Source organism: Streptomyces sp. NPDC055013 (assembly GCF_053608645.1).
In genome coordinates this window covers 1-50479 of record NZ_JBSGVW010000053.1, presented here as the reverse complement: position 1 = coordinate 50479, position 50479 = coordinate 1, and the positions used below count along the sequence as shown (strand labels likewise).

Below are 50479 nucleotides of genomic sequence, written 5' to 3'. Positions count from 1 at the left end.
GCTCCGGACGTGGAGCGGGCCCTTCGGCGTGACGGCGGCGACGCGCACATCAGCCGTGCGGTCACGTGTACATGGGCGACGTCAGCGGACCGGCGTGCCCTGCGCCTGCTGCGGGGCGATGCCCAGCGCCGACGTGTACTTCGACAGGGCGAGCTTGCCGATCGCCGGGTACGGGCCGAGCGCCTCGGCGGCGGAGCAGCCCGCCTCGTGAGCGGCCTCCGCGACCACGCTCGGGTCGATCTCCGGCCCTATCAGGTACGGCGCCAGCGCCAGCTGCTGGGAGCCCGAGGAACGCAGCTGCTCGGCGACCGCCGAGATCGAGCCCTCCTGGTCCAGAGCCGCCGCCATCACCGGCACGGCCAGGCGCGCGGCGAGCAGCATGCCGGTGATCCCGGCCGCCTGCACGGCCTCCTCGCCGCCGACGGAGGCGAGGATGATGCCGTCCGCGGCCGTGGCCACGGTGAACAGGCGGGCACGGTCGGCGCGGGCCAGACCGGCCTCGGACAGGCGCACGTGCAGCGCCTCCGCGAGCAGCGGGTGCGGGCCCAGCACATCGGTCAGGTCGGCCGCGACGCGGCTGTCCATCACGGCCTGGCGGATGACGCGCAGCAGCGCGCTGTCCGGGCCGGCGAGCAGCGGCACGACGACGGCGACGGGGCCCTCCGGCTCCTTGGCCTCCACCCCTGCGGCGATCGCCTGCTCGTAACGGGCGGCGCGCTCCTCGGCCGCGTGCACAAGCACCGACGGGAGAGTGGGGAACTCCACGTCATCGCCGTCGACGTACCCGATCCGGGCGTCGAGGCCGGGGAGCTCGGAGCGGGCGATGCTCACGACCTCCTCGGCGAGACTGCGGGTCGCGGCGCTAGGCGTGCCCGGCACCGCGAGAACGAGCGCGGGCGCGCCCTCGGGAGCCGCCAACTGCTCGGGTCGGCGGTGCCGCCCGGGCTGACGAGGTCGCGGCATTCGTACTGGCAGGCCGGACGCGGGCCCAGTGGGGGAGCTCATGGCGACGCATGTTACTGGCTTCTTGGGCTCCCCTGTTCGGGGAGGGTGCAGGTGAGCGGTATCCGTCCGCTTTTGTCTGATTGAGTTACGTGCAGAGTGGAACCGGGTGGCCTAGGTGGATCAGTCCCCCTTGTCGTTCACCACGCAGAGCATCGCCTCGTCACTCGGCAGCGTGAGCGTGTCCGTCGCGAGGTCGGTCGCGATGCGCACCGACCCGTCGAGCGGATCCCCTGTGGCCGGCACCCTGCGTGCGTGCGGCAGGCGCTTCGCCAATTCCTCTTCCAGGGGCGCGACGAGAGGGTCCCCCATCTTGAACAGGCCGCCGGTGAGCGCGACTTGAGGCTCTCCGGTGGTGGGGCAGACGGCGGCCGCGGAGTCGGCCATGTGCCGTGCTGCGGCCCGCAGGATGTCGACGGCCGCCGGATCGCCGTCGGCGCAGGCGGCCACATGGGGAGCGAAGGAGGCCAGGACGGCAGGGCGGTCGGGCCGTGGATACAGCTTCCCGGGCAGCTCCCGCACCGGGCCGAACCATTCCTCGGCGCGGGCCAGCAGGCGGGCCGATCCGCCCGAGCGCCCGTCGTGCGCGCGCAGCGCCGCCTCGAGCCCGGCCCGCCCGATCCAGGCGCCGCTGCCGCAGTCGCCGAGCAGATGCCCCCAGCCGTCCGCGCGGCGCCAGTTCGCCAGGTCGGTGCCGATCGCGATGAGTCCCGTACCGGCGGCGACCACGGCGCCGGGTCTCGGCCCGAGGGCGCCGACATAGGCGGCGACGGCATCCGCGGCGAGCGCGACCCGCCCGATGCCGAACTCCCGCCGCAGCGCGCCCGGCAGTTCGGCGCGCAGCGCATCACCCAGGCTGGCCATCCCGGCAGCCCCGACGGCGGCCGCGTCCAACCGGTCCGCACCGGCCTCGGCCAGCAGTGCCCGCACCATGGGCACGAGTTGCTCCATGAAATGCCCGGGGTCGATGCCCCGCTCCTCGGTGCGAACCGGTTCGCGGGACTCCCGCCGGGCGGTCGCCGCACGACCGACGGTGCCGACGACGACTCGCAGGCCGGACCCTCCTGAGTCGACGGCGAGGAATCCGGAGGGGCCGGTCACGGCAGACGCCAGTCCACCGGTTGTCCTCCCTGCCCGATCAGCAGGTCGTTGGCCCGGCTGAACGGGCGGGAGCCGAAGAAGCCGCGGTCGGCGGACATGGGGGAGGGATGCGCGGACTCCACCGACGGGAGTCTGCCGAGCAGGGGACGGAGGTTGCGGGCGTCTCGGCCCCAGAGAATGGAGACCAGCGGCTTGCCGCGCCCGGCGAGCGCGCGGATGGCCTGCTCGGTGACCTCCTCCCAGCCCTTGCCGCGGTGGGCGGCCGGTTTGCGCGGGGCCGTGGTGAGCGCCCTGTTGAGCAGCAGCACGCCCTGCTGGGTCCACGGCGTCAGATCGCCGTTGGACGGCTGCGGCAGCCCCAGGTCGGTGTTGAGCTCCCGGTAGATGTTGATGAGGCTGCCGGGCAGCGGACGCACGTCGGGGGCCACCGAGAACGACAGCCCCACGGCATGTCCGGGGGTCGGATAGGGGTCCTGTCCGACGATCAGGACCCGTACGTCGTCGAAGGGCTGCTGGAAGGCCCTCAGGACGTTCGGCCCGGCCGGTAGATAGGTGCGCCCCGCGGCGATCTCCGCGCGCAGGAAGTCGCCCATCCCGGCGATCCGTTCGGCAACGGGTTCCAGGGCCTGCGCCCAGCCCGCTTCGACGATTTCATGCAAGGGTCGTGGTGCCACGGGCGTCACCCTACTGCCGCACGGGCGGCGGTGATCAACCAGTGGCCAAGGCCGGCCCCAGAGCCGCGACGGCTCATCCGACCACCGCGGCCCTGACGCACAGCACGTCCGGGAGATGTGACGCCAACTCCTGCCAGCTGTCGCCGTCGTCGGCGGAGGCGAACACCTCGCCGTTGCGATTGCCGAAGTACACGCCCGCCGGGTCCCCGTCGTCCGTGCACATCGCGTCGCGCAGCACCGTGCCGTAGTGGTCGTCCTGCGGCAGTCCCGCCGACAGCGGCTCCCAGGTCTTGCCCGCGTCCGCCGTACGGAAGACGCGACAGCGGTGGTCGGCCGGGACTCGGTCCGAGTCGGCGTTGATCGGGAACACGAACGCCGTCTCGCCGCGGTGGGGGTGCGCGGCCACGGCGAAGCCGAACGTGGAGGGCAGGCCCTCGCCGATGTCCGTCCAGTTCGCGCCCGCGTCGTCGCTGCGGTACACGCCCCAGTGGTTCTGCAGATACAGCCGGTCCGGCGTCGCCGCGTCCTGCGCGATCTTGTGGACGCACTGACCGAACTCGGGGTTCGGATCCGGCAGGAACACCGCGGAGACACCGGAGTTGGACGGCGACCAGCTGGCACCGCCGTCGGCCGTCCTGAACACCCCTGCCGTCGAGACGGCGACCGTCACGGCCTGCGGGTCGCGCTTGTCGGTGATCACGGTGTGCAGGCCCTCACCGCCGCCGCCCGGCACCCACTTCGAGCGGGTCGGGTGCTCCCACAGCGGGCGGACCAGCTCGAAGGTCTCGCCGCGGTCCTCCGAGCGGTACAGCGCCGCCGGTTCCGTGCCCGCGTACACCACGTCGGGTTCCGCGGCCGCCGGGTGGAGCTGCCACACGCGCTCCAGCGAAGCGTCCGTGTCCTTGGGGAACTTGACGGCCGGCTGGGCCGGTTCGGTCCAGGTGCGGCCCAGGTCGTCGGAGTGGAAGACCGACGGGCCCCAGTGGGCGCTGTCGCCGCCCGCCAGAAGTCGCGGACGCTCGCCGCGGGTGTCGATGGCGACCGAGTACACGGCCTGGGCGTTGAAGTAGGGGCTCTCGTCGAACTCCCAGGTGCCGCCTCGCCTCCGCCCGATGAACAGGCCCTTGCGCGTGCCCACGGCGAGCATTGCCTCGGTCATGCCGACCACCTCCGCGACGTCTCTGTCTCAGGTACCGGCCAGTCTGCACCCCGGCACTGACAGTCACCTCTGGAAAGGCTTACGCCGCAGGTCAGCGCGGCGATGATAGCCCTCAGGCGGGAGCCGCGGGCACTTTCGCGAAGACGCCGGCGAGGGCCGCGTGACCCGTGCCACGGTCGATCCCGGTACGTGCAGTGAGCATCCGCCTCCCGTCTCCCGTATGGGAGGGCGGCCGGTCCGGCAGGCACGTTCGTGCCCTCATGAGGAGGAAGCCTTCGATGGCGTTCCGTGGTCCGAAGGTGTGGCTGTGGCGCTGGCGGCGCAATCCGCTCAAACGCCGGGCCGACGCGGTGGAGGCCTGGGTGCTCCTCGCCGCCTGGGTACTGACTGTCCTGTGCGGAGTGCTCGCCGGCCTGGCGACGGCCCGCACTGTCGAGCACGGAATGGCCCGGGAGCGCGTCGAGTGGCGGCCCGTCGTGGCCCTGCTCACCGAACAGGCACCGGGCACGTTCGACGCGCGCTCCGGCACGTCGACCAGCGACTACGTATGGGCGAAGGTCCGCTGGAGCACGCGGGACGGTTCCGCGCACACCGGCCAGGCCCGCGTCCGCCCCGGCAGCGGCGTCGGCACGCCGGTCACCGTCTGGACGGACCCGCAGGGCCGTCTGGTGACCCGGCCCGCCACCCCCTCCGAGGCCCGCACCCGAGCCACCCTGGTCGGCGGCCTCGCAGGCCTCTGCGCCGCCTCCGTCCCCTTCCTCGCCGGCCGAGCCCTTCGCAGCCGTCTGGAGAGCCACCGCATCGACCACTGGGGCTACGAGTGGGCACGCTTCGGGCCGCTGTGGGGTGGCCGGACGACGGGGTGACGGCCGTAGGGGCACGGCCCGTGGCTGCCTCGGCGGCGGCGCAGGAGGCGGCCCGGCAGCGGTTCCATCCAACCCGTCCATGAAGCAGTGCGGTCCCAGCCGCGATCGAGACGGCGCGTCGCGCGGCACTGGCCGACGGCGCCGCGCGGCGACGGGGCGACGGGGCGCCAAGAAAGGGACTACGGCGGCGGCAGGCTCGGGCGGAGCTGGGCCGCGGGGTCGGTGGTCCGCGTCCCTTGCCGGACCGCACCACGGGGCATGCCGGACAGTGCTCACGCCTGATCCACCGGCCCACGTCCCTCGGGCAGCACGCCCTCATCCGTCAGACTCCCGGCGCCCGGCGCCGGGAGTCACCCGATGGCGAGCCCCCCGCGCGTGGGCTTGCCCGTATCCCGTGGGCGGCACTCAGCCGGTCAGTCCTGCTCTCTCCTGGCCGCCCTGTGGTGCCACCGCCCCCCCCGGGCCGCACCTCAGCCTTCAGCCGTCATCCCACACCCGGCAGCGCCCGCCCCAGAATCCCGTCCACGTCCGCCGCGTCCGGCAGCGTGCCGAAGGCGTGGCCCCAGTCGCCGGCCAGTCGGGTGGCGCAAAAGGCATCGGCGACCGGTGTGGGGGCGTGGCGGATCAGGAGGGAGGCCTGGAGGGTGAGGGCCATCAGCTCGACCAGGCGGCGGGCGGAGGCCTCGGAGCCCGCGGCGAGCAGGGACTTCAGGCGGGTCACCGACGCGTCCAGACGCGCGTCCGCCCCCTGTGCCAGGCCAAGTTCGGCGAAGAGTGCCTCCGCAGTGCCCGGCTCACGGCTCAACGCCCGTAGGACGTCGAGGGCGTTGACGTTCCCCGAGCCCTCCCAGATCGACAGGAGCGGAGCCTCGCGGTAGTGGCGGGGCATGCCCGACTCCTCGACGTAGCCGTTGCCCCCGAGGCACTCGAGGGCCTCCGCGGTGAAGGCCGGACCCCGCTTGGTGACCCAGTACTTGCCGACGGCGGTGGCGATCCGGCGGAACGCCGCCTCGGTCCCGTCCGCGTCGTCCCCGCGAACCACCCGGTCGGCCGCACCGGCCAGCCGTAGCGTGAGCGTCGTGGCGGCCTCGGACTCCAGTGCCAGGTCGGCCAGGACGTTGCGCATCAGTGGCTGGTCGACCAGTCGCGCCCCGAACGCGCTGCGGTGACGCACATGGTGCCCCGCCTCGACGAGCGTCTTGCGCATCAGCGTCGCCGAGGACATCACGCAGTCCAGCCGGGTGCAGTTGACCATCTCGATGATCGTCTTCACGCCCCGTCCCTCGGGCCCCACCAGCCAGGCGACGGTGCCGTCGAACTCGGGCTCGGAGGAGGCGTTGGAACGGTTGCCCAGCTTGTCCTTCAGGCGCTGGATGCGGAATGTGTTGCGGCTGCCGTCGGGCAGGACACGTGGCACGAGAAAACAGGACAGCCCGCCCGGCGCCTGCGCCAGGACCAGGAAGACGTCGCACATGGGCGCCGAGGTGAACCACTTGTGCCCGCGCAGCGTGTACACGCCGGGCTCGGCCGTCGGCGACGCCGTGGTGGTGTTCGTACGGACGTCGGAGCCGCCCTGCTTCTCGGTCATCCCCATGCCCGCGAGCAGACCCGGCTTCTCGGTGGGCACGCGCAGCTCCGGGTCGTACTCCCGGCTGGTCAGCAGCGGTTCGTAGATTTTCGCGAGCTCGGGCTGCCGGCGCAGCACGGGGACCGCGGCGTACGTCATGGACGCCGGGCAGCCGTGTCCCGCCTCCGTGTGCCCCCACACCAGTCCGCCCGCGGTCCGCGCGACATGCGCCCCGGGCCGCTCGTCCGCCCAGGGAGCGGCCGCCAGCCCCTCGCCGACCGCGACCCGCATCAGGTGGTGCCAGCTCGGATGGAACTCGACCTCGTCGACACGATGGCCGTACCGGTCGTGCGTCCGCAGCACGGGCTCGTGGCGATTGGCCTGCTCACCCCACTCCTGCGCCTCGGCGCTCCCGGCCCGCAGGCCCAGCCGCCGGATGTCCTCCTCGGCCCACCCGGCACCCTCGCGGCGCAGCCCCTCGATCAGGGCCGTGTCCTCGGAGGCGTCATAGGGCGCCAGGGGAGGGGGCTGGTTGGTGACGTCGTGGGTGCCGTACTGCCCGGACTGCTCCGGCGCGACTCCGGACTGTTCCTGCGCGAGTATCGAGACCATGCCACCAGTGTTGCATCATTGCTGCGGTTGTAGCAATCCTGTAATACGCCAGTCGGCACGTAAGGTACCTGGCGATGCCGAACAACCCGTCACCGCCGACCGACGAGGTGGACCTGCGCCCGCTGTCCGCCCGGTCGGTCGTCCTGAGCCTGCTGCTGGGGCTGCATCCGCCCGAGCTGCCGGTGAAGGAGCTGGTGCGCAGCGTGGAGCCCTTCGGGATTGCGGGGTCCACCGTGCGGGCCGCGCTCAGCCGGATGGTCGCGGCCGGCGACCTGCGGCGCGCCGACACGGTCTACCGGCTCAGCGACCGGCTCCTGGAACGGCAGCGGCGGCAGGACGACGCCGTCCACCCCGAGACCCTGCCCTGGGACGGCGACTGGGAGATGGTCGTCGTCACCGTCACGGGGCGTGGCCCCGCCGAACGCGCGGAACTGCGCACCGAGTTGACCCGGCTCCGGCTCGCCGAGCTCCGCGAGGGCGTCTGGCTGCGCCCGGGCAACCTGCTCCGGCCCCTGCCGGGCGACCTCGTCCAGGTGGCCCAGCGCTACACGGCCCGCCCCGACCGCCCCGCACCCGAGCTCGCCGCGAGCCTGTGGCCGCTGGACGCCTGGGCCGGCACCGGGCGCGCCCTGCTCACCGAGGTCGCCCACGCGCGCCGGCCGTCCGACCGTTTCACCGCCTTCGCGGCCGTCGTGCGGCACCTGCTCGCCGACCCGGTACTGCCCCCTGAACTCCTGCCCGCCGACTGGCCGGGCGACCGACTGCGCGCCGCGTACGCGGACTACCGACGGGAACTCGCGGAGGACGTACGCGCGCGGGACGGGCACGACCGCTCCGACAGCGCACGCGCGCGTGCCGGCAACTGACCGCACACGACACGACGGCCAGCCCGAAGCGCCGTGCGGGGACGCTTCGGACGGCCGCCTTCACCGTGGGGGACTGTCTGCGAGCGGGTGCTACCGGTAGGTGATGTCCGAGCTGGAGTACAGGCAGTTCGTGCTGTCCGGCCCCGTGCCCACGGCCGTGTTGTTGTTGTACTTCTGGCACGGGACGACCTTGCGGCCGGCGTCGCTGAGGATCGTGATGCCGCGCAGTGTCGCCACGTCGTTGCGGTTGACGTTGATGCCGACCAGACGCGCGGTGGACCCCGTGCCGGTCACCTCGATGTTGCTGAGGTTGACCTTGCGCGTGTACTGCGTGGAGCAGTCGCCGCACGAGCGGTACAGCGTCTTGAAGTCGCTGACGGCGAAGTTGGAGATGTTCAGCGTGCCGGGCCCGTTGTGCTGGAAGACCTTGTCGGCGGCCTTCTTGGCGCCGCCGCCGGTCACGGTGTAGGTGGAGCCGCCCCGGAAGGTGGCCGCGTCCTCGCCGACGTCCTCCCACCACACGTTCTGCAGGGTGCAGTTGCCCTCGCAGTGGATGCCGTCGGCGCCGGGCGCGCCGATGATGACGTTCTTCAGCGTCGCGCCGGCCGCGAGCTTGAAGATCGGATCCTGGCCCTCCTCCTGACCGTCACCGGCCAGGTCGCCGCTGCCGTAGTAGCGGACCATGCCGCCGTCGCGGACGCCGGACACGGAGATGGTGGAGCTCACCGGCTGGCTGCTGCTGGGCGTCGGCCAGGTGGCGGCGCTCGCCGGCGGCGCGCTGACTGTCGTGATCATGACAGACGAGAGGCCGAGGGCGGTCAGACCGCCGGTCAGTGCGCGCCGGCGGGCGCGGGGCTTTGCTGGTGAAGTCATGTCCCGTATGCCTTCTTCCAGTTGTGGGGGTCTCGGATCGGAAGTGCCGATCTTCGTCCAGGTGGGGGTGGTCAGAGCTTCCCGGCGCCCGCGCCGGACGTCACCGAGGCGACGACGGTGGACGCGGACTCCGCGGTGTAGCCGTAGGGCGGCGTGGTGAACGTGCCGACCCGGGAGATCTCGGTCGCGGCCCCGCCGAGATCGTTGCCGCGCAGATTGGCGTAGCCGTCCACGTCGCTGCTGCGGTTCGTGGTGACGGCGATCTTGGTGTCGCGGAAGACGTTGTTCTCCACGAGCATCTGGGCGCCCATGCGCGAGTGGCAGGCGGTGTCCGCGCCGGCCACGTAGTTGTTGTAGAAGTGCCCGGTGCCGAAGCGCAGGCTGGGGATGCGCGAGTAGACGTTGCTGAACTGGTTGTGGTGGTACGTCACCTTCAGATGCCCGGTGTCCTCGCTCGCGTTGTTGTCGCTGTGGCCGACGAGTGAGCCCTTGAAGTGGTCCTTGAAGGTGTTCCAGGACACCGTGACGTTGTCCGAGCCGTGATTGATGTCCAGCAGGCCGTCGTAGTGGTCCTTGTCGTGATCGCGGTCGGCCGAGAAGGAGTTGTGGTCGATCCACACCTTCGTCGACTCCTGGACGGTGACGCCGTCGGCCGGCGCCACCGGCTTGCTGATGTTCAGGTTCCGGATGACGACGTTGGTGACCTCCTTCAGGCGCAGCCCGCCGCCGGTGAAGCCGGCCGACGAACCGACGCCCAGCACCGTGGTGTTGGAGCCGACGTCCACCTGGCCGCTCAGCGGGATGAGGCCGTTGACCCGGACGACCTTGGCCGAGTCGCCGGTGACCGCCGCCTTGAAGGCGTCCAGCGTCGAGACGGTGACCGCCGAGGCGCTGCCGCCGCCGGTCGTGCCGGCGCCGAACCCGACCGGCGAGGTATCGGCCGCCCCGGCCGACTGCGGGAGGGCGATGACGGCCGCGGCGGCCAGGACTGTTGCCGCGGCCGTCGCCAGTGCCGTTCTTTGCGGGCGTGCACGTGGGGGGAGAGTTCGCATGGGGTGCGTCCCTTCGAGAGGAGCGACACGAGCATGTACGTGAACGTTGAACGTCATGCAGAACGCCGTGTGCGGGCAGTGTGGCCATGTGGGGGCGCTGCGCAGTGAGCCGGTCACACTGTTGAACGGAACGTAGACGGCAAGCGCTTTCTAGTCAACGCTTTGCGTGGAAGAAATCGTCAGCCCTGGTGGGGGTAAGGGCTCTCCCGGGTCGAGCGTGGAAGTGGGCGTGGGAGCGCTTCCATGCCGAGCGTGTCCATGCCACGATGCCTCACCGTGAGGCCCCTCCCGCGACCAGAAGGGACAAGGACGTGCCCACCCCCATCCGCACGACCGCGACAGGGAAGCTCCGGACGCTGCTCGCCGCCCTGCTGCCGTTGTTGGCAACCCTCCTCGTCGCCGCCCCCACGGCCGCCGCCCGCACCCAGGCCGCCGATGCCGTGCCGACCGCGACGCTGACCGAGGTCACCGATTTCGGAACCAACCCCAGCAACCTGCGGATGTACGTGTACGTGCCGGACAACGTCACCGCCAACCCGGCGGTTCTGGTGGCCGTGCACTGGTGCACCGGCTCCGGACCGGACATGTACAACGGCACCGAGTACGACACGCTCGCCGACCAGTACGGCTTCGTCGTGGTCTACCCGTCCGTAACCCGCAGCAGCAAGTGCTTCGACGTCTCCTCGCCGCAGGCGCTGCGGCGCGACGGGGGCAGCGACCCGGTCGGCATCAGGTCCATGGTCGACTGGGTGACCCGCACCTACGACGCCGACGCCGACCGCGTCTTCGCCACCGGCATCTCCTCCGGGGCGATGATGACGAACGTCCTGCTCGGCGACTACCCGGACGTGTTCGCCGCGGGCGCGGCCTTCTCGGGCGTCCCATTCGGCTGCTTCGCCACGACCGACGGCTCCGAGTGGAACAGTGCCTGCGCGAACGGCACCGTCACGCACACCCCGCAGCAGTGGGGCGACCTGGTGCGCGGCGCCTACCCCGGCTACACCGGACCCCGCCCGCGCATGCAGCTGTGGCACGGCACCGAGGACGATGTCCTGCGCCACCCCAACTTCGGAGAGATGATCAAGCAGTGGACGGATGTCCAGGGCGTCAGCCAGACCCCGGCCGCCACGGACACGCCCCAGTCCGGCTGGACCCGCACCCGCTACGGCGGCACCGGCGACCGGGCACCCGTCGAGGCGATCAGCCTGCAGGGCGTCGGCCACAACCTGTACGGCTATGGCATGGCGGCCCGGGTGCTCACCTCCTTCGGCCTCGACAGCGGCGGCCCGGCGCCCCAGCCGCAGCCCGGCGCCTGCAAGGTGACCGCGACCACCAACGCCTGGAACACGGGCCTGACCGCCTCCGTGACGATCACCAACACGGGCACTACGGCGATCAACGGCTGGCGGCTCGGCTTCACCCTGCCCACGGGCCAGTCGATCACCAACGGCTGGGGAGCCACGTACGCCCCGGCCTCCGGCGCGGTGACGGCGAGCAGCGCCTCGTACAACGCGGCGCTCGCGCCCGGGGCGAGCGTCAGCATCGGTTACCAGGCGAACCACACCGGGAACAGCGGGGCACCGGGCGCCTTCACGCTCAACGGGACGGGCTGCGTCTCGGGGTGATCGCCCTCGGCGAGGAGGGAGGACCTGAGAGATCCCTTGCGTCGCCCGTGCGCGGATGACATGCCGTTTTGCGGGAACCCGGCCGCACGGGAAGCCGACGTCGAACGAGCTGCGAGGGCGAGGGCGAGCGATGGTTCTGGGACTGCTCACACGTCCGACAGCGGCCGCGGCCGAGCTGGTCGCGGCCGGGCCCCGGCTGCTCGCCCGAGGAGCGGCCCCCGCGGTGGGAATCGCCGCCGGGGCGGTCGCCGGAACGGCCCGGGCCGGGGTACGGGGTGCCGACAGCGCCGCGCGTGCGGTGCGCGTCGCCCGCAACTCGCTTCCCCTTCGCCCGCAGCCCTGGCGGTCCGGCGCCCGCACCCATCTCGCCCTGCAGCCCGAGGCGCCCGAGCGGGTACGGCTGGAGGGCGGGTTGGAGCAAGCCGCTCGCAAGGTCGCCGCGACGCTGATGGAGCGGCCCGACGTGGCGCTCGCCTACTGGGACGGCGGGCTGAGCCGGCTGGTGGTGACCGCCGTCGAGGAGGCGGCCGGCGACCAGGTGCTGGACAGGGCGGTCGAGATCGCGGCCCGGCACGGTCTGGCCCGGACCGACAAATCGGTGGACGAGATCACCCACCCCGCCGACCCCGCCGGGGTGCGGGCCGCAACCACGACGCTCGCCCTCGACGGGGTGGGCATCGCGGCCGCCTTCGCCGGCTACGCCCTGCGCCTGCCGACCACGCCCCGCTCGGTGACCGCGCTGGTGACGCTCCTGCGGGAGAACCCGCGCTTCCGGGGCTGGCTGCGGGCCAGGATCGGCCGCTCCCGCATGGACATGGTGCTGGCCATGGCGAACGCTGCCGTCCACGGGGCCGGCCGGACCCCGACCGCTCTTGTGCTGGACGGCACGCTGCGCTCGCTCCAGCTGGCCGAGACAGTGGCTCGCGTGGCGGCCTTCGACAAGGTCCACGACGAGGTCTCCGCACCGGACCGGGCCAGCGTGGCCGGGGCACACTTCCCGCGTCCGCCGCTGCGCACCTCCCCGGCTCAGGAGTACGCCGCGCACGCCGAGACCGGCAGTCTGGTGGGTGCGGCGGCGATGCTGCTGGTCAAACACGACGGCACCGAGGCGGCGGAGGCGGTGCTCGCCGGCTCACCCAAGGCGGCCCGCTACGGACCCGCCGCCTTCCACGCCGTACTGAGTTCCGCGCTGTCCCGCGACGGTGTCCTGGTGCGGGACCCGGAGCGGCTGCGGCAGCTGGAGATGGCCGACACGGTCGTCCTGCATCCGAGCGCGCTGCGGACTCCGGGTGCCGACGCGGATCCGTGGGCGGAGACCGTGCTGGACGCGGCACGGCGCGCGGGCTTGCGGGTCGTGATGGTGGACGACCCCGCCCTGGCCGACTTCACGAGCCTCGCCGACCAGGTGGTGCGCGACGAGCGGTCGTTGAGCGACGTGGTGAACGCGTTGCGCGCCGAGAAGGACAGCGTCGTCGTCACGGTCGCGCGGCCGGCGCAGCACGACGAGGACATCCTCGCCGGACTGCTCGCCGGCGATGTGGCCGTCGCCCTCACCGACCAGGACGGAGCCGTCGTCTGGGGCGCCGACGTGCTGGCTCTGCACGGTCTTGCCGATGTGTGGCGGCTGTTGCGGGCGGTTCCGGCCGCGCGCGGCGTCGGGCGCAGGTCGCAGGTGCTGGCCCGGTCCGGTGCCGCCCTGTCCGGACTCCTGGTGGCGATCGGCAAGTCCTCGCGCGGGCGCCCCACGCCGTGGCCCGGACTGCGGCACACGCCGGTCGACGCGAGCGCGGCATGGGCCCTGCTGACCGGTGGGCGCGCGGCCCTCGGGGTTGCGACGGCCCGCGCACCGCACCCCCGGCCGCGCGTGTCCTGGCACGAACTGGAGCCCACCGAGGTCCGCGAACGGCTGGACCACGAGACGGGCCCTGAGCCGACCGTCCCCGAGCAGGTCGGCGGCGGCGCGCGCAAGGCGATCCGCAGGATGGGCCGGCATCCCCTGTTCGCACCGCTGAGCGGTCCGGTCCAGCTCGCCCGGGCCGTGCGCGGCGAGCTCGACGACCCCCTCACCCCGGTGCTGGCCGTCGGCTCGGCCGCCGAGGCGATCCTCGGCTCCATGGTGGACGCCCTGCTGGTCATCGGCGCGCTCGACCTGAACGCCCTGGTCGGCGGCGTCCAGCGGATGCGGGCCGAGCGGGCCTTGTCCGGACTGCTGGCGAAGCAGAAGCAGAAGGCGCGCGTCACCTCCGAGGAAGCCGAGTCCCAGCCGCACGTCGTGGACGCCGCCAAGCTGAGCCCCGGCGATCTGATCGAACTCCGGGCGGACGACGTGGTGCCCGCCGATGCCCGGCTGGTGTGGGAGGACGGGCTGGAGGTGGACGAGTCCGCGCTGACGGGGGAGTCCTTGGCGGCGGACAAGGGGATCGAGCCGACGCCGGACGCCGCCGTGCCGGACCGCAGCTCCATGGTGTTCGAGGGGACCACCGTGGTGGCCGGACACGCCCGGGCCATCGTGGTGGACACCGGGGACCGTACGGAGGCCGCCCGGGCCGTGGCCCTCGCCGCCCGCACCCCACCGTCCGCCGGAGTACAGGCCAGGCTGCGGGAACTCACCGACAAGGCCCTGCCGTGGACCCTCGCCGGCGGCGCCGGGGTGACCGCGCTGTCGCTGCTGCGCGGCACGCCGATCCGCAGGGCCGTCAGCGGCGGCGTGGCGGTGGGCGTCGCCGCGGTCCCCGAGGGGCTGCCGCTGGTGGCGACCGTCGCCCAGCTGGCCGCCGCCCGTCGGCTCAGCCGCCGCGGAGTCCTCGTCCGGGCCCCGCGCACCCTTGAGGCGCTCGGCCGGATGGACACCATCTGCTTCGACAAGACCGGCACCCTCACCGAGAACAAGCTTCGCCTGGTCCGCGTGACGGACGCCGACGGCAAGGTCCATAGGCCGGACGATGACGACCCCACGCTGCGGACCGCGGCACGTGCCTGCCCCCGGCTGAACGGCGGCACCGACCGGCCGGTGCACGCCACCGACGAGGCCGTTCTGGACGCGGCCGGCCCCGACCCCGAGTGGTCCCAGACCGAGGGCCTGCCCTTCGCTGCCGACCGTGGCTACGCCGCCGCCGTCGGCCGGGCCCAGGACGGCACTGCGGTACTCGTCGTCAAGGGCGCCCCCGAGACGGTGCTGCCCGCCTGCGCCGACCTGCCCTCCTCCGCATCGGACGCGGCGCACGAGCTGGCCGGCGGCGGACTGCGGGTCCTGGCGGTGGCCCGCCGCCCGCTCGGCTCGGCGGACAAGGCCGCGGACGTCCTGGAACAGCCCCTGGAGGGCCTGGAGTTCACCGGCCTGCTCGCCCTCGCCGACGTACCGCGAGCCACCTCCACGGCCCTTGTCGAGGGCCTGCGCGCGGCAGGCGTACGACCCGTCATGCTGACCGGCGACCATCCGCAGACCGCGCGGGCGATCGCCGCCGAACTGGGCTGGCCCGAGGACACCGGCGTGGTCACGGGCGACGAACTGGCGTCCGCGGACCGGGAGGAACGGGCCCGGATGCTGCGCGACATGGGCGTCGTGGCCCGCGTCGCCCCCGAGCAGAAGCTCCAGGTCGTCGAGGCGCTGCGGGACGCCGGGTGCGTGGTCGGCATGGTCGGCGACGGAGCCAACGACGCCGCGGCCATCCGCGCCGCCGACATCGGCGTCGGCATCGACGCCCGCGGCTCGGCGGCCGCCCGCAACGCCGCCGACCTCGTCCTCACCAACGACGACCTGACGGTCCTGATCCAGGCGGTCGCCGAGGGCCGGGCCCTGTGGCACAGCGTCGCCGACGCCATCGCCATCCTGATCGGCGGCAACGCGGGCGAGGTGGGCTTCGGCCTCCTCGGCACGCTGCTTTCGGGCGCCGCGCCCCTGTCCACCCGCCAGATGCTGCTGGTGAACCTGTTCACGGACCTGTTCCCGGCCATGGCGGTGGCCGTGACGCCGAAGGAGGCGGAGGGAGCGGAGGCGGAAACCGCGGCGCAGGACGCGGATCCGGCGAAGGAGGACGAGGGTTTTGATGCGGCACCCGCAGGCACCGAACCCCTGGGCACCTCACTCCTCGGCGAACCCCTGATCCGAAAGATCCGGCACCGCGCCCTGACCACCACCCTGGGCGCCACGTCCGCCTGGCTGATCGGCCGCTTCACCCCGGGCACCGCGCGCCGCTCCACCACGATGGCGCTGTGCGCGGTGGTCGGCACGCAGCTCGCGCAGACCCTGGCCGACCGCCGGGGCAGCCCGCTGGTGCGCGTCACCGCCCTCGGCTCCGCGGCGGCCCTCGCCGTCCTGGTCGAGATCCCCGGCCTCAGCCGGCTCTTCGGCTGCACACCGCTCGGGCCGGTCGCCTGGGCGGGCGTCGCCGCGTCGATCGCGCTCGCGGTGCTCGGCCAGCGTGCCCTGCCGCAGCTGGAGCGGATGCTGGCCCGCTACCTGCCGGCCACGTCGGGCGATGCGGCACCCGCGGCGTCCGCCGCGTGATCAGACGGACCGGTGGTACTGGTCCGGCACGTGCACGTCCCCGCCCAGTTCCCGAGCCGCGTGCCGCGCCCACGACGGGCTGCGCAGCAGCTCACGGCCGAGCAGGACGGCGTCCGCCTCACCGTTCGCGATGATCTTCTCGGCCTGCTCGACGTCCGTGATCAGCCCCACCGCGGCGACCGGCAGCGCGGTCTCCGCCTTCACCCGCGCGGCGAACGGCACCTGGTAGCCCGGGCCGACGGGGATCCGGGCGCCGGAGGCGTTGCCGCCGGTCGAGACGTCCAGCAGGTCGATGCCGTGCGCCTTGAGGTCGGCGGCGAAGCGGACCGTGTCGTCGGCGGTCCAGCCGTCGTCCTCCAGCCAGTCGGTGGCCGAGATGCGGAAGAACAGCGGCTTGTCGTCCGGCCACACCTCCCGCACGGCGTCCACGACCTGGAGCGCGAAACGGGTGCGGTTCTCGTACGAGCCGCCGTACTCGTCGGTGCGGTGGTTGGAGTACGGGGAGAGGAACTCGTTGATCAGATAGCCGTGGGCGCCATGGATCTCGGCGATCTCGAAGCCCGCGGCGAGGGCGCGGCGTGCGGCGTCCGCGAACTGACCCACGACGTCCTGTATCTCGGCGACCGTCAGCTCGGTCGGCACCGGGTGCCCGTCGGCGAACGGGATCGCGCTCGGCGCCACCGGCTGCCACCCGTGGGCGTCCGGCCCCACCGGCGCACCGCCCTTCCAGGGCCGGTCGGTCGATGCCTTGCGGCCGGCGTGGGCCAGCTGGATCGCCGGCACCGTGCCCTGCGACACCAGGAAGCTGGTGATCCGGCGGAACGCCTCGACCTGGGTGTCGTTCCAGATCCCCAGGTCGTACGGGGAGATCCGGCCCTCGGCGCTGACTCCCGTGGCCTCGACGATGATCAGCCCCGTGCCGCCGGCCGCGCGGGCCGCGTAGTGCGCGAAGTGCCAGTCGTCGGGGACGCCGGCGTCGGGGCCCTCCGGCGCGGCCGAGTACTGGCACATCGGGGGCATCCACACGCGGTTCGGGATCGTCACATCGCGCAGGGTGTAGGTCTCGAAGAGGGCACTCACGGCGGACTCCATTCGTCACGGGGGACCAGCGATCGACTCGTACGATAGGCATCGTAGTACGGGAAGTGTCAAACTACGAGAGCTCTCGTACAATGGAAAAACCCGAGCACGGGGAATCCCGAGTGAGGGAACCCGACGAAGTGGAGCCGCCGTGACCAGCCCCGCTGTCAGCAGCCGTGACCTCCCGCACCCGACGCGCGAGGAGATCCGTCTGGAAGGCGTGCTGCATGCGCTGTCCGACCCGATGCGCCTGCGGATCGTGCGAGAGCTCGCCGCCGTCGGCGACGAGCTCTCCTGCTCGCGGTTCGACCTTCCCGTGACCAAGTCCACCACCACGCATCACTTCCGGGTGCTGCGCGAGAGCGGTGTGATCCACCAGGTCTACCGGGGCACGGCCAAGATGAACGGCCTGCGCAAGGACGACCTGGACGGCCTCTTCCCGGGACTTCTCGACGCCCTTCTCGACGCCGCCGCCCTACAGGCCGTCCGGCTCGGCGCCTGAACCGTCGGAACCGGCCTTCGCGGGCGGGTGGTTGAAGGGCGCCCTGAACAGAGCGTGACTACGGAGATGTTGCCGCTTCGTTGCTGTGCGCGGCGTTCATCAGCGACTCCCAGTCGGGGAGCTTCACCACACCCCTGCCCAGCGACGCACCGAGCTCCGCCTCCGCCCGTTCGATCGCGCACCAGCCCTGCCACTCGACCGGGTCGATGCCCTCGCCGCGCAGCGCCGTGAGCGGATCCTCGGGCAACTCCCGCCGTACGAGCGCGGAGGCGTCCTCCAGCAGCGACGTCACCGTCTCCTTCGCGCACGGACGGTTCGTGCCGATGACGCCCGTCGGGCCGCGCTTGATCCAGCCGGCCACGTACTCGCCCTGCGCGACGAGGCCCTCGCGCAGGACGCGGCCGGCGAGATGCGGGACCGTGCCGGTCGCGGGGTCGAACGGCAGGCCCTCCAGGGGGATTCCGCGATAGCCGACGGAACGCAGCACCAACTGCGCCTCGATGTCCTCGTATTGGCCGGTGCCCGTCACCCCGCCCCGCCCGTCGGGTGCCGTCCGCTCGAAGCGGACCGCGCCCACGTGTCCGGCATCGGCGAGGAGTTCGACGGGGCGCAGGAAGAAGCGCAGCGCGATGCGGTGGCCGACGTCCTGTGCCGGGGCCTCGGCCCAGACCCGCAGCGCCTCCACGTTGCGGCGCTGCGGGGCGGGCAGTGCGGAGGGGTCGGCGTAGGCCGGATCGATCGCCAGCTCCTGCGGATCCACCCTCACTTCGGTGTCCGGCAGGGTGCCCAGCTCACGGAGCTCCTTGGTGGTGAAGCGGGCCTGCGAGGGGCCGCGTCGGCCCACCATGCTGATGTCGGTCACCCGGCTCGCGGCGAGGGCGGTGAGTGCGGCCTGCGGCATGTCGGTGGGGCTCAGCTCGGCCGTACCTCGCGCGAGCATCCGCGTGACGTCGACCGCGACGTTCCCGACGCCGATGACCACCGCCGAGCGCGCGCCGAGGACGAAGCCGTCGTCGATCGCGTCCGGGTGGGCGCTGTACCAGGACACGAACTCGGTCGCCGACCAGCTGCCCGGCAGGTCCTCGCCGGGAATCCCGAGATGCCGGTCGGTGGCGGCGCCCACGCAGTACACGACGGCGTGGTACAGCTCCCGCAACCGGGCCGTCGGCACGCCGGCCGGGCCGATCTGGACGCCGCCGAGGAACCGCACCCGCTCGTGCTCCAGGACGGTCCGCAGATTGTTCTGGAGAGACTTGATCTTCTCGTGGTCCGGCGCCACCCCGTAGCGCACCAGGCCGTACGGGCACGGCAACCGGTCCAGGACGTCGACGACCACGTCGGGATCCTGCTGTACGAGGCTCTGGGCGGTGTAGCACCCGCTCGGCCCGGAGCCGACCACGGCGACATGCAGCACGGCGGAACTCCTTGTCCGAGGGACCTTCGAGGTCTTCAGGAGTCGCTCTCGAGTCCAGCATCGCACCGCTTCCGCTCCGCTGACAGGGTGCTGTGCGCCGTACGGGACGCGTGTTCGTTCGTATGGAATGTGATCATGCGGTTACGTTGCGTGTGTGCTGGAAGCATCCTTTCTTAATCTTTCCGATCGCCGTGCGACGGACGGCGCCGTGTCCGTGTGGCCCGCGTGGGAAGTGCGGGACGACGCCGGAGCCACCGCGTGGTTCGGGGTCCGGCTCGAGTTCGGCGACGGGGCCCGGGTCGAGGCGCTCGCCGTGGTGTCCGAGGGGTGCGTCTCCATCGAGGACGTCCGGGCCGAGCCGGCGCTGTCCCTCGACGACCTCGCGGCGCTCGCCGACTGGATCGAGGCCCCGCTCTCCGAGGCGTGCGGGGTCGGGGCCGGGCCCGGGGCGGACGGCGAGGACGCCGGGTCCGGTCCGGTCGGGCCGGCCTGGCCCCGGGGCGTCGAGGGGCAGTGGCTGGTGGCGCAGAAGTACCGGGCGGCCCAGGAGCAGGGCGTCGATCCTGTCCTCGCGGTGATGCGCGCGACGGGGCAGGACCGCCGGAGGTCGCTCAGGCTGATCGGGCAGGCGCGCGACGCCGGCTTCCTGACCCGGCGCCGCGCCAGCCGCTGAGCGCGGCCCCGGCGGCGGCCGGGACCGTCAGAGCATGTCCCGCATCCGCGTGACCTCACTCGTCTGCTGAGCGGCCACCTCGTCGGCCATCTCCTCGATCTGGATGTTGTTGCCCTGCCCCTTCACATCGGTGGCCATGGTGACCGCCCCGTCGTGATGGGTGATCATCAGAGTGAGGAAGAGCTGGTCGAACGCCTTCCCCCGCGCGGACCGCAGCTTCTCCAGCTGTGCCTCGGTCGCCATGCCGGGCATCGACCCATGCTCGTGGCCGTCGCTCTTCTCGGACTTGCCGTGGTTCTTCAGCCAGCCCTTCATGGCGGTGATCTCCGGGCCCTGTGCGGAGCCGATGCGCTCGGCGAGCTTTTTCACCTGCGCCGCTTCGGCCCGGTCCGGGGCGAGTTCGGTCATCTCCAGGGCCTGGGAGTGGTGTTCGATCATCATCCGCGCATAGGAGACGTCCGCCGAGTTGGGGGAGTCGTCCTCGGCGCGTTGCCGTGCCGCCTCCTCGGTGGACAGCACCCGGTTCGACTCCCCGGGCTTGCCCGGCACGATGACCGAAGGCCCGCTCCGCGAGTCCGACTTGGCGTCGGAACCGGAGTCGCAGCCGCCGAGCGCGAGCACGGTCAGGGCGGCCAGGGAGGCCGTAGCGAAGCGCGCCCGGCGGCAATGCGCTTTCGTTACATGTCTATTGCCCGCTCTTGAAATGTGCATGATGAAGACGATACTCGGGCGTGCGTGAACCGTTCCAGTGTGAACGGCACAAGGGAGGAAAAACAGTGATCCTGTTCAGCAATCCCCGAACGCGACGCAGACGCCTGGCAGTTGCCGCTGCCGCTGCCGGGCTCATGGCCGCACTGCTCACCGCGCAGCCGGCTGTCGCGACCCCCGACCCGGGGGACGGCCCCGTCGCGGAGAAGGAGGTCTCCGAGAGCACCCGGGCCGAGGTGCGCGAGGCCCTCGCGGACGGCGAGATACCCGGCCAGAACGAGATCGTCCACTCCGACAACATCCAACACCTGGCCCACGTCCCCAAGGACGCACTGCAGGGCACCAACTCGGACATCGCCTTCCAGGGCAGGTACGCCTTCGCCGGCAACTACGACGGCTTCAACGTCTTCGACATCAGCAACCCGAAGGCGCCCAGGACCATCGCCCAGGTCCTGTGCCCCGGCTCGCAGAACGACGTCTCCGTCTCCGGTGACCTGCTGTTCCTGTCCACCGACTCCTCGCGCAGCGACAGCAGTTGCAACAGCACCACCCAGCCCGCGACCGAGAAGTCCTCGTGGGAGGGCATGAAGGTCTTCGACATCAGCGACAAGAGGAACCCCAGGTACGTCGCCGCCGTCGAGACCGCCTGCGGCTCCCACACCCACACGCTGGTGCCCGAGCGCAGGAACGTCTACGTCTACGTCTCCTCGTACTCGCCCGACGCCGGCTACCCCGACTGCCGGCCCCCGCACGACGGCATCTCCATCATCAAGGTGCCGCGCCACGCACCCGAGAAGGCGGCGGTCGTGGACTTCCCGGTGCTCTTCCCCGGTGAGGGGCCGGACGGCGGCGGCAACCCCGGTCCGCCCGGCGGCGTCCGCAAGACCACCGGCTGCCACGACATCACGGTGCTGCCCTCGAAGGACCTGGCCGCCGGCGCCTGCATGGGCGACGGCATCCTGCTGTCCATCAAGGACCCGGAGCGCCCGAAGGTCATCGACCAGGTCAGGGACGACGTGAACTTCGCGTTCTGGCACTCGGCGACCTTCAACCAGAAGGCGAACAAGGTCGTCTTCACCGACGAGTTGGGCGGTGGCAGCGCGGCCACCTGCAACGCGGAGATCGGCCCGGACCGCGGTGCCGACGGCATCTACGACATCGTCGGCAAGGGCGACAAACGCAAGCTCGTCTTCCGCAGCTACTTCAAGATCCCCCGTCACCAGGCGGACACCGAGAACTGCGTCGCCCACAACGGCTCGCTGATCCCGGTGAAGGGGCGCGACATCATGGTCCAGGCCTGGTACCAGGGCGGCGTCTCCGTCTGGGAGTTCACCGACTCGGACAACCCGAAGGAGATCGCCTACTTCGACCGCGGCCCGCTCACCACGGACACGATCAGGTCGGGCGGCTCGTGGTCGGCGTACTACTACAACGGCTACATCTACTCCAACGAGTACGCCCGCGGCTTCGACGTCCTGAAGATCGACGACCGGCGCACGGCCCCGGCCCGCTGGGTCCACATGCGCGAACTCAACGTCCAGACACAGCCGGACTACTTCGACTGACCCTCGGCGCAGCCGGGTGCGGACCCGGTCGCGAAGAACCGCGACAGATCCGTGTCGCACGTCCCGCCGGGCACGGCCCCCGAGTCCGGCGGGACTCCCAGCCCCCGGTCCAGCCCGTAGCGCTTGAACAACTCGGCCCGCAGCACCGGCACGGGCATCGGCACCCCGGGAACCAGCGCCGCGTAGACCGCGCCCATGAGCAGCGCGCGGAGCATCGGGTAGTCGGCGTCCGGGTCCGGTGAGCCGTACCGTACGCAGGTGTCCCGCAGCAGCTCGGCCAGGCGCCGCTGCTCCGGGCACTGCACGAAGCCCTCGGCCTGCAGGATTCCCGCCATGTGCTGGCGCATCAGCACGGGCCGGTCCCGGGCCAGGCCCAGGATCGCGTCGACGGCCCTGGCCATCCGCTCCCGCCCGTCCTCGGTACGCGGCTCGCGCTCCAGCGCCTCCTCCAGCGTGCGGTGCATCAGCCGGTGCACGGCGGACTGCACCAGCTGGCGTTTGCCGGGGAAGTAGTACGACACCAGGCCCCGCGCCGAGCCCGCTCTGTCCGCGATGTCACCCAGCGTGGTGGCGTCGTAACCACGCTCGCTGACCAGCTCCACCGCCGCCTGCAGAAGTCGCTCCCGGGAACGCCGCCGCAACTCTTCATTGACCGAGGCGCTGCGCGGGGACATGCTGGACTCCTGCGTTGACTGGCTGCCAGCCAACTATACTCAACGCGTCCGGTCCGGCCCGTGGAGGGCCTGGTCGGGGTTGCCGTCTGCCCTGGGCGACGCGGGGGATCGTCCAGGGCGGACTCGACCCATGTATCCGGATGGTGGCCGGAGGCTACTTGTCCGCCCGCGGGGCGGCGCCCACGAGATCCAGCACCGGCCGCAGCGCGTCCGGCCGTTGGTCGGCCGGCAGATGGTCCACGAAGTGCACCGCACAGCCCAGCGCCGCCGCACCGCCGTCGGCCCGCCGGTTGTCGCCGACCATGACGACGTCGCGTGGATCGGCGTCCAGTGCTGCGCAGGCCACCTCGAACAGGCGGGGGTCGGGCTTCTGGATGCCGTGCTCGTACGACAGCACGTACGCGTCGACAAACGGATCGAGGCCGTGCTCACGGAACACCGGCCGCAGATCCCAGCCGATGTTGCTCACCACCCCGACGCCGACGCCGCGCTCGCGCAGCGCCCGCAGCACGTCGACGGCATCCGGGTACGGGCCCCACGCGGCCGGTGCCATGTGGCGGTCGTAGAGCAGGTCGTGCAACCGGTCGTCGGGGAGCGGCACATGCCGGGAGAGCCCGGTGTAGGCCGCCCGGTGCAGCTCCGCGCTCTTGTCGCGCACCCCCCAGACACTCGCGACGTCCTCGGGCAGCCACGACGGATCGACCCCGCCCGGCAGGGCGCCCATCGCCTCCAGCGCCTGCGCGGCCTCGGCCAACTCGGCCTCGGCGAGCTCCATCCGGGCCTCGGCGAGCGCTCCGCGCAGCCAGGACTCGGTGGACTCGACACGGAAGAGAGTTCCGGAGAAATCGAACAGAACTGCGGTCATGCAGCGGATCCTACGGGGCCGGATGTCACGGCGCGGGAAGATCGCCACCGGAGCCCGGACGGTCACCGCGGACGGTTCAGCTCACCCACCGGGCGTGTGCCCGCACCGCCAGCACCACGACCAGCGCGCCCAGCAGCCAGCCGCCCACGACGTCCGTGGGCCAGTGGACGCCGAGCCACACCCGGGTCAGCCCGACACCGGCCACGGAGATCGCGGCCACGGCTACGGCCGTACGCCACAGCGCGCGGTCGGCGCCGTAGTGATGCAGCAGCCACAACACAAGGCCGCAGACCACCGTGGCCGTCATGGCGTGGCCGGAGGGATAGGCGGCGTAGTGGGCGGAGTCGACGGGGTCGGGCCAGACGGGGCGCGGGCGGTCGACCAGGGCCTTCAAGGCCTGCTGGACCAGTGTGGCGAGCGCACATGTGGCCACCAGCCATACGGCCGTCCAGCGCGCGGCTCTCCGCCACACCAACCAGATCGCGACCGCGAACGTCAGCAGACGCATCGTCCACGGATCCCAGACCCAGTCCGTCAGGATGCGGAACGCCTGCGTGACGCCGCTCTCGTCGACCGCCCAGCGGTGCGTGGTCCGCGCGACGTCGCTGTCGAGGTTCATCAGCGGGTGCCACCGCAGCGCGACCAGGGCGAGCAGCAGCGCGGAGCCCACGGCCAGGGCGCCGGCCCAGCTGACGGTCCTGCGCTCGGCCGGCGGGCGGGGCGGGGATTCGACGGACTGGGTGTGCATAGTGCGATCCTCGCCGACGGAAGGGGCGAGAGGCCAATGCAGGGGATGCATTTGCGACGCCCGCCACAGGAGTACCGACCCGTCCCCGCACATACCGGGCGGATCCCGGGGACGTACCCCCGGACGGATCCGGGTACCCGTCAGCCGCCCCGGCTATCCCAGCGCCCGCAACCCGGGCACGAACGCGACCAGTACCGGTACCACCGGTACCAGCGAGGCAGCCGCCGTCAGCCGGAGCCGCCGGCCGGCCGTGAGCCGGTCCGGCGGAGCCAGCAGCCGGTGCACCCGCTGCGGCACCTGCGCCCGGTCGGTCGGGGAGGGTCCGAACACGCCTCGGTCCTCGTTGAGTTCGACGAGGGCGAGGGCCGTCGTCAGCCGGCCGAAGCGGCGGGACGCCATGTCGTCGGCGGCGAGTTCGACCAGCCGGTGCATCTCGTCGCGGAACGCGGCGAACACCGGCACCTGCGGGAACCCGCCCGCCAGCGCACCCGAGCAGTGCAGCAGCCAGTCGTGCCGGGCCTGTGCGTGCCCCTGCTCATGAGCGAGTACGGCGTCCAGTTGCCGCCCCTTCAGGCGGCGCAACGCGGCGGTGGTGATGACAAGCTGGGGCGCCGCACCGGGCAGCCACCAGGCGTCCGAACGCTCGCCCTCCAGGATCATCAGCCGGTCGTTCACGGCCGTCTCGCCGGGCAACAGCGGGGCGCGCACGAGGAGTTCGCTCCGTCGCCGCCGACGCCGGGCTCGCGCCCGTGCGACCTCACGCACCAGCATCGCCACGGTCCACAGCCCACCGCACGCGAGCGTCACCGCGATGGTCGCCGCCCACGGGCCGCCCACCCCGAGCGCGTACGCCTCCACCACGGCACTCGGCGCCGGGGCGAACACATGGCCGCGTACCGCCTGCCACGCGGCCGCCGCACTGAGCGTCATCGACAGGGCGCAGCACAGGAGTACGGCCGCCACCACGCACTGCCACGCCCACAGCGCGACCACCGGTTCACGGTCCGGCCAGTCCGCCCGGGCGAGCATCCGAGGGGCGCCTACGGCGGTCAGGGCGCCGAGCAGCAACAGTGCCGCGGGGACCATCATGGGCAGCACCCTATGAGCGCCGCACGGCTCAGCGGTACGGACCGCAGCGGCAAGTGACACAGACCACGGGCGTCAGTGCGGAGAGCCGGTGGCTCTTCCGGGCCTCAGCGTCACTTCAGAGAGCCAGCAGCATGGCCACCATGGCGATCCCCATCGACAGCCGGCAGGCCCGCGCCAGCTCAGGCCGGTCGCCCCATCCGACGCCTCCAGCCCCGGCCCCGCCCCCCGCGGGGACGACCACGGGCACCAACCGGACGCCGCACAGCAGCACATAGCCCGTGAAGTACAGGAGCAGAGTGCCCGTCAGGAGCGGGCTGCCGAAAGCGCCGTGCCCGCCGTGACGGCCGGGTGAGGCTGCCATCGCGACCGCCATGTAGACCATGGCCGAGGCCCCCACCAGGTGGTGCAGATGATGTGCGCCCGCCCGGGCCGACCACAGGGCTTGGAGGGCCGCGGCGCCGAACACGGCCGCGTAGAGGGGCCAGGCCCACGCCGGCGGCGTGAACACCGCGGCAGGCACCGCCATCGCCGCCATCCCGAAGCCCATCAGCGCCTCGCCGCCCGCGGCCCGGCGCTGCTCCTCGACATGGCTGCGCATCCGCAGCAGACAGTAAGTTCCGGTCGCCGCACACAGCGCGACCAGCAGCCAGCCGTACGAAGCCGGTCCGTGCACGCGCACCTCCCGCTCGACGGTGTCGGACAGTCCGTCGATGCCCCGGACGTCCGGCGCGCATGCGAGCGCAAGGGTGTACGCGGGGAGCATTCGACGGAGCGCGGCAGGTCGTACCGCATCACGTCCCGCCCACACCCGTTTCCTTTACGAGTAAAACACTTGCTAAGATGATGGGTATGAAACTGGTGAGGGGTACGAGCAGCCACCATCCGCTCGTCGGCGTGCTGCGCCTCGGCCGGCCGTCGGAGATCTGGTTCAAGCCCGCCCTGAGCGTGGTCGTCTCCGTCGCCCCGCCCAACGTCGCCCTGCTGCTCCTCGGCCGGCTGGACCTGGCGATGTACACGATGGCCGGATCCCTGTGCGCGCTCTACGCCCACAACCGCCCCTACGCCGCCCGGGCCCGCGCCCTGGCATGGGTCGCGCTCGGCATGCTCGGCGGCCTGGCCACGGCGCTGGTCGCGGCCTCGCTCACCAGCAGTGCCGTCGTCCTGGTCACCGTGGGCGCTGCACTGGCCGCCGTGCAGAAGGTGCTGTGCGACGCGACCCGTATCGGTCCGCCGGGCAACGTGGTGCTCACCTTCATCAGCTCCGCCGCCCTGTTCGCCCCGCAGTCCTTCGTCCAGATCCCCGGCCACGTCGGTCTTGCCGCCGTGGCCGCCGCCTGGGCCTGGCTCGTAGGCATGGCACCGGGCCTGCTGCGACCGCACGGCCCGGAGCGCCGGGCCACCGCGGGTGCCCTGCGTGTGGCTGCCGCGTACGTCGAGACGGTCGGTGCAGGTGCTCCGAGCAGCCCGGGCGACCGCCACACCCGTGCCCACGCCACCGCTGCCGCCGCCGTGCACGCCGCCCGGCAGGCGCTGCACTCCGCCGGCCGCCCCGGTGGCACGCGCCGCGCGCTCGAACGCCTCGTCGTCCGCGCCGAGGTCGCCCTGGCCGCCCCCGCCGATGCCGAGCCGGCCCTGTTGCGCACCTGGGCCCGGCAGTTGCGGGGCACCCTGCCCGTGCCGGAGGTCGACGACCTCGCGCACATCGGGACCGAACTCACCTCGCCCGCCACCCCGTTGTGGCACCGCCTCGCCCCCCTGACCCCGCTCGCCGTACGCACCGCCCTCGGCTGCGCCCTCGCCGGATACGCCTCGCTCGCCCTGGGGATCGGCCGCCCGTACTGGGCCCTGGTCACCGCGGCGTGCCTGTACCAGGCCAACCTCAGCCTCACCTGGGGCCGTGGCGTCCAGCGGGTCATCGGCAACCTGCTGGGCGTCCTCCTCTTCGCCGCGCTCGTCCCGCTCGCCCACACCGGCGAGGTCGCCCTCGTCGTGTGCTGCCTCGCCCTCAACTTCGGTGCCGAGGCGCTGATCAGCCGCAACTACTGGCTCGGCAGCGTCTGCGTGACCCCGATGGCGCTGCTCATCACCGAGTTCGCCGGGTTCCAGGAGCCCGGGCGCCTGATCACCGAGCGGGTCGTGGACACCCTGGTCGGCGCGCTGGTCGGCCTCGTCGCCGCGGTGGCCGTACCGGACCGGCGGTGGCAGCGGGTCGTGCGCGCCGAGCGGAGCGGACCCCGTACGCTCGCGGCCACGGGGCGTAGCCAGGGACCGCGCCCGGACCAGCGCACAGGCGACACGACGGAGGGCCTACGGCCATGACGGCGACGAACGGCGGGCCGACCGGGACGAGACGTGACACGGTGGCCGCCGTGGTCCGGCAGTGGCAGACCGTCCACCCCGACCTCGACACCGCCCCGATGGAGATCATCGGCCGCATCAACCGCTGTGCCGCCCTCCTCCAGCAGGCCGAGGACGCCCCGCTGCGCCGGGCGGGCCTCAGCCGCCCCGAGTTCGACCTGCTCGGCGCGCTGCGCCGCACCGGCCACGAACTCACCCCCAGCGAACTGGCCCGGGAGACCTTCTCCTCGGGCGCCGCCGTCACCAAACGCCTCAAGCAGCTGACCGAGCGCGGCCTGGTGGAGCGCCGCGGCGACACCCGCGACCGTCGCGTCGCCCATGTCCGCCTCACCGACACGGGCCGCGACCTGGTCGACGGCATCCTGCCCGAACAGCTCGCGTACGAGACGGCCGTCCTGTCCGGCGTCGACCCGCAGGGCCAGGACGAACTGGCGTCTCTGCTCAGCGAGTTGCTCGGCCGGCTGGAGGGCCAGTTGGGGGCGCTGCGCGGCTGACCCGAGCGCGGGCGGCCTCAACCCCGCCGGCCGTGTCACTTCTCGTCGGCCGCGCGGTACACGCCGAACACCGCTCCCTGCGGGTCCCGCAGTACGGCGATCCGCGGTCCGTCGGGGATGGCCGTGGGCTCCATGAGAACGGTGCCGCCCGCCTCGGTCGCGTCAGCCGCCTTGCTGTCCACGTCCACCACGGCGAAGTAAGGCAGCCAGTGCGCAGGCACCTCGTGCGGGAACTTGTCGTCCATCGTCAGCATGCCGCCGAAGTCGTCGCCGTCTATCCCCCACTGCGTGTAGTGCTCCGAGGCGTTGACGCTCCAGCCGAACACCGTCGTGTAGAACTCCACGGCCCGCTCGGGCGCCCGGGTCAGCAGCTCCACCCAGCCCAGCGCGCCGGGTGCGCTGAGCACCCCCGCGCCGGGGAACGACCGGGCCTGCCAGAGCTGGAAGACCGCCCCCGTCGGGTCCACGGCCACCGCGAAGCGGCCCACGTCGAACACGTCCATGGGGCCGACCAGCACAGTGCCGCCGGCCTCCGTCACCTGCGCGGCGGCGGTGTCCGCGTCCCGCACCGCGAACGACACGTTCCATGCCACCGGCTGCCCCTCCTGGTACAGCGGCGTCAGCGCGGCCACCGCCGCTTCACCGAGGTGCGCGACGGTGTACCCGCCCGCCTCCTGACGCGGATCGGTCTCGGCGCGCCAGCCGAACAGCCGCTCGTAGAACTGCTGGGCCGCGGCCAGGTCGCTGGTCCCGAGCTCGGTCCAGCAGGGCCCGCCGGTCACCGGCTTGTCGAGCTTCATGGCGCTCCTCCCGCAGGAACCCCCCTCCAGCACGCTAAGCCCCTGCCAGGGCCCCGGCCATCCGGTGGAATTCCCTGGAGCCCGGCGCCGCCGTCGTACCCTCGACCCCGTACCGCACCGCGTGGCGGCCTCCCGACACCGTTCTCCGACCGGAGGTCCAGCATGCCCGCGCTCGAGGTGCGCCCCTTTCGCCGTGCCGACCGCGACCAGCTCACCGAACTGATCAACATGCACGTCGCCGCGGTCGTCCCCGGCGTCTCCGTCTCCGTGAACACGGTGCTCAGTGCTCTGGAGCGACAGCCGGACGAATTCATCACCGATCCCTGGGTCGGCGAGCGCGTGACCCTTGTCGCCGAGCAGCGCGACCACGTCGTGGCCGCCGCCCATCTGCTGCGCTACCGGGCGGACGACGAGGTGGGCGGGACCTACCGGGACATCGGCGAGATCGACTGGTTCGTGAGCCGTCCGCCGGCCTCCTTCTGGCCGGACTCCGACGAGGCCGCCGACCTGCTGATGAACGCCTGCCTGGCCCGGCTGGCCCGCTGGAACGTGCGCGCCCGGTACGCGAGCGGCGAGCTCCCCGCCCCGGCCGTCCACGGCCTGCCCCGCACCTGGCCGCACATCCGCGCCCTCTACGAGCGCGCCGGCTTTCGGCACGTCGGCGACACCGAGGTGATCCTGATCGCGCGTGTGTCCGACCTGCCGACCCACGAACCGCGGCCGGGCGAGACCGTCGACCGCACGCTGGGGGAGTGCGGCACGCGCTTCACCGTGTACGCGGACGGGCGCGCCCTCGGCTTCATCGAGGTCGACACGTCCCTGTCCCGCCCCGAACGCCACACGCGCGGCACGGGCCTCGCCGACATCGGCAATCTGCACATCGACCCGACGACGTACGGCGAGGGCGGTCTGGAGCGCCGACTGCTCGGTCAGGCCGCCGACTGGCTGCGGCTGTGCGGTGTGGACCGCCTCCTCGCCTATGAGCAGGCCACCGACGGCGCGATGATCGGCCGTCTGACCTCGGCCGGTTTCCGGGAACTGACCCGCACCGACCGAGGCTGGCGACACCGGCCCTAGATTCCGGGCCGGTACCGCAGTGGGTGATCCGCAGGCACCTCCACCAGCACGATCTGCGTCCCGTCCGGATCGGCGATCCACATCTCGACGAGGCCCCACGGCTCCTTCACCGGCGGCCGGACGATCTCGACGCCCTTGTCCCGCAGCTCGTCGTGCGCGGCCGCCAGGTCCTCGACCTGCAGCCACAGCCGGACGGCCGGCGACGGCGGGGTCTCGGAACGGCCGGAGACCTCCAGGAAGCCACCGCCGAGGAAGTACACGGTGCCGCGCTCCGGCCCCGTTCCGAACTCGCGGTGGACGGCCAGGCCCAGCTGCTCGCCGTAGAAGACACGGGAGCGCTCGGGGTCGGTGGGGTGAAGCAGGGTCCGTCCGCTCAGTACGTGCACCATGCAGCGGGATCCTAGCGGCGCGTTACGCTCAGCGGTGCCCGAGTCGTGCCCGAGAAGTGGAGAAGCGCCCCATGGACACCACCGCGACCGCCGCCGCCGACGGACTCACCTTCCGTGACGCCACCGACGCCGACGTGGACACGCTGGTCGCGCTGATCGAGTCCGCCTACCGCGGGGACTCCAGCCGGGCCGGGTGGACGACCGAGGCGGACATCCTCGAAGGCCAGCGGACCGACCCGGAAGGCGTGCTGGCGGTCATCAGGTCGTCGGACAGCCGGATGCTCACCGTCGAGCAGAACGGGCGACTGGTGGCCTGCTGCCAGCTCGAACACCGCGGGGCCCACGCCTACTTCGGGATGTTCGCGGTCAGCCCCGCACTCCAGGGCGCCGGACTCGGCAAGGTGATCATCGCGGAGGCGGAGCGGCAGGCCCGCGCGACCTGGGGTGTCACCGAGATGCACATGGCCGTGATCTCCGTACGGAACGACCTGATCGCCTGGTACGAGCGGCGCGGCTACCGCCGTACGGGACGGATGACCCCGTTCCCGTACGGCGACGAGCGCTTCGGCATCCCGCAGCGCGCCGACCTGCAGTTCGAGCTGCTGGTCAAGGAGCTGGCGTGACGTTCATGCGGGGGACGTTCAGGCCGTGAAACGGCCGGTGCGCTTGATCTCGGGGTAGTCGGTGGTGGCGCCGTCCAGTTCCAGGGCCCGTACGAGACGCAGGTGGTCCTGGGTGTTGACCACCCAGCCGATGATCCTGAGGTCCGCCTTGCGGGCGTGCTCCACGACCTCCAAGGTCAGCCGGCGGATATTGAGGCAGACCGTCGCCGCGCCGGCCTCGACGGCACGGTCCACGACGTCGGTGCCGTAGCGGCTGGCGATCAGCGCGGTCCGTACGCCGGGTACGAGGCGGGCGATCTCGGCGACGGCGTCGTCGTGGAACGAGGACACCTCGACCCGGGAGACCAGGTCCCGCCTGGTCATGACCTCGGCGAGCGCCCGGGCCGCCGCGACGTCCTTGATCTCGGCCTGCAGCGGGGACTTCACGGCGTCGAGGACCTCTTCGAAGACCGGGACGCGCTCGCCGCGGCCCGCGTCCAGGGCGCGCAGCTCGGCGAGGGTCTTGTCGGCGATCGCGCCGGTGCCGTCGGTCGTGCGGTCCACATCGGTGTCGTGCATGACGACGAGGGCGCCGTCCTTGCTCAGGTGGAGATCGAGTTCGATGGCGTCGAGGCCGGCCTGCTGGGCGGCGACGAACGAACGGAGGGTGTTCTCGGGCTCGACACCCATGACTCCGCGATGACCGATGGTAAGGAAGTTCAAGGTTCAACTCGCTTCCGTCGACGGCGGCTCGGTGTGCACGCGAACCGGAGCGGACTGTTCGCGCGGCAGATCCGCAGCCTAGTGGGCCCGGCGCGTGATGAACCCCACGTGTACGCAGGGTTTGCGGCAGTGGACATGTCGTACCTGGATCGCGCCCCTCCGGATGGTCACCCGGCCGTGGGCGAGTCCCGCAGGGATTGACCTGCCGCTGTGGACCACCTCTTCATCCGTGCGCATGCCCACGCATGGACGGGGTATGCGCCATCGGGATGACCAACAGCAAAAGTTGCGGTGACCATGGGGGTGTGCAGGATAATTTCCCGACTCTCCTCTTGCTGAGAGGAACCTCGTACGTATACGGTCTCCATACGCGAGGTTCTCCCGTGGAGGATGGGACATGACGGAAATTCTTGTGCAGGCGGCTACGGAGGAGCAGGTTCCTCCTGTGACCAGGGTGGTGGAGCACCCGGCGTGGCCCGTGCTCAAGGATGCCGTGGAGCGGATCCGGCCATGGCAGTCCAAGGACGGGTCGATCGATTTCGAAGCCGAGGGCGCGCCCGAGCGCACGGACGCCGAGGCCGCCGTACGGCGTGTCGTGGACGCGGTGGTGGAGCTCTCCCCGCTGCTGCCGCACGACGCCGCCTACCACGAGGCCCTGGTGAAGGACCTGCGCCGCTGGGCCGAGGGCGGCTTCCAGGTGCCCGACTTCCTCGACTCGCTGCTGGCCTTCCAGCCCGCCGCGAACCGTGCGGACGGCCTCCAGCACCTCGTCGTCTTCGCGATGTACACGCAGAACGGCAACCCCGACCGCAACCTCGAAGCGGTCGTGCTGCGCATGGTCTGGCCGGACTGGCTGGCCGAGCTGGAGCGCACCCGCTACGACAACCCGTTGTTCTGCGGCATCAAGTTCGAGGACTTCACGGCCGGCTACGACACCAACTCCGCCGTGCTCTTCCCCGAGACGATCGCCGTGCGCGAGGCCCCTGAGCGCTTCACCTGGGGCGGCATCTTCTGCGACCGCGAGGCCGCCCGCTTCCGCCGCGTCACCGACGCCGCCGTCGACATCCTCGGCCTGGACCTGCCCGAGGACATCGCCGCGATGGTCCACGACCAGAAGCGCTGCGAGGAGGCCTTCGTCCTGTGGGACATGGTCCACGACCGCACCCACAGCCACGGCGACCTGCCGTTCGACCCGTTCATGATCAAGCAGCGCCAGCCGTTCTGGATGTACGGCCTGGAGGAGCTGCGCTGCGACCTCACCGCCTTCAAGGAGGCCGTGAAGCTGCAGGCCGACGGCGTCCCGCAGGCCCGTGACGTGCAGTACGCGGTGCTGTTCGACCGCATGTTCCGCTTCCCGGTCACCGGCGAGCGCGTGCGCAACTACGACGGCCTCGGCGGGCAACTGCTCTTCGCCTACCTGCACAGGCACGACGTCGTCCGCTGGACCGACAACAAGCTGTTCATCGACTGGGACCGCGCCCCGCAGGTCACCAACCAGCTGTGCGCCGAGATCGAGACGCTGTACCGCGACGGCATCGACCGCCCGAAGCTCGTCCACTGGTTCGCGGGCTACGAGCTCGTCTCCGGCTACCTTTCCCCGCACCCGGGCTCCAAGTGGGCCAAGGGTCCCGACGCCCTCGACCTGAGCCTGCCGCCGCGCAAGCTCGTCGATGACGTGCTTCCGGACGAGTTTCCGCTGAGCATGTTCTATGAGGCACTGTCCAAGAAACTCAAGAACGTGATCGCCTCGACCAGGGGCATCACGCCGGACAGCGTCGAGCGGATCGCCGCGTGAGCGACCGCGGCACCGAGAACACAGCTCAGCAGGAGGCGAAGAAGATGGCGGGGAACGGAGCTCTCAGCGGTGCGGTGATCGCGGTGGCCGGCGCGGGCGGACCCGCCGGGCAGGCGGCGCTGCTGCGACTGGCCGAGGCGGGCGCGACCGTCATCGGCTCGGACAACGACCCGGAGCGGCTCGCCGAAGCCGTGGACGCGGCGAGCTACGCGCACGGCGGCGCCACCGTCGTCGGGGACACGGTCGACCTGCTCGACCGTGAGGCCACCCGCGACTGGGCGGACCGCATCGAGAAGGACTTCGGTCGCGTCGACGGCCTGGTCCATCTCGTCGGCGGCTGGCGCGGCAGTGAGACCTTCATCAAGACGAGTCTCGACGACTGGGACTTCCTGGAACTGCTGCTGATCCGCACCGTGCAGCACACCTCGCTGGCCTTCTTCGAGGGCCTCCAGCGCAGCGAGCTCGGACGGTACGTGCTGATCAGCGCCGCCGGCGCGTCGAAGCCGACCGCGGGCAACGCCTCGTACGCCGCCGCCAAGGCCGCCGCCGAGGCCTGGACGCTCGCGCTGGCCGACGCCTTCCGCAAGGCCGGGGGTCCCGAGGGGCCGACGTCCGCGGCTGCCATCCTGGTGGTGAAGGCGCTGGTGCACGACGCGATGCGCGCCGACCGCCCCAACGCGAAGTTCGCGGGCTTCACGGACGTCAAGGACCTGGCCGATGCCGTCGTCGGCGTCTGGGACAAGCCCGCCGCCGAAGTGAACGGAAACCGTCTGTGGCTGACCGAGAAGCCGTGAACCCTCCGAAGACCGACGCCCGTCGCCATCACGACCCGGACGTCCGCGGCTTCGCCAGCGACAACTACGCCGGTGCCCACCCCGAGGTGCTCGCCGCCCTGGCCCTGGCCAACGGCGGGCACCAGGTCGCGTACGGCGAGGACGACTACACCGAGAACCTCCAGCGGATCGTCCGCAGCCACTTCGGCGCCACCGCCGAGGCGTTCCCGGTCTTCAACGGCACCGGCGCCAACGTCGTCGCGCTGCAGGCGGTCACCGATCGCTGGGGCGCGGTGATCTGTGCCGAGAGCGCGCACATCCACGTCGACGAGGGCGGGGCGCCGGAACGGATGGGCGGCCTCAAGCTGCTCACCGTCCCCACGCCCGACGGGAAGCTCACCCCCGAGCTGATCGACCAGCAGGCGTACGGCTGGGACGACGAGCACCGGGCGATGCCCCAGGTCGTCTCGATCACCCAGAGCACCGAACTCGGCACCCTCTACACGCCGGACGAGATCCGCGCGATCTGCGAGCACGCCCACGCGCACGGCATGAAGGTGCACCTGGACGGCTCCCGGATAGCCAACGCGGCGGCCTCCTTGAACGTGCCCATGCGGACGTTCACCAACGCGGTCGGCGTCGACATCCTCTCCCTCGGCGGCACCAAGAACGGCGCCCTCTTCGGCGAGGCGGTCGTCGTCCTCAACCAGGACGCCGTCAGCCACATGAAGCACCTGCGCAAGCTGTCCATGCAGCTCGCCTCCAAGATGCGCTTCGTGTCGGTGCAGTTGGAGGCCCTGCTCGCCAAGGACCTCTGGCTGCGCAACGCCCGCCACGCCAACGAGATGGCCCAGCGCCTGGCCGAGGGCGTCCGCGCCGTGCACGGGGTCGAGATCCTCTACCCCGTGCAGGCCAACGGCGTCTTCGCCAAGCTCCCGCACGACGTGAGCGAGCGCCTCCAGAAGAGGTTCCGCTTCTACTTCTGGGACGAGGCGGCGGGCGTCGTGCGCTGGATGTGCGCTTTCGACACGACCGAGGACGACGTGGACGCGTTCGTGGCGGCGCTGAAGGAGGAGATGGCCCGCTAGGCCTTCTCCTCCCTCGGCACCGATCAGCCGTTGACGACGATCGCGGCGCTGTTGTTGCGCAGGTTCGGGTCGAACTTCCTGATGGGCAGCTCCGGATCGTCGTTGATGGTTTCGACGGTGGTGCGTGCCCCGCGCACCACCTGGTCGATCCGGAGCTGCACCTCAAAGCTGTGGGACGCCTTGTCGTGCAGGTGGATCGGCGTCCGGCAGAGGTAGACCGTCAGGGGAGTCCCCTCCTCGGGCGGCTCCTGGGTCGAGCAGTCCTCCGGCACGCCCACGACCGTCGTCCCCTCCGGCGCCTGGAACCGCACGGTGGCGACGGCGGCGCCCACGCCCAGCGACGCCACCCATGCCGGGCCGCGGTTGTGCACGGTGACACGCGCGGTCACGGTGTCCCCGACGGCCCCGCGCACCTTGCTGCCGGTGAGCTTCAGGTCCGCGGTGTTCCTGGCGTCGAGGATGACGGTCCGGTAGTTGTCCGACAGATCCAGGTCCTCTGCGCCGACGGCGGCCCGCCGCGCCGCCACGGGGCGCAGGTTCAGCTCGTGGCCCGTGCCCGGGGTCCACGTCTCGCCGCCCCGGGCCTCTTCGAGTGCCTCGTCCGAATACGGCAGTACGGAGTGGTCGAATCGCTCGTACAGCGCGTTCCGCCCGACACGGAGGGCGGTCGTCAGGGCGTACCGCTCGCCCGGAGCCACCGCCTCGTCCAGCACGCACAGCGCGAACGTGCCGATGGCGTGGTCCCGGTACTCGCAGTTGGAGTGCCGTTCCTCGAGCCCAAGGCCGTACGACGAGTAGATCGACAGCAGTGTGCGGTCCACGGTGCGGTTACCGTTGTTGGCGACCGTCGCCCGTACCTGGGTGTTCGTGCCGGGCGTGAGGTCCCGCTGGTGCGCGGCCTGGCTGAGCCCGAGGTCCGGGCCGTCGCCCAGGGTGATCCGGGTCTCCGCCGGAACTGCCGTCAGCTCCCCGGCGGAGGCCGAGTAGCGCACGTACCCGGACGCGCTGAGGTCGGCGTCCGGCAGCGCGCGGAGTCCGAGCCGGGCTGCCGCCACGCCGTCCGTTCCCACCGGGATCTCGGGGAAGTCGCAGACCGCCCTGAGGGCCGACTCGGGCACGCAGTTCGCGGGCCACGACACTCGCGCGAACGAGGCGATCTCGCCGACGTCCACGGCCAGTTGGCCGGTCGGCACCCCGTTCTCGGTGTTGTCGTGGGTGACCCCGACATCGAGGACACGCTCGGACGCCGCGCCGTCCGCGTCGGGCCCCGGCAACACGGTCTCGGACGGCACGCTGATCCACAGCTGATCGGACGCGGCGTGCACGGGCCCGGTTCCCACCGCGGCCAGGGCGCAGCCTGCGAGCGCGCCTGTGAGCAGGCGAGACTTCATGGATTCCCCCTAGTGGATGACCTGTCCGGTGGCGAGACCTGCGGCGCGGGGGAGGGGTTGTATGCGGGGGCGGGGTTGCGGCGAGGATCGGCCAATCTGTCGCTCTGTATATTTATGCGTTGAAGTGCAAATCGATTGACTGCCCGTTCCGTCGCCTCCTACTCTCTGCAGTCATGCAGATGATCCAGGAAACCGCAGACCTCTCTGCCTACTTGGCCGCCGACGAGGTGATCGACCATCACCATCCCGTCGTGCGCGAGACGGCTGCCAGGCTCGCCGACGGTGTGGCCGACTCGTATGACTATGCACGTGCGGCCTTTGAGTTCGTGCGTGACGTCATCCCGCACTCGCAGGACTCCGGCGATCCCCGCGTCACCTGGCGCGCCTCCGACGTCCTGGAGCAGGGCACCGGCATCTGCTACGCCAAGGCCCACGCGCTGGCCGCGTTGCTGCGCGCCGAGGACATCCCGACGGCGCTGTGCTACCAGAAGTTCGAGGTGCTGCACGGGTTGGTCGCCGTGCGGTTCAACGGTGCCTGGCATCGGCAGGATCCGCGGGGCAACAAGCCCGGCGTGGACGCCCAGTTCTCGCTCGACGGTGAGCGGTTGGCCTTCACGCCCGATCCGGCGTCCAATGAGATGGACTATCCAGTCCTGTATGCTGCACCGCACCCGGCCGTGCTCGATGCCCTCAGGGCCGCCCCCGACCGGCCGTATCTGTGGCAGACCCTGCCCACCGCACTGTGAACCCCGAGACAAGGCGGACCATGACTCTCACCCTGACCGTCTCCGACGAGGTGCGCGCCCTGGCACCCGGCTTCACCCACGTGGCGGTCGAGGCGCACGGCCTGGTCAACGGACCCAGTACCGAGGCGAGCTCCGAGCTCCTGGACGAGGCGGCCCGCCGACTCGCCGGACGCCTGGACGGGCGCGCTCCGCACGAGGACCCGCACATGGCGGCCTGGCGCGAGATCTACACGGCGTTCGGGTCGAAGCCGTCCCGGACCCGCAACTCCGCGGAGGCGCTGGCCAAGAGGGCACTGTCGGAGGCGGGACTGCCCCGGATCAACCTGCTGGTGGACGTCTACAACGCCATCAGCGTCGCCCACCTCGTCCCCGTCGGCGGCGAGGACATCGACCACATCGAGGGTGGCATGCGCCTGGTGCGCGCCACCGGCGAAGAGGACTTCGTGACCGTCGCCGGCGGCGAGGAGGTCGTCGAGCACCCGGACGCGGGCGAGGTCGTGTGGCGCGACGACGCGGGCGTGACCTGCCGCCGCTGGAACTGGCGCCAGGGCCCCCGCACCCGGCTCACCGAGGATTCCGTCTCAGGGATCTTCCTCCTGGAGACCCTGTCGCCCATGCCGGTCGCCGAGGCCGAGCAGGCGGCGGCCGAACTCGCCGAGCTCCTGGCGAAGTTCAGCCCGGGAGCGCACATCTCGGTGCGTCCCCCGACCTGCTGAACGGGCCGGGCGTCAGCGGGCTTCGGCCTCGCGCACCTGCTCCGGCGTGGGTGCCGTGCCACCAAGGTGGGCCGGCATCCACCAGGTGTCTTCCGCGTCCTTCGGGCGGACGGGGTAGGCGCGCTGGGCGGCCTCGAGGAGCTCCTGGACGCGCTCGCGCAGCTGGCGAGTGATCGCGCCCGCGTACTTGTCCTTGGATGCCTCGATCGCCTCGCCGACCCGGATGTTGATCGGGGTGTGGCTGCGCTTGAAGTTGCGAGGGTGGCCCTTGGTCCACAGGCGCTGTGTGCCCCACACGGCCATCGGGATCAGCGGTACGCCGGCCTCCTGGGCCATCCGGGCGGCACCCGACTTGAAGCTCTTCAGCGTGAAGGACGGCGAGATGGTGGCCTCGGGGAAGACCCCGACGATCTCGCCGGACCGCAGCGAGTCCAGCGCGTGGGCGTACGCCGTCTCACCCTGCTTGCGGTCCACCGGGATGTGCTTCATCCCCCGCATCAGCGGGCCGGAGATCTTGTGCCGGAACACCGACTCCTTCGCCATGAAGCGCACAAGGCGCTTCTGCGGGAGTGCCGCCAGGCCGTTGAAGACGAAGTCCAGGTAGCTGATGTGGTTGCTCACCAGCACGGCGCCGCCCGAGCGCGGAATGTTCTCCGATCCCTTGCAGTCGATCTTGAGGTCCCACGCCTTGAACAATGTCTGGGCGAAACCGACGACGGGACGGTAGACAAGCTCTGCCATGGACGGGGTGGACCCTTCCTTCTCTGCCTGGGAAGGAGGCTCCCAGTGGAAAAGTTACGCAGCCGTAGGTTTACGGCTTGTCGCAGATCGTGCCCCAAGAACGGCCGAGGGCCAAGCCCAAGTGCCTGGGAATGGCGAGATCCTCGTCACGTCGACCCTTGATCCACCTCGGGCTTTTGTGTCGTCTTTACTCGGCGCGCACCGTCACCCGCCGCAGCAACAGGTACGTCTCGCAGCCCAGGCAGTACCCGAAGACGGCGTTCAGGAAAGCGGCCGCGAGCGCGGCTCCGGTCGCGGCGAGTCCCAACCAATCCGGACCGAGCGTGTACCCGACCAGCCCGAGGCCCGCGAAGAGCAGCCCGACCGCCTGGGCGAACCGCGGCGGCTCCGGCGCCTCGAACTCGGTCGGCGGGCCGATCCGGGGCCGTACGACTGTGCGGAACAGCCAGCCGTAGGGCGAGCGGCCCACCCCACCCGCCGCGCCCAGTGCGAACGCCAGGGTCTGCCAGGCCAGCAGCCAGGCGCTTCCGGTGACCAGGGCGACCGCCAGCACCACGGTCGTCACGGCCGCCCCGAAGCGCGGCCCCCTCACATCAATGTCCATGAATCAAGCATTCCGCAATGGAAAGGCTTCCGGGGAGTCGGGAATCTTTGCAGTCTCGTGAACGCTTGAGCAGGGTGATGACCGGACTGGTGGTGTGCGTGGTGGTGCTCGCGGCGGCGAGTGCCTACGGAGTGCTGCAGCGGCGGCGGAGCGGGAGAGTACGGGTGCGCGGGCGCGATGACGGAAAGCGGCTCGAGGCGGCCGAGTTGGGCGCGGCGCTGGGCGAGCGCGCCACCCTCGTGCAGTTCTCCAGTGCCTTCTGCGCCCCCTGCCGGGCCACCCGGCGGGTGCTCGGGGAGGTCGCCGGCATGGTCCCGGGGGTGACCCACGTCGAGATCGACGCCGAGGACCACCTGGACCTCGTACGCCGCCTCGACATCCTCAAGACGCCGACCGTGCTGGTCCTCGACGCCACCGGAAACGTCGTGCGACGGGCCACCGGCCAGCCGCGCAAGGCGGACATCATCGCCGCACTGGGCGAAGCGGTCTGAGGGGCTGTGAGCCGAGGGTGAGTCATCTCCCACATCCCGGAACCCACTTGACTGTGCGTACCACCTATCGTCAGCCTGACCTTATGCCTGAGGAACTCCTTCTCTTCGGACGGGCTCACGTCGATCTGGCCCGCACCGCGAGCGCGCGCTGTCCGGGCTGTTGAGCACCCACGGATCGCCACGCCTCCCCTTGCAGAAGGACAACTCCATGACGGCCACGTCCGGCCTCGGCACCCATCGGCTCGCCTCTCCCGACCTGCTCCGCTCCGTCTTCCGGCGGCATGCCGCGGGAGTGGCGGTGATCACCGCCCGCGGTGCGACGGGCCCGGTCGGCTTCACCGCCACCTCTGTCACGTCCGTCTCCGCGGATCCCCCGATGCTCTCCTTCGGCATCGGCACCGGTGCGTCCAGCTGGCCGGCGATGGCCGCCACGGAGTATGTCGGCGTCCACATACTCGGCGAGCACCAACAGGAGCTCGCCGCCACCTTCGCCCGTAGCGGCGCCGACCGCTTCGGCCCGCCCACGGCCTGGGGCGAGGGCCCGGAAGGTGTCCCCGTCCTCGATGACGTCCTTGCCTGGACGGTGTGCCGGGTCGTGGCGCGCGTCCCGGCCGGCGATCACCGCATCGTGCTGGCCGAGGTCGTCCTGGGTGATTCCACGGGTCCCGGGCGTCCGCTTCTGTACCACCAGGGCCGGTTCAACGGCCTGCGTGACTGACCTCACCACACCGATGTGACGGAACCGGCTGCCCACGGTTCTGCGAAGCCGTCGGTTTCCGATTACGCTGCGTTGCAAAGGTCACAGTTCAAAGCGCTTGCTTAGCGGGAATGAACTGGGTGTACTGACGAGTAATATTTCGCTCGGAGCGCGGGTCGCCCCGAACGGGATCGGCCGCTTGGGGCGCCTATGCTGCCTGCAAGTAGGCAGCACAGAAATGTCGACGCAGTAGGAGAGCCGGCGTGAGCTTGAGGATCGTTGTCACCGTGAAGTACGTGCCCGACGCCACTGGCGACCGGCACTTCGCCGATGACCTGACCGTCGACCGGGACGACGTGGACGGTCTGCTCTCCGAGCTCGACGAGTATGCGGTCGAGCAGGCGCTGCAGATCTCCGAGAACTCCGACGACGACGTGGAGATCACCGTCCTGACGGTGGGCCCGGAGGACGCCAAGGACGCGCTGCGCAAGGCGCTGTCCATGGGTGCCGACAAGGCGATCCACGTCGAGGACGACGACCTGCACGGCACCGACGCCCTGGGCACCTCGCTGGTGCTGGCCAAGGCGATCGAGAAGGCCGGCTACGACCTGGTGATCTCCGGCATGGCCTCCACCGACGGCACCATGGGTGTCGTACCGGCCCTGCTCGCCGAGCGCCTGGGCGTCCCGCAGGTCACCCTGCTGTCCGAGGTCTCCGTCGAGGACGGCACGGTCAAGGGCCGCCGGGACGGCGACGCCGCCTCCGAGCAGCTCGAGGCCTCCCTGCCGGCCGTCGTGTCGGTCACCGACCAGTCGGGCGAGGCCCGCTACCCCTCCTTCAAGGGGATCATGGCGGCCAAGAAGAAGCCGGTGGAGTCCTGGGACCTGTCCGACCTCGACATCGAGGCCGAGGAGGTCGGCCTGGAGGGTGCGTACACCGTCGTGGACGGCGCGGCCGAGCGTCCGGCCCGCACCGCCGGCACGATCGTCAAGGACGAGGGCGAGGGCGGCAAGCAGCTCGCCGAGTACCTCGCGAGCCAGAAGTTCATCTAAGGGTCCGTCGGCCCGCTGAGGCTCAACACCCCTTCCGCCCCTCAGACTTCGCAATCCGCAGGAGAGCAATCCCATGGCTGAAGTTCTCGTCTACGTCGACCACGTGGACGGTGCCGTCCGCAAGCCCACCCTGGAGCTGCTGACCCTGGCCCGCCGAGTCGGCGAGCCGGTCGCCGTCGCGCTGGGCAACGGCGCCGCCGACACCGCCGCCACGCTCGCCGAGCACGGCGCGGTCAAGGTCCTCACCCACGAGGCCGCCGAGTACGCCGACTACCTGGTCGTCCCGAAGGTCGACGCCCTCCAGGCCGCCGTCGAGGCCGTCTCCCCGGCCGCCGTCCTGGTGCCGTCCTCCGCGGAGGGCAAGGAGATCGCCGCCCGTCTGGCGCTGCGCATCGGCTCCGGCATCATCACCGACGCCGTCGACATCGAGGCCGGCGACGAGGGCCCGGTGGCCACCCAGTCGGTGTTCGCCGCGTCCTTCACCACCAAGTCCCGTGTCTCCAAGGGCACCCCGGTCATCACGGTCAAGCCGAACTCGGCCGCCGTGGAGGCCGCTCCGGCCGCCGGTGCGGTCGAGGCCCTGTCGGTGTCCTTCTCCGCCCAGGCGACCGGCACCAAGGTCACCGGCCGCACGCCGCGTGAGTCGACCGGCCGTCCGGAGCTGACCGAGGCCGCGATCGTGGTCTCCGGTGGCCGTGGCGTCAACGGCGCCGAGAACTTCGCGATCATCGAGGCCCTCGCCGACTCGCTCGGCGCGGCCGTCGGTGCCTCGCGTGCCGCCGTGGACGCCGGCTGGTACCCGCACACCAACCAGGTCGGTCAGACCGGCAAGTCGGTCTCGCCGCAGCTGTACATCGCCTCCGGCATCTCCGGTGCGATCCAGCACCGCGCCGGTATGCAGACCTCGAAGACGATCGTGGCGATCAACAAGGACGCCGAGGCCCCGATCTTCGACCTGGTCGACTACGGCGTCGTCGGCGACCTCTTCGACGTCGTCCCGACCCTGACCGAGGAGATCAAGACCCGCAAGGGCTGATCCCGAAACGGGCACTCCGAGGCCCCCGTGACCGTCCGGCGGTCACGGGGGCCTCGGCTCGTTCAGCCCAGGGTCAGGGACGCCTGCACGGGCAGATGGTCGCTCGGGAACTGGCCGTCGTCGGAGAAGGTGTTGATCGTCGCCCGGTGCGCCGTGACACCGGGCGTGCTCAGGACCCAGTCGATGCGGTCGCCGTTCGGCGTCAGCGGCTTGTAGCCGTGGAAGGTCGCGTACAGCTCGCTGCGCTCGGACGCGGTGTGCCAGGTGTCGACGAGACCGGCGCCGAGCAGCGTGTCGTACACCGTGTTCTTGTGGGCGGCGACGTTGAAGTCTCCGGTCACCACGACCGGCAGGGAGCGGTCGAAGCCGGCGATCCGCTCGGCGATGAGGGCGGCGCTGCGCTCGCGCGCGTACTGGCTCACGTGGTCGAAGTGGGTGTTGAGGACGTAGAACTCCCGTCCGCCGTCGGTCAGATCGCGGAACCGGACCCAGGTGACCATGCGGGCGAAGGCCGCGCCCCAGGTGTTGGAGCCGATCACGTCGGGGGTGTCGGAGAGCCAGAAGTGGTCGTACTCGGTCGGACGCAGCCGGTGGGAGTCGTAGAAGAGCGCCATGGACTCGTCGCGGCTGCCGTGCAGCCGGCCGGTGCCGACCCAGTCGTAGCGGCGGCCGAGGTCGGAGTCGATGTCGAGCAGCTGGGAGAAGATCCCCTCCTGGGTGCCGAGGACGTGCGGGGCCTCACGGCGCAGCAGCTCGCGCATCACCGGTCTGCGCACGCTCCAGCTGTTCGGCTCGGTGGTGCTCGCGAAGCGCAGGTTGAACGACATGACCTGAAGGTGCCGGCGGGCGGCCGGGCGCTCGCCCGCCGAGGCTGACGTCGTGGGCAGTGCTGTACTGGACAGGGGCGCGGTGACCGCCGCGGCCAATGCGGCCTTCAGGCCCAGACGGCGCGTGACTCGGCTGTGGTTCGGCACTGAGGCTCCTTCGGTGGGAACTACCGGACGAGTCGTGCGGGGCATGCGTATGGAAGTGTGATACCGCGCCCTGTGATGGGCGTGAACATGGCGGGTTGGGTGAGTGACTCCCCGTGGACATGGTGTTGACCAGCCGGAAGGTCGCCGGATAACTTCATTCTACGGATTGTTGATTCCGTATCGCGGAAGTCAGGAGGATGTGGGATGGGTCAGGGCCAGCAGGAGAAGGTGGCGACCAGCCTCGCGGGTGCCGTCAGCGAGGAGATCAGCGCCTCCCTCGCACCGGTCGACGCCGAGCTGGAGCGCCGCTACCCCGGAGACCCCGGCACCCGCCAGCCCGTCCACACCGTCTACGTCCCCGGTGACGTCTTCGCCGCCGACACCATCCGCTCCTGGGGCGACCAGGCCCTCGCGCTCCTCGACGAACACGCCCCGGACGCCGCGTCCTTCGCCGCCGTGCTCGGCCTGTCCGACGAACTCGCCGAGCCGGTCCACGCGCGTGTGCGGGCCAAGCTGGAGCGCGAGCCCATCGAGGACCTGCGCGTCGACTTCGAGGACGGCTACCACGGCCGCGACGAGGACGAGGACGCCGCCCGCGCCGCACGGCTGATCGCCGAGGCGTACGAGAACGGCACGGCCGCCCCGTACATGGGCATCCGCATGAAGTGCATGGAGGCGCCCGTACGCGACCAGGGCATCCGCACCCTCGACGTCTTCCTCACCGGCCTGATGGAGGCCGGCGGCCTGCCCGACGGGCTGGTGCTGACCCTGCCCAAGGTCACGTACCCCGAGCAGGTCACCGCCATGGTGCGGCTCCTGGAGGAGTTCGAGAAGGCGCGCGGGCTCGAGCCCGGCCGGATCGGCTTCGAGATCCAGATCGAGACCAGCCAGTCCATCCTCGCCACCGACGGCACCGCCACCGTCGCCCGGATGATCCAGGCCGCCGAGGGCCGGGCAACGGGCCTGCACTACGGCACCTTCGACTACAGCGCCTGCCTCGGCGTCTCCGCCGCATACCAGGCCAGCGACCACCCGGCCGCCGACCATGCCAAGGCGATCATGCAGGTCGCGGCGGCGGGCACCGGCGTACGCGTCTCCGACGGCTCGACGAACGTCCTGCCGGTCGGCCCGACCGCGAAGGTCCACGACGCCTGGCGACTGCACTACGGCCTGACCCGACGCGCCCTGGCCCGCGCCTACTACCAGGGCTGGGACATGCACCCCGGCCACATCCCGACCCGCTACGCGGCCGTCTTCGCCTTCTACCGCGAGGGCTTCGAGCAGGCCGCCGCCCGCCTCGCCCGGTACGCCAACCGGACCGGCGGTGACGTCATGGACGAGCCCGCCACCGCCAAGGCGCTCAGCGGCTATCTGCTGCGCGGCCTGGACTGCGGTGCCCTCGACATCGGCGAGGTCGCCCGGCTGACCGGTCTGACCCGTGCGGATCTGGAGGGATTCGCGTCGCCCCGGCGGGGTGACCTGACGGCCTCCGCGAAGTAGCGGCCCTGTCACATTCGCAACGACCGGCTGGTGTTGTCACCCCTGCCCCGTAGTCTGTACGCCACGCAAGGCATGTCAGTGGTGTCACAGGAACGGGGCAGCGGTGTCATCGGGGGAGAACGGACAGGCGGACGAGACCGGTCGGCTGCTGGCCGGGCGCTATCGCGTGGTGGCGCAACTCGGGCGCGGCGGCATGGGCGTGGTCTGGCGGGCCGTCGACGAGGTGCTGGGCCGCGAGGTCGCCGTCAAGGAGCTGCGCACCTACTCGGACGCCGACGGTCCCGAACTGGCCGATTTGCGGCTGCGGATGCAGCGCGAGGCCCGCGCGGCGGCCCGGGTCAAGCACGCGGGCGTCGTGGCCGTGCACGACGTCGCCGAGGTCGACGGACGCCCGCTGATCGTCATGGAGCTGGTCGACGGTCCCTCCCTGGAGGCGGTGCTGCGCGAGCGCGGCACCCTCGACCCGCGTGAGGCGGCCGGGATCGGCGCCAAGGTCATGGACGCGCTGGCCGCCGCCCACCGCGCCGGCGTCCTGCACCGCGACGTCAAGCCCGGCAACATCCTGCTGGAGCGCTCCGGCCGGGTCGTCCTGACCGACTTCGGCATCGCCGCCATGGACGACCCGGGCGACGGCGCGGCCACCCAGCTCACCCGCACCGGCCATCTCGTCGGCTCCCTGGACTACTTGGCCCCCGAGCGCGCCCAGGGCGCCGACCCGGGCCCCTCCTCGGACGTCTGGGCCCTGGGCGCCACGCTGTACGCCGCGGTGGAGGGCTCCGCCCCCTTCCGTCGTACGTCGACGTTCTCCACGCTCACCGCGATCGTCTCCGAGCCCCTGCCGGAGCCCGTCAACGCCGGGCCACTCGGCCCCGTCCTGGCGCGGCTGATGGACAAGCGGTCCGAGTCCCGCCCAGAGGCCGACGAGGCACGCGAACTCCTCCTGGCGGTGGCCGAGTCGGGAGGCATGGACGCGCCGACGGCGGCCCTGCGGGGCCCGGCGGACTCCGGGCCCGCGCGGGACGAGACGGAGCGCAACGTCCCCTCGGTGCCACCCGGATTCGGGGCACCCGCACCGACCGGGCCTGCCGGACAGGGGTACGGCGGCCAGGGCCAGAGTGCGCCAGGACCTCAGAGCGCCGACACGCCACAGCAGGGCGTGCCCGCGTCGAACCTGCCCGGGGCGCCACGCTTCGGGACCGCGGGGCAGGGTGCGAACGGGCCCGCGACTCCCGGCCAAGTCACGCCACCGGCACAGGGCTTCGGCGCCGCAGGCCATCCCGGCCCGCCCGTACCCGGACACGGACCCGGCGCCCCGGGGCAGCCGGCCGCATCGCCGTACGTCAGTGTGCCGGGGCACTCCGGTCAACCCCCGCACGGCTTCGGCAGCCCCAGCCCCTCGCCGCACGACTCGGCCGCCACCGGCCCCATGGTCACCTCCTCCGGCAGCTCCTCCCGGCGCAAGAGCCGTGCCCTGCTCGCCGCCGTGGCCGTCACCGTGGTCCTGGCGGCCAGCGGGGTCACGGTCGCCCTGCTGAACAACTCGGGCGACGCCAAGGCCGAGGAGCCGGGCACGTCGGCGGTCGCCGCCACGGACAAGTCCGCCGAGGCGAGCGGCAGCCCCGACGCCGACCGCTCGGGCGACGGAGGCCTGACCGAGAAGGACGACGACAAGAAGTCACCCGACGCGACCAAGTCCCCCAGCGACAAGGCGGAGAGCGAGCCCACCGATCGCCCCACCACCTCGTCCCCGACCAAGCCCTCGGGCGGAGGCGGCACCGACGGCGGGACCACGGGCGGGGGCTCCGGCGACGGCGGCACCACGGGCGGTGGCGGAACCACAGGCGGTGGCGGAACCACAGGCGGCGGGGGCACCACGCCGGACCCGTCCTGCTTCGCCATCGGCGGCGGCAAGTACAACTGCCAGGTCTGGAAGACCGCCAAGTCCTACACCGCCTCCGGCACCGAGGTCGGCATCCTGAACGCGGGCACCAACTACTTCTACTGCCAGCAGAACCTGGGCCGGCGCGAGACGTCCGGCCAGTGGACCAACGTCTGGTGGGCCAAGACGGACGACGACAGCGGCAACACGAACGTCTTCGTCAGCGACGTCTACCTCGAGGGCGGCAACAACGACGAGCCGGTGCCGGGACTCCCTGTCTGCTGAGCTCAGTTCCGGTCGACCCGAAGGTACTTCTCCAGGCCGGAGGTCGTCACCAGCCGTTCCTCCACGAGCAGCCGCGTTCCCTGGTCGCACAGTCCCGCGTCGGCTCGCGCACGCTCGCAGAACTCCTCGGGAGTGACCCCGAACAGCTCCCGCAACCGGGCCGAGCCGAGCAGGAGTTCCGCGATCAGCGCATGCTGGCCGGGGTGGGTGCGCGGCGCGCCGGCGCCGTCGTGCAGGACGCCATGGCGGTTGACGTACACGAAGGTGCCCGGGAGCGCGCTGCCGTCCGCCGTCTCGATCCGCACCTGGGGTGCCGGCAGCCAGGCGCGGCCGAAGTTTCCGTCCGGCGCCGGCACGCCCTCGCTGGCGTCGATCACCGCGAGCTGCTCGGAGTCGAGCCAGGTGATGAACAACTCCCGTACGTGGCCCGGTGCTTCGAAGGGCGACGCGGACATGTACCCCATGCGGCTCACGTGCGCGGAGACACCGACCTCGATGCCCGTCACCCGCACCTTCACCATCGGAAGGGGAGTGACGATTCCGAAAGCGGCCATCTTGCGCCGCAGTTGGCCAGGACAGGCGTTGGAGCCGACCGCGAGGACGGGCACGCGGTCGTCGTAGACCAGGCGGTCGAGGGGCAGCAGCCGGTCCCCGTCGAGGAGTCCGGAGTCCGACGGCCAGGCGCCCGGATAGCGCAGCGGATGGTCGCGCGGGGCCTCCGCCAGGCCGAGCGCCTCCAGGGTGCGGTCCTGCACCGGCCGCGAGCTGCTCATGCCGTGGTCCATGGGCCGCTCAGTCCGCCGGCGGCAGCTCGCCCGAGCCGCGGGTGATCAGCCGTGTCGGCAGCTCGATGCGTTCCGGGGTGACCAGCGTGCCGTCCAGTTGGCGGAAGAGCCGCTCGGCGGCGGTACGACCGAGAGCCGCCGCGTCCTGGGCGACGACGGTGACGCCGGGCTGCAGCAGGTCGGCGAGTTCGATGTCGTCGAAGCCGACCAGGGCGACACGACGGGACTGCTCGGCGAGGACCCGGATCACGGTGACCGTCACGCGGTTGTTGCCCGCGAAGATCGCGGTGACGGGGGAGGGTCCGGAGAGCATCTCCTCGGCCGCCCTGCGCACCCGCTCCGGGTCGGTGACGCCCAGGGACATCCAGGCGTCCTGCACCGGTATGCCCGCGTCCTCCATGGCGGCCCGGTAGCCGCGCAGCCGCTCGGCGGCCGTGTGGATGCGGGGCATGTCGCCGATGAAGCCGATCCTGCGGTGGCCGTGGGCGATGAGGTGCGCGACGCCGTCGCGGGCACCGCCGTGGTTGTCGGACAGGACGCAGTCCACGTCGATCTGCCCGGCCGGGCGGTCGACGAACACGGTGGCGACGCCCGCCTTGAGCTCGGGCTCCATGTACCGGTGGTCGTCACCGGCCGGAATGATCACCAGCCCGTCCACCCGCCGCGCGCACAGTGCCAGCGCCAGCTCCTGCTCGCGGTCCGGGTCCTCGGCGCTGGAGCCGTTGATGAGCAGGGCGCCGTGCGCTCGGGCGACCTCCTCGACCGCCCGGCTGAGCGGGCCGTAGAAAGGGTCCGCGAGATCCTCCAGGACCAGGCCGATGCTCGCCGTACGGCCCTTGCGCAGCACCCGCGCGCTGTCGTTGCGGCGGAAGCCCAGGGCGTCGATGGCCTCCTGGACGCGACGCTCCGTCTCCGGGGTGACGCCGGGCTCTCCGTTGACCACGCGCGAGACGGTCTTCAGGCCCACTCCGGCACGCGCCGCGACGTCTTTCATGGTCGGACGGTTGCCGTAGCGGTTCTCCGGAAGGCGGTCGGAGCGGCGGATGGTCTCGGCCACGATGCGGTGTCCTGTCCTGTCGTCGTCCACGGGGCGAGTCGATCCATGAGGCTCGCTCGGTCCGCGCGGATGCGTCTGTCCATGGGGATGCGTCGGTCCATGGGTTTGTATGAGGATGTGGCGTCGAGCATAGAGCCTGGACAACGTTGTCAGATCCAGGGGACACTGTCCACCGCAATCTCCGGCCTGCGCCCCCACCGCGAGACCGGCTCGCCCAATTCCCGTGGTTGACGGGGAGATCCGAATGGTTGACGGGGAGAACTGACACTGATGCACACCGACCTCGTGGCTGCGCTCGACATCGGCGGCACCAAGATCGCCGGAGCGCTGGTGGACGGCCACGGCCAGATCGCGGTCCGAGCTCAGCGCGCGACGCCCGCCCGGGAGGACGGCGACACCGTGATGCGGGCCGTCGAAGAGGTCGTCGGCGAACTCACCGCATCGCCCCTGTGGGGACGCGCCACCGCCCTCGGTATCGGCAGCGCGGGACCGGTGGACGCCTCCGCGGGCACCGTGAGTCCGGTGAACGTACCCGGCTGGCGCGACTATCCGCTGGTCCGGCACGTCCGAGAGGCGGCCGGTGGCCTGCCCGTCGAGCTGATCGGCGACGGTGTGGCCATCACGGCGGCCGAGCACTGGCAGGGAGCCGCCCGGGGGCACGACAACGCGCTCTGCATGGTCGTCTCGACGGGCGTCGGAGGCGGCCTGGTCCTGAACGGCCGACTGCACCCCGGGCCCACCGGCAACGCAGGCCACATCGGTCACATCAGCGTCGATCTGGACGGCGATCTGTGCCCGTGCGGTTCGCGGGGCTGCGTGGAGCGCATCGCGAGCGGTCCCAACATCGCCCGGCGCGCGATCGAGAACGGCTGGCAGCCGGGCCCGGACGGCGACACGTCCGCCGCCGCGGTGGCCGCCGCCGCGCGGGGCGGCGACCCGGTCGCCGTGGCCTCCTTCGAACGGGCCGCACAGGCCCTCGCCGCAGGGATCGCGGCCACCGCGACCCTCGTCGAGATCGACATAGCGGTGATCGGCGGGGGAGTGGGCAAGGCGGGCGACGTCCTCTTCACCCCGCTCCGCAAGGCCCTCCATGACTACGCCACCCTGTCCTTCGTGCGGCGCCTGACGATCACCCCGGCCCAGATGGGCACGGACGCCGGGCTGGTGGGGGCCGCCGCGGCCGCGCTCGCCGGGAACGCGGCTG

47 protein-coding genes are annotated in these 50479 nt (G+C 71.6%); 23 read left to right on the top strand and 24 right to left on the bottom strand.

Annotated features, from left to right (window positions below):
* Window positions 1–81: 81 nt before the first annotated feature.
* The 4 genes from ACWGDB_RS39120 to ACWGDB_RS39105 all read right to left on the bottom strand — a co-directional run bounded on the left by ACWGDB_RS39120 (window position 82) and on the right by ACWGDB_RS39105 (window position 3936).
* Window positions 82–1005, bottom strand: coding sequence for a sirohydrochlorin chelatase (locus tag ACWGDB_RS39120; protein ID WP_453826819.1), 924 nt, complete (start codon window positions 1003–1005; stop codon window positions 82–84).
* A gap of 120 nt (window positions 1006–1125) precedes the next feature.
* Window positions 1126–2103: an N-acetylglucosamine kinase gene (locus ACWGDB_RS39115; protein WP_453826818.1), complete on the bottom strand. Its 978-nt coding sequence runs from the start codon at window positions 2101–2103 to the stop codon at window positions 1126–1128.
* On the bottom strand, window positions 2100–2777 hold the full coding sequence (locus ACWGDB_RS39110) for a uracil-DNA glycosylase (RefSeq protein WP_453826817.1): 678 nt from the start codon (window positions 2775–2777) through the stop codon (window positions 2100–2102). The genes ACWGDB_RS39115 and ACWGDB_RS39110 overlap by 4 nt, the downstream gene beginning before the upstream one ends.
* Before the next feature lie 73 nt (window positions 2778–2850).
* The gene (locus ACWGDB_RS39105) at window positions 2851–3936 is read right to left on the bottom strand and encodes a WD40/YVTN/BNR-like repeat-containing protein (RefSeq protein WP_453826816.1); all 1086 of its coding nucleotides are present in this window, start codon (window positions 3934–3936) and stop codon (window positions 2851–2853) included.
* A gap of 278 nt (window positions 3937–4214) precedes the next feature.
* On the opposite strand from ACWGDB_RS39105, the gene ACWGDB_RS39100 reads away from it, so the two are divergent.
* Complete coding sequence (locus ACWGDB_RS39100) at window positions 4215–4802, top strand: Rv1733c family protein (RefSeq protein ID WP_453826815.1); 588 nt, start codon at window positions 4215–4217, stop codon at window positions 4800–4802.
* A 484-nt stretch (window positions 4803–5286) separates the two neighbouring features.
* On the opposite strand, the gene ACWGDB_RS39095 is transcribed toward ACWGDB_RS39100, so the two are convergent.
* A complete protein-coding gene (locus ACWGDB_RS39095) occupies window positions 5287–6981 on the bottom strand; it encodes a DNA alkylation response protein (RefSeq protein ID WP_453826814.1) in 1695 nt (564 codons plus the stop codon).
* A gap of 74 nt (window positions 6982–7055) precedes the next feature.
* Between ACWGDB_RS39095 and ACWGDB_RS39090 the strand changes: the two genes are divergently transcribed.
* Window positions 7056–7847 carry a PaaX family transcriptional regulator C-terminal domain-containing protein gene (locus ACWGDB_RS39090; protein WP_453826813.1) on the top strand — a complete coding sequence of 264 codons (792 nt, stop codon included), beginning with the start codon at window positions 7056–7058 and terminating at the stop codon, window positions 7845–7847.
* 90 nt (window positions 7848–7937) lie between these two features.
* Here ACWGDB_RS39090 and ACWGDB_RS39085 read toward each other — a convergent pair whose 3' ends face one another.
* Window positions 7938–8720 (bottom strand): pectate lyase, encoded by a 783-nt coding sequence (locus ACWGDB_RS39085; protein WP_453826812.1) that lies wholly within the window; start codon window positions 8718–8720, stop codon window positions 7938–7940.
* A gap of 71 nt (window positions 8721–8791) precedes the next feature.
* Window positions 8792–9772, bottom strand: coding sequence for a pectate lyase family protein (locus ACWGDB_RS39080; protein WP_453826811.1), 981 nt, complete (start codon window positions 9770–9772; stop codon window positions 8792–8794).
* Window positions 9773–10083: 311 nt separating this feature from the next.
* Here ACWGDB_RS39080 and ACWGDB_RS39075 point away from each other — a divergent pair, with 311 nt between their 5' ends.
* A complete protein-coding gene (locus ACWGDB_RS39075) occupies window positions 10084–11397 on the top strand; it encodes an extracellular catalytic domain type 1 short-chain-length polyhydroxyalkanoate depolymerase (RefSeq protein ID WP_453826810.1) in 1314 nt (437 codons plus the stop codon).
* A 130-nt stretch (window positions 11398–11527) separates the two neighbouring features.
* Window positions 11528–15904, top strand: a complete 4377-nt coding sequence (locus ACWGDB_RS39070; protein WP_453826809.1) for an HAD-IC family P-type ATPase — start codon at window positions 11528–11530, stop codon at window positions 15902–15904.
* Here the strand turns inward: ACWGDB_RS39070 and ACWGDB_RS39065 are convergent, their stop codons facing one another.
* Window positions 15905–16984: an NADH:flavin oxidoreductase/NADH oxidase gene (locus tag ACWGDB_RS39065; protein ID WP_453826808.1), complete on the bottom strand. Its 1080-nt coding sequence runs from the start codon at window positions 16982–16984 to the stop codon at window positions 15905–15907.
* A gap of 151 nt (window positions 16985–17135) precedes the next feature.
* Here ACWGDB_RS39065 and ACWGDB_RS39060 point away from each other — a divergent pair, with 151 nt between their 5' ends.
* Complete coding sequence (locus tag ACWGDB_RS39060; protein WP_453826807.1) at window positions 17136–17486, top strand: ArsR/SmtB family transcription factor; 351 nt, start codon at window positions 17136–17138, stop codon at window positions 17484–17486.
* A 58-nt stretch (window positions 17487–17544) separates the two neighbouring features.
* On the opposite strand, the gene ACWGDB_RS39055 is transcribed toward ACWGDB_RS39060, so the two are convergent.
* The gene (locus ACWGDB_RS39055) at window positions 17545–18900 is read right to left on the bottom strand and encodes an FAD-dependent oxidoreductase (protein ID WP_453826806.1); all 1356 of its coding nucleotides are present in this window, start codon (window positions 18898–18900) and stop codon (window positions 17545–17547) included.
* 208 nt (window positions 18901–19108) lie between these two features.
* Between ACWGDB_RS39055 and ACWGDB_RS39050 the strand changes: the two genes are divergently transcribed.
* Window positions 19109–19573: a DUF6214 family protein gene (locus ACWGDB_RS39050; RefSeq protein ID WP_453826805.1), complete on the top strand. Its 465-nt coding sequence runs from the start codon at window positions 19109–19111 to the stop codon at window positions 19571–19573.
* A gap of 27 nt (window positions 19574–19600) precedes the next feature.
* On the opposite strand, the gene ACWGDB_RS39045 is transcribed toward ACWGDB_RS39050, so the two are convergent.
* Entirely contained in the window at window positions 19601–20284 is a 684-nt protein-coding gene (locus ACWGDB_RS39045) for a DUF305 domain-containing protein (protein WP_453826804.1), read from the bottom strand.
* 65 nt (window positions 20285–20349) lie between these two features.
* On the opposite strand from ACWGDB_RS39045, the gene ACWGDB_RS39040 reads away from it, so the two are divergent.
* A complete protein-coding gene (locus ACWGDB_RS39040; protein ID WP_453826803.1) occupies window positions 20350–21846 on the top strand; it encodes an LVIVD repeat-containing protein in 1497 nt (498 codons plus the stop codon).
* Here the strand turns inward: ACWGDB_RS39040 and ACWGDB_RS39035 are convergent.
* The 5 genes from ACWGDB_RS39035 to ACWGDB_RS39015 all read right to left on the bottom strand — a co-directional run bounded on the left by ACWGDB_RS39035 (window position 21834) and on the right by ACWGDB_RS39015 (window position 25895).
* Window positions 21834–22520, bottom strand: a complete 687-nt coding sequence (locus tag ACWGDB_RS39035) for a TetR/AcrR family transcriptional regulator (RefSeq protein WP_453826802.1) — start codon at window positions 22518–22520, stop codon at window positions 21834–21836. The two genes, ACWGDB_RS39040 and ACWGDB_RS39035, sit on opposite strands and share 13 nt — an antisense overlap.
* A gap of 154 nt (window positions 22521–22674) precedes the next feature.
* Window positions 22675–23385: an HAD family hydrolase gene (locus ACWGDB_RS39030; RefSeq protein ID WP_453826801.1), complete on the bottom strand. Its 711-nt coding sequence runs from the start codon at window positions 23383–23385 to the stop codon at window positions 22675–22677.
* Between the two features lie 76 nt (window positions 23386–23461).
* On the bottom strand, window positions 23462–24133 hold the full coding sequence (locus ACWGDB_RS39025) for a phosphatase PAP2 family protein (protein WP_453826800.1): 672 nt from the start codon (window positions 24131–24133) through the stop codon (window positions 23462–23464).
* A 153-nt stretch (window positions 24134–24286) separates the two neighbouring features.
* Window positions 24287–25222 carry a M56 family metallopeptidase gene (locus ACWGDB_RS39020; protein ID WP_453826799.1) on the bottom strand — a complete coding sequence of 312 codons (936 nt, stop codon included), beginning with the start codon at window positions 25220–25222 and terminating at the stop codon, window positions 24287–24289.
* 115 nt (window positions 25223–25337) lie between these two features.
* On the bottom strand, window positions 25338–25895 hold the full coding sequence (locus ACWGDB_RS39015; protein ID WP_453826820.1) for a DUF5134 domain-containing protein: 558 nt from the start codon (window positions 25893–25895) through the stop codon (window positions 25338–25340).
* A 176-nt stretch (window positions 25896–26071) separates the two neighbouring features.
* Here ACWGDB_RS39015 and ACWGDB_RS39010 point away from each other — a divergent pair, with 176 nt between their 5' ends.
* Entirely contained in the window at window positions 26072–27541 is a 1470-nt protein-coding gene (locus tag ACWGDB_RS39010) for an FUSC family protein (RefSeq protein WP_453826798.1), read from the top strand.
* Window positions 27538–28074 carry a MarR family winged helix-turn-helix transcriptional regulator gene (locus tag ACWGDB_RS39005; protein ID WP_369269431.1) on the top strand — a complete coding sequence of 179 codons (537 nt, stop codon included), beginning with the start codon at window positions 27538–27540 and terminating at the stop codon, window positions 28072–28074. The genes ACWGDB_RS39010 and ACWGDB_RS39005 overlap by 4 nt, the downstream gene beginning before the upstream one ends.
* A gap of 35 nt (window positions 28075–28109) precedes the next feature.
* Here the strand turns inward: ACWGDB_RS39005 and ACWGDB_RS39000 are convergent, their stop codons facing one another.
* On the bottom strand, window positions 28110–28874 hold the full coding sequence (locus ACWGDB_RS39000) for a VOC family protein (RefSeq protein ID WP_453826797.1): 765 nt from the start codon (window positions 28872–28874) through the stop codon (window positions 28110–28112).
* Between the two features lie 162 nt (window positions 28875–29036).
* Here ACWGDB_RS39000 and ACWGDB_RS38995 point away from each other — a divergent pair, with 162 nt between their 5' ends.
* Window positions 29037–29951 carry an N-acetyltransferase family protein gene (locus ACWGDB_RS38995; RefSeq protein WP_453826796.1) on the top strand — a complete coding sequence of 305 codons (915 nt, stop codon included), beginning with the start codon at window positions 29037–29039 and terminating at the stop codon, window positions 29949–29951.
* Here ACWGDB_RS38995 and ACWGDB_RS38990 read toward each other — a convergent pair.
* Window positions 29948–30340: a VOC family protein gene (locus tag ACWGDB_RS38990; RefSeq protein WP_451166122.1), complete on the bottom strand. Its 393-nt coding sequence runs from the start codon at window positions 30338–30340 to the stop codon at window positions 29948–29950. The genes ACWGDB_RS38995 and ACWGDB_RS38990 overlap by 4 nt on opposite strands.
* Before the next feature lie 71 nt (window positions 30341–30411).
* Here ACWGDB_RS38990 and ACWGDB_RS38985 point away from each other — a divergent pair, with 71 nt between their 5' ends.
* The gene (locus ACWGDB_RS38985; RefSeq protein WP_453826795.1) at window positions 30412–30963 is read left to right on the top strand and encodes a GNAT family N-acetyltransferase; all 552 of its coding nucleotides are present in this window, start codon (window positions 30412–30414) and stop codon (window positions 30961–30963) included.
* A gap of 18 nt (window positions 30964–30981) precedes the next feature.
* Here the strand turns inward: ACWGDB_RS38985 and ACWGDB_RS38980 are convergent, their stop codons facing one another.
* Window positions 30982–31665: a glycerophosphodiester phosphodiesterase gene (locus tag ACWGDB_RS38980; RefSeq protein ID WP_453826794.1), complete on the bottom strand. Its 684-nt coding sequence runs from the start codon at window positions 31663–31665 to the stop codon at window positions 30982–30984.
* Between the two features lie 397 nt (window positions 31666–32062).
* Here ACWGDB_RS38980 and ACWGDB_RS38975 point away from each other — a divergent pair, with 397 nt between their 5' ends.
* The 3 genes from ACWGDB_RS38975 to ACWGDB_RS38965 are packed head-to-tail and all read left to right on the top strand — an operon-like array spanning window position 32063 to window position 35321.
* Complete coding sequence (locus tag ACWGDB_RS38975; RefSeq protein ID WP_453826793.1) at window positions 32063–33460, top strand: DUF6421 family protein; 1398 nt, start codon at window positions 32063–32065, stop codon at window positions 33458–33460.
* A gap of 44 nt (window positions 33461–33504) precedes the next feature.
* Window positions 33505–34254 carry an SDR family NAD(P)-dependent oxidoreductase gene (locus ACWGDB_RS38970; protein WP_427843420.1) on the top strand — a complete coding sequence of 250 codons (750 nt, stop codon included), beginning with the start codon at window positions 33505–33507 and terminating at the stop codon, window positions 34252–34254.
* On the top strand, window positions 34251–35321 hold the full coding sequence (locus tag ACWGDB_RS38965) for a threonine aldolase family protein (RefSeq protein WP_453826792.1): 1071 nt from the start codon (window positions 34251–34253) through the stop codon (window positions 35319–35321). Before ACWGDB_RS38970 ends, ACWGDB_RS38965 begins: the two co-directional genes overlap by 4 nt.
* A gap of 23 nt (window positions 35322–35344) precedes the next feature.
* Here the strand turns inward: ACWGDB_RS38965 and ACWGDB_RS38960 are convergent, their stop codons facing one another.
* On the bottom strand, window positions 35345–36712 hold the full coding sequence (locus ACWGDB_RS38960) for a hypothetical protein (RefSeq protein ID WP_453826791.1): 1368 nt from the start codon (window positions 36710–36712) through the stop codon (window positions 35345–35347).
* A gap of 173 nt (window positions 36713–36885) precedes the next feature.
* Here ACWGDB_RS38960 and ACWGDB_RS38955 point away from each other — a divergent pair, with 173 nt between their 5' ends.
* Both ACWGDB_RS38955 and ACWGDB_RS38950 read left to right on the top strand, forming a co-directional pair.
* Window positions 36886–37458, top strand: coding sequence for a transglutaminase domain-containing protein (locus ACWGDB_RS38955; RefSeq protein WP_453826790.1), 573 nt, complete (start codon window positions 36886–36888; stop codon window positions 37456–37458).
* 20 nt (window positions 37459–37478) lie between these two features.
* Window positions 37479–38174, top strand: coding sequence for a B3/B4 domain-containing protein (locus ACWGDB_RS38950; protein ID WP_453826789.1), 696 nt, complete (start codon window positions 37479–37481; stop codon window positions 38172–38174).
* Between the two features lie 12 nt (window positions 38175–38186).
* On the opposite strand, the gene ACWGDB_RS38945 is transcribed toward ACWGDB_RS38950, so the two are convergent.
* Both ACWGDB_RS38945 and ACWGDB_RS38940 read right to left on the bottom strand, forming a co-directional pair.
* Window positions 38187–38915, bottom strand: a complete 729-nt coding sequence (locus ACWGDB_RS38945) for a lysophospholipid acyltransferase family protein (RefSeq protein ID WP_453826788.1) — start codon at window positions 38913–38915, stop codon at window positions 38187–38189.
* A gap of 187 nt (window positions 38916–39102) precedes the next feature.
* Window positions 39103–39519 carry a DUF4395 domain-containing protein gene (locus ACWGDB_RS38940; RefSeq protein ID WP_453826787.1) on the bottom strand — a complete coding sequence of 139 codons (417 nt, stop codon included), beginning with the start codon at window positions 39517–39519 and terminating at the stop codon, window positions 39103–39105.
* A gap of 77 nt (window positions 39520–39596) precedes the next feature.
* Here ACWGDB_RS38940 and ACWGDB_RS38935 point away from each other — a divergent pair, with 77 nt between their 5' ends.
* The 4 genes from ACWGDB_RS38935 (at window position 39597) to ACWGDB_RS38920 (ending at window position 42795) form a co-directional block, all read left to right on the top strand.
* A complete protein-coding gene (locus ACWGDB_RS38935; RefSeq protein ID WP_383599720.1) occupies window positions 39597–40010 on the top strand; it encodes a TlpA family protein disulfide reductase in 414 nt (137 codons plus the stop codon).
* Window positions 40011–40218: 208 nt separating this feature from the next.
* On the top strand, window positions 40219–40728 hold the full coding sequence (locus ACWGDB_RS38930; RefSeq protein WP_453826786.1) for a flavin reductase family protein: 510 nt from the start codon (window positions 40219–40221) through the stop codon (window positions 40726–40728).
* 242 nt (window positions 40729–40970) lie between these two features.
* Window positions 40971–41759 (top strand): electron transfer flavoprotein subunit beta/FixA family protein, encoded by a 789-nt coding sequence (locus ACWGDB_RS38925; protein WP_453826785.1) that lies wholly within the window; start codon window positions 40971–40973, stop codon window positions 41757–41759.
* 73 nt (window positions 41760–41832) lie between these two features.
* Window positions 41833–42795, top strand: coding sequence for an electron transfer flavoprotein subunit alpha/FixB family protein (locus ACWGDB_RS38920; protein ID WP_362379271.1), 963 nt, complete (start codon window positions 41833–41835; stop codon window positions 42793–42795).
* A gap of 62 nt (window positions 42796–42857) precedes the next feature.
* On the opposite strand, the gene ACWGDB_RS38915 is transcribed toward ACWGDB_RS38920, so the two are convergent.
* Entirely contained in the window at window positions 42858–43769 is a 912-nt protein-coding gene (locus tag ACWGDB_RS38915; RefSeq protein WP_453826784.1) for an endonuclease/exonuclease/phosphatase family protein, read from the bottom strand.
* 204 nt (window positions 43770–43973) lie between these two features.
* Between ACWGDB_RS38915 and ACWGDB_RS38910 the strand changes: the two genes are divergently transcribed.
* Together ACWGDB_RS38910 and ACWGDB_RS38905 are read left to right on the top strand one after the other, a co-directional pair.
* Window positions 43974–45269: a DUF6986 family protein gene (locus ACWGDB_RS38910; protein ID WP_453826783.1), complete on the top strand. Its 1296-nt coding sequence runs from the start codon at window positions 43974–43976 to the stop codon at window positions 45267–45269.
* 103 nt (window positions 45270–45372) lie between these two features.
* Window positions 45373–47433, top strand: a complete 2061-nt coding sequence (locus ACWGDB_RS38905; protein WP_453826782.1) for a protein kinase domain-containing protein — start codon at window positions 45373–45375, stop codon at window positions 47431–47433.
* Between the two features lie 2 nt (window positions 47434–47435).
* On the opposite strand, the gene ACWGDB_RS38900 is transcribed toward ACWGDB_RS38905, so the two are convergent.
* On the bottom strand, window positions 47436–48206 hold the full coding sequence (locus ACWGDB_RS38900; RefSeq protein WP_453826781.1) for a hypothetical protein: 771 nt from the start codon (window positions 48204–48206) through the stop codon (window positions 47436–47438).
* A gap of 19 nt (window positions 48207–48225) precedes the next feature.
* Entirely contained in the window at window positions 48226–49305 is a 1080-nt protein-coding gene (locus ACWGDB_RS38895) for a LacI family DNA-binding transcriptional regulator (RefSeq protein ID WP_453826780.1), read from the bottom strand.
* 240 nt (window positions 49306–49545) lie between these two features.
* On the opposite strand from ACWGDB_RS38895, the gene ACWGDB_RS38890 reads away from it, so the two are divergent.
* A partial coding sequence (locus ACWGDB_RS38890; protein WP_453826779.1) for an ROK family protein occupies window positions 49546–50479 on the top strand: 934 nt, incomplete at its 3' end.

Excerpts from the sequence above, each read along its gene's own strand:
- ACWGDB_RS39025 (WP_453826800.1), bottom strand. The coding sequence starts at position 24,133 with ATGCACACCCAGTCCGTCGAATCCCCGCCCCGCCCGCCGGCCGAGCGC.
- ACWGDB_RS38945 (WP_453826788.1), bottom strand. The coding sequence starts at position 38,915 with ATGGCAGAGCTTGTCTACCGTCCCGTCGTCGGTTTCGCCCAGACATTG.
- ACWGDB_RS38955 (WP_453826790.1), top strand. The coding sequence starts at position 36,886 with ATGCAGATGATCCAGGAAACCGCAGACCTCTCTGCCTACTTGGCCGCC.
- ACWGDB_RS38900 (WP_453826781.1), bottom strand. The coding sequence starts at position 48,206 with ATGAGCAGCTCGCGGCCGGTGCAGGACCGCACCCTGGAGGCGCTCGGC.
- ACWGDB_RS38940 (WP_453826787.1), bottom strand. The coding sequence starts at position 39,519 with ATGGACATTGATGTGAGGGGGCCGCGCTTCGGGGCGGCCGTGACGACC.
- ACWGDB_RS38930 (WP_453826786.1), top strand. The coding sequence starts at position 40,219 with ATGACGGCCACGTCCGGCCTCGGCACCCATCGGCTCGCCTCTCCCGAC.
- ACWGDB_RS39070 (WP_453826809.1), top strand. The coding sequence starts at position 11,528 with ATGGTTCTGGGACTGCTCACACGTCCGACAGCGGCCGCGGCCGAGCTG.
- ACWGDB_RS39105 (WP_453826816.1), bottom strand. The coding sequence starts at position 3,936 with ATGACCGAGGCAATGCTCGCCGTGGGCACGCGCAAGGGCCTGTTCATC.
- ACWGDB_RS39090 (WP_453826813.1), top strand. The coding sequence starts at position 7,056 with ATGCCGAACAACCCGTCACCGCCGACCGACGAGGTGGACCTGCGCCCG.
- ACWGDB_RS38950 (WP_453826789.1), top strand. The coding sequence starts at position 37,479 with ATGACTCTCACCCTGACCGTCTCCGACGAGGTGCGCGCCCTGGCACCC.
- ACWGDB_RS39030 (WP_453826801.1), bottom strand. The coding sequence starts at position 23,385 with ATGACCGCAGTTCTGTTCGATTTCTCCGGAACTCTCTTCCGTGTCGAG.
- ACWGDB_RS38960 (WP_453826791.1), bottom strand. The coding sequence starts at position 36,712 with ATGAAGTCTCGCCTGCTCACAGGCGCGCTCGCAGGCTGCGCCCTGGCC.
- ACWGDB_RS39120 (WP_453826819.1), bottom strand. The coding sequence starts at position 1,005 with ATGAGCTCCCCCACTGGGCCCGCGTCCGGCCTGCCAGTACGAATGCCG.
- ACWGDB_RS39000 (WP_453826797.1), bottom strand. The coding sequence starts at position 28,874 with ATGAAGCTCGACAAGCCGGTGACCGGCGGGCCCTGCTGGACCGAGCTC.
- ACWGDB_RS39035 (WP_453826802.1), bottom strand. The coding sequence starts at position 22,520 with ATGTCCCCGCGCAGCGCCTCGGTCAATGAAGAGTTGCGGCGGCGTTCC.
- ACWGDB_RS38935 (WP_383599720.1), top strand. The coding sequence starts at position 39,597 with ATGACCGGACTGGTGGTGTGCGTGGTGGTGCTCGCGGCGGCGAGTGCC.
- ACWGDB_RS38975 (WP_453826793.1), top strand. The coding sequence starts at position 32,063 with ATGACGGAAATTCTTGTGCAGGCGGCTACGGAGGAGCAGGTTCCTCCT.
- ACWGDB_RS38910 (WP_453826783.1), top strand. The coding sequence starts at position 43,974 with ATGGGTCAGGGCCAGCAGGAGAAGGTGGCGACCAGCCTCGCGGGTGCC.
- ACWGDB_RS39010 (WP_453826798.1), top strand. The coding sequence starts at position 26,072 with ATGAAACTGGTGAGGGGTACGAGCAGCCACCATCCGCTCGTCGGCGTG.
- ACWGDB_RS39005 (WP_369269431.1), top strand. The coding sequence starts at position 27,538 with ATGACGGCGACGAACGGCGGGCCGACCGGGACGAGACGTGACACGGTG.
- ACWGDB_RS38970 (WP_427843420.1), top strand. The coding sequence starts at position 33,505 with ATGGCGGGGAACGGAGCTCTCAGCGGTGCGGTGATCGCGGTGGCCGGC.
- ACWGDB_RS39100 (WP_453826815.1), top strand. The coding sequence starts at position 4,215 with ATGGCGTTCCGTGGTCCGAAGGTGTGGCTGTGGCGCTGGCGGCGCAAT.
- ACWGDB_RS39045 (WP_453826804.1), bottom strand. The coding sequence starts at position 20,284 with ATGCACATTTCAAGAGCGGGCAATAGACATGTAACGAAAGCGCATTGC.
- ACWGDB_RS39095 (WP_453826814.1), bottom strand. The coding sequence starts at position 6,981 with ATGGTCTCGATACTCGCGCAGGAACAGTCCGGAGTCGCGCCGGAGCAG.
- ACWGDB_RS38995 (WP_453826796.1), top strand. The coding sequence starts at position 29,037 with ATGCCCGCGCTCGAGGTGCGCCCCTTTCGCCGTGCCGACCGCGACCAG.
- ACWGDB_RS38920 (WP_362379271.1), top strand. The coding sequence starts at position 41,833 with ATGGCTGAAGTTCTCGTCTACGTCGACCACGTGGACGGTGCCGTCCGC.
- ACWGDB_RS39080 (WP_453826811.1), bottom strand. The coding sequence starts at position 9,772 with ATGCGAACTCTCCCCCCACGTGCACGCCCGCAAAGAACGGCACTGGCG.
- ACWGDB_RS38990 (WP_451166122.1), bottom strand. The coding sequence starts at position 30,340 with ATGGTGCACGTACTGAGCGGACGGACCCTGCTTCACCCCACCGACCCC.
- ACWGDB_RS39085 (WP_453826812.1), bottom strand. The coding sequence starts at position 8,720 with ATGACTTCACCAGCAAAGCCCCGCGCCCGCCGGCGCGCACTGACCGGC.
- ACWGDB_RS39020 (WP_453826799.1), bottom strand. The coding sequence starts at position 25,222 with ATGATGGTCCCCGCGGCACTGTTGCTGCTCGGCGCCCTGACCGCCGTA.
- ACWGDB_RS38985 (WP_453826795.1), top strand. The coding sequence starts at position 30,412 with ATGGACACCACCGCGACCGCCGCCGCCGACGGACTCACCTTCCGTGAC.